The organism is Agrococcus casei LMG 22410, assembly GCF_900163565.1.
GTDB classification, from domain to species: Bacteria; Actinomycetota; Actinomycetes; order Actinomycetales; family Microbacteriaceae; genus Agrococcus; species Agrococcus casei.
Genome location: NZ_FUHU01000003.1, coordinates 56,740 through 110,961 on the forward strand (window position 1 = coordinate 56,740; position 54,222 = coordinate 110,961).

The window sequence follows — 54,222 nt, forward strand, 5'->3', positions numbered from 1 at the left end:
CCTGCTCGCAGCCGAGCCCGCTGTCGGCGACGGCAACTCGTGCATGATCGTGCTGGCCACCGATGCACCGCTCGATGCCCGCCAGCTCTCTCGCGTGGCGAACCGCGCGATCTTCGCGATGCACGGCACCGGCTCAGACTTCGCCCAGGGGAGCGGCGACTACGCGATTGCGTTCTCGGTCGCCGAGGGCTCGCCTCCCGACGACTCGCTGCTCTCGCCCGCGTTCGAAGCCACCATGGATGCCGTTGAAGAGGCCCTCGTCAACTCGCTGCTGCAGGCGACGACGCGCACGGGGTTCCGCGGCAACACCGCCCGGCAGGTGCCGATCGACGCGGTTCGCGAGCGGCTGCGCCGAGCCGAGTGGATGCGCGAGTCAGAGCGGATGCGCGACTGACGCCGAGCGCGCATCCCGCGATGACGCAGACGCCAGCAGCATGGCTGAGCCCGCGGCCAGGAGCGCGGCCAGCAGCATGATCGCGGGAAATGCCCACGACGAGCCGCTGCTGATGACGAAGGTGTCTCCGAGGTTCATGCCCAAGCCGAGCTGCGCGACAGGCAGCCCCGCGAGAGCGACGGCTGCCGCAGCGAGCAGGGTGCCGGACGCGACCCGGCGCGAGGTGTGCGCCCTGATGAGCCCGATCGCGAGCACGACGGCTCCGACAGCCCAGAGCGCGGCCCAGACGACGGGAATCCAGCGGCCGCCTGCCTCGCCGGCTGCCTCCAGCTGCGCGTAGATCGACTCGAGCGGCTGATCCGGCACGAGCTGCATGGGCAGGAGCATGAAGGTGTCGATCAGGGCGATCGCGAGCACAGCGACGACCGCGACAAGACCGGCGATGGCCGCAGTCCATGGGCGAGAACCGGCTGCACGGCCGGGTCGTCGTCTCACGGCGAGCAGCACCGCGCCGACTGCGACCGCTGCAACCGGACCGGCAAGGTGGCCGATGCCGAGGATGAACGCGATCAGCCCAGCGGCAGGCGAAGTGAGCACCAGGATGCCCGCGACCACTCCGGCGGCAATGGCCGCACCCAGCCATGACGGCTGTTCCCGAACGGTGATGATGAGCTGCCGTACTCCCAAACCGAGCATGACGAGCGCGACGACGGCGACAGGAGCGAACCACGACCAGCCTGCTGCCCCGGAGAGCCACGGGGCGACGAGGCCGCCGAGATGCGCAGCGAGCACCGCCGCCGCAAGCCAGACCAGTGCCGTCCTGAAGTGCCGGCGCCCTGTTCGGCCTCTCACCGCCGTCTGAACGGACCCGAGCGGGTTGGGCACGTCAGGGTCTGCAATCATGCTCTCGACAGTAGTGATGCAGCCGTGTGCCATCGTCAGTCGCCAGAATGATCCCGCCAGCAGAATCTCGGGGTGGCGTGGAGGCACGGCGACCCGCTACCATAGTCAGGTTGCGCGCTTTGTGCGCGCTCATGCACAACCCTCCTGCTGCAGAAGTCCTGCAGCCGTACTGAGTCCGAAGGAGGTGGGTGAAGCATGTCAACCAAGTACGAGCTGATGGTGATCATCGACCCAGAGGTCGACGAGCGCACCGTCGCACCCCAGCTCGACAAGTTCCTCGACGTCATCCGCAAGGATGGCGGCACCGTGGAAAGTGTCGACATCTGGGGCCGTCGTCGTCTCGCCTATGAAATCCAGAAGAAGAATGAGGGCATCTACGCCGTCATCAACTTCGAGGCAGAGGCCAAGACGACATCCGAAGTCGACCGTCAGCTGAAGCTGTCGGAGGCCGTCATGCGCACGAAGGTTCTGCGCAAGGACGAGGCCGTTGTCGACCTGACGGAGAATGACGAAGCTGCAAAGAGCGACGTCGCAGACACCAAGAACGACGTCGCAGAGACGGAGTAATCCACATGGCTGGCGAGACCATCATCACAGTGGTCGGCAACGTGACCGCCGACCCCGAGCTGCGGTACACGCAGGGCGGACTGGCAGTCGCGAACTTCACGATCGCCTCCACGCCGCGCACGTTCGACCGTGCGACGAGTGAGTGGAAGGACGGCGAAGCGCTGTTCCTCCGCGCATCCGTATGGCGTGACTTCGCAGAGCACGTTGCGAACAGCCTTCAGAAGGGCATGCGCGTCATCGCGCAGGGTCGTCTGAAGCAGCGTTCGTACGAGACCAAAGAGGGCGAGCGCCGCACGGCACTCGAACTCGAGATCGATGAGATCGGTCCTTCGCTTCGCTTTGCGACGGCTCAGGTCACCCGCGCTTCAGGCGGCGGCGGCCAGGGTCGACAGGGTGGCGCACAGCAGAACTCCGGCGGCTTCGGCGGCGGAGCTCCGCAGCAGCAGGCGCAGAACGACGCATGGGCACAGCCCGGCGGCGGCAGCGGTGCTGGTGCTTCAGGCGGCGGAGACGTCTGGAACTCGCCCGGCACCTTCCACGGTGACGAAACTCCGTTTTAGTTTTCAAGAAAGCAGGAAATCATGGCTGGACGGTCACAGAGCCGTAAAGCACGTGGGCCCAAGGGCGGCAAGCCCGTCGCGCCCGCGAAGGCAATCAAGGTCGGCGTCATTGACTACAAAGACGTCAACATGCTCAAGAAGTTCATTTCGGAGCGCGGCAAGATCCGTGCCCGTCGCATCACCGGTGTTTCGGTGCAGGAGCAGCGCCTGATCGCCAAGGCAATCAAGAACGCTCGCGAGATGGCATTGCTGCCCTACTCGGGCGCAGGACGCTGAGGAGCAGAGCAATGGCAAAGGTAATTCTCACGAACGAGGTGTCAGGCCTCGGCTCCGCTGGCGACGTCATCGACGTCCGCGCCGGCTATGCACGCAACTACCTGGTTCCCCAGGGCTACGCGACCATGTGGACGCGCGGCGGCGAGAAGCAGGTCGAGCAGATCAAGACGGCACGCGCAGCTCGCGAGCACGCAACCGTCGAAGAGGCCAAGGACCTCAAGGCAAAGCTCGAGGCTGGTCCGCTGCGCGTTGCAGTCAAGACCGGTGCTGAGGGCCGCCTGTTCGGCTCGGTGCAGACCAAGGACATCGCTGACGCAGTCGAGGCCGCTGGCCTCGGCAGCATCGACAAGCGTGTCATCGAGCTCGGCACGACCATCAAGACGGTCGGATCGTACGAGGCCACCGCGAAGCTTCGCGACGGCATCATTGCGAACATCAAGCTCGAGGTCGTAGCAGCCAAGTAGCGCTGTCTCACCCTCGTGGAGCACTCCCTGTCTCAGGGAGTGCTCCTTCGCTTGTGCGGAGCTCTCCACAAGTCTCAACGTGGACTTCAGCCAACTTTGTGCACAACAATGTGCATAACAAAACACCCGGTCAGAGCCGCTTTGACTATCGTTTTTCACAATGACTCACAGTTCTATCCACAGACACGCGCGAACTTCTTCGCGATTTGACGCGAGTTGTCCACAGCCTCTCCACAGGGCTGGTTGGCCGTGTCAGTGGCTGGCGCTAGCGTGTTCAAAGGTTTCAGGAAGGAGCGCCAATGACCGATCTGGCATACGAGCCCGACACGGATGCATACCCCTCCTCACCGTCTTCTGCGTCGACGCAGCATGAGCGCACGCCCCCGCACGACGTGCTGGCAGAGCAGTCGGCCATCGGCGGCATGCTGCTCTCGAAAGACGCCACTGCCGACGTGCTCGAGGCGGTCAAGTCGACAGACTTCTACGTGCCCAAGCACTCGGTCATCTTCGAAGCGATCCTGAGCCTGTACTCGCACGGCGAGCCCATCGACGTCATTGCGGTCGCCGACGAGCTGACCAAGACCGGCCAGCTCACGCGTGCAGGCGGCATCGACTACCTGCACTCACTCACCTCGACGGTGCCGACGGCCGCCAACGCGGGCTACTACGCCGAGATCGTGGCCGAGCGCAGCGTGCTGCGCCGACTCGTCGAGGCTGGCACCCGCATCGTGCAGATGGGCTACGCGTCCGAGGGCGAAGTCACCGAGCTGGTCAACCACGCGCAGTCCGAGATCTACGGGGTCATGGGCGACGAGGGCCAGAACGACTACGTTCCGCTGTCTGAGGCGGTCACCTCTGCCCTCGACGAGATCGAGAAGGCGCAGGGCCTCGACGGGCAGATGATCGGCGTGCCGACCGGCTTCGCCGAGCTCGACGAGCTGACGAACGGCCTCAAGGCCGGGCAGATGATCATCATCGCCGCAAGGCCCGGTATGGGAAAGTCGACGCTCGCCCTCGACTTCGCACGAAGCGCCGCGATCAAGCACGACATGCCTGCCGCGTTCTTCTCGCTTGAGATGGGGCGCAGCGAGATCGCGCTCAAGCTGCTCAGCGCCGAGTCGAACATCCACATGACCAAGCTGCGAAAGGGCAACGTCGAGAGCCGCGATTGGAAGACGCTCGCCCAGGTTCGCGGGCGCATCCACGATGCACCCCTCTACATCGACGACTCTCCCAACATGACGCTGGTCGAGATCCGGGCGAAGTGCCGTCGCCTCAAGCAGCAGAAGGGGCTGAAGATGGTCATCATCGACTACCTCCAGCTGATGTCGAGCGGCAAGAAGGTCGAGTCGAGGCAGCAGGAGGTCTCGGAGTTCTCGCGTTCGCTCAAGCTGCTCTCGAAAGAGCTGCAGGTTCCGGTCATCGCGCTGTCACAGCTCAACCGAAACGCAGAAGCCCGCAGCGACCGCAAGCCGCAGATCTCAGACCTTCGCGAGTCGGGCTCGATCGAGCAGGACGCCGACATGGTGATGCTGCTGCACCGCGAAGACGCGTACGACCGCGACGTTCGACCGGGCGAAGCCGACCTCATCATCGCCAAGCACCGTGGCGGACCTACCAAGACGATTCCGCTCGCGTTCCACGGTCACCTGCAGCGCTTCGCCGATCTGGCTCAGGTCGATGCCGGCGCCTCGTTCGGTGCGCCACCGCCGCCTCCAGAGGGATGACGCCCACCGCATCCGTTTCTCCTCCTGCGTCAAATCGCAGTACGATGGCTGGAGTGACGACCGACCAGATTTCGACCCGTGCTTCGCGCGCGTGGCTGCTGTCTGCCGTCCGCGCCGGCTCGGCCCTCGCGGTCGGCATCGCTGTCGTCTTCGTGCAAGACCACTCGGCAGTCGTCGGGCTCGTCACAGCACTTGCGCTGTTCGGCCTGTCTGCCGCATCCATCTTCATCTTGTCTGCCAAGGCCGGCCCCGCCCGCGGCCACATGCTCGCGCTTGCCGCAGTGCATGCTGTCGCAGCCGTGGCCGCTGCCGTTCTGCTGTTCACCGCCCCTGAGGCCGCGCCGCTGCTGACGCTGCTGATCGTGTGGGCCGCTGCGTCTGGAGTCATCGAGCTGTTCGCGTCGAAGAAGGCCGCGCAGCACGAAGTCGAGGGCGCACGAGACTGGCGATTCGTCGCCATCGTGACCCTCGCGTATGCCGGCCTCATGGCGCTCAGCCCTGTCGTCGGCCTGAATGACCCCGTGTCGCTGACCGGGCTGCTCGGCGCGTATGCCGCCGTGATCGGTGTCTTCCTGCTGATCGGTGCAGCCTCGAGTGCCCTTGGAGCCAAGGCGACGCGCACAATGAGCGAGGTGCAGTGATGAACGAGAACAGGCCCACATTCCGAGATCGGATGAAGCCCACCGAGTATCTGGGGTTCGCCGCCGTCGCGGCGATCTTCACCGGGCTGGTCGTGCTGCTGGTCAGCCGCAACTGGCTGCTGGTCACCGTGTTCGCGCTCGTCGCATTCGTCGTCTGCCTCATCACGCTGGCGACGCTGCTGCTGGTCATCAACAAAGACATCGACAAGAACAAGCTCGAAGCCGCGAAGCGTGAAGAAGAAGCGGGCGAGTAGCCTCACGGTTCTGGCAATCGGCGCCCTGCTGCTCAGCGGGTGCCAGGCGACTGCATCTGAGTCGCCCACCGAGGCTGCAGACCAGACCTCGATCGAGGGTCCGCACCTCGTCGCGGCAGGCCAGGTGTTCGACCCCGTGGCTCAAGACGTCGACAACCCCGAAGAGGCGTGCGGCAGCGACGCCGGACGCACCGAGCTTGCCGAGTTCGACAGGGTCGAGTGGCCAGACCTCGGCATCGACGGCGGCGTCGGCGTCATGACGTGCGGCAATGCTGCCGGAGCAGGCTTCAGGCACATCGCCGACGGCCACACCGGCGACTTCGGCGAGATCGCCGACCTCGTCGACTCGAGCTGGGAAGACGTCGCGTGGTTCGCGATCGACATGGCGCTCGAAGCGCCGTCAGAGGTCGAGATGTACCGCGACGACATCGCCAACTATCTGATCGTGCTGGAATACGTCGATGAGGGTGGTGAAGTGGTGCAGAGCTGGCCTGTCGTCGTTGGCGTGGGGCTCGACACTGACCACATCATCACGTCGTTCCCGCGAGACTGAACCGATGAATAGGGGATCCGAGTGAAGCACCTGGTTGACGTCGAATGGCTGGCAAAGCGCCTTGATCGAAATGATCTGGTGGTTGTCGACGCGAGTGTGATGGGCTCGGCGAATCAAGAGGCCGGCATTCCGGGCGCGGTCCGCTTCGACATCGACGGCGTGCTGTCGCGCGGCGTGCACGACATGCTGCCGCCCAGGCAGTTCGAGCGTGAGCTGCGAGCACTCGGCCTCAAGGCGGGCGACCGCGTCGTGGCCTATGACGCTGACGGCATCTTCTCGTCTGCCCGCGCCTGGTGGATGCTGCGAGCAGCCGGCATCCGCGCGGCCGTGCTCGACGGTGGTCTTCCTGCTTGGCAGGCAGCTGGTCACGAGGTCGCGCCGGTCGCCGAGAACCTCGGCCGCGAAGGCGACGTCGACATCAGCTGGGAGTCGACGAGATTCCGCAACGCCCGTTTCGTCGAGCGTCGACTCAGTGCCGGTGATCCGGTGCTGGATGCGCGCTCAGCAGAGCGGTTCACGGGCGAGGTCGAAGACCCCCGCGAGGGCGTGCGCGCAGGCCACATCCCTGGCGCCAAGAGCCTCCCCTTCACCGAGCTCGAGGTCGACGGCCACATGCTGCCGGCGAGTGAGCTGCGCAAGCGCATCGCAGAGCACGTCGATTCCGCCGAGCAGCCGCTCACGGCAAGTTGCGGATCAGGCGTGACCGCATGCGTCATCGCTCTGGCCGCGACCCTCGCCGGCCACAAGCACGTGTCTGTCTACGACGGCTCGTGGGCTGACTGGGGTGCCGAGAACTCGGGTCGCCCGGTCGCAGTCGGCGAGTAGCGCCCTCACTCGCGATCGAGCTCATACGAAGCGGTGCTCACCGCAGTGGCCCCGATGAGCTCGTTCGCGCGCTGTCGCATCTGCGCCAGGGCCGCGGTGTCGCCTGACGCTTCGAGCCACGCGAGTGCCGGTTCGTAGGCATCCGACAGGTGGTAGCCGATCGGACTGTCTGCCTCGACCAGGCTGTCGATCTCAATGAGCGTGCCGCCGTTCGAGAGCTGCTGGCCGCCGGCGATGTTCGGCACGATGTCCTGCGCGAGCTGGATCTGCGTCCAGTTGAGGTCATCGGGTGTGTCGACCCAGCCCGTCGGCGCCCCATAGGTGGTCAGCGAGTTCACGTTGAAGGTGCCGTTCGCGGCGACCAGGGTGGTTGCCATGCCTCCCTGCGAGTACCCGAAGAGGTCGACGTCGTCGCCTGGCTGGATGCCCGCATCCAGCATCGCCTGCTCGAGTCCGAATGCTGTGCCGTAGAGCTGATCGGCGCTCGCGGCATTCTCGAGGTTCGACTGCAGATCGAACGCGGATTCGCCGTCGCCCATCGACCAGTTCTGGGTTCCCTGCACGAACACCTGGTAGCGGATGCTGCCGTCGGGCATCTCGTAGGCGTTGATCACGATGTCGTCGGCCTGCGAGACGATCTGGTCGAAGCCGTCTGCGTAGCCGGCGACGGGCTCCGGTGCGTCGGCCGAAGCATGGTGACTCGTGGCCTCGGTCTGACGGGGCGTAATGCGGTTCATGCCCAGCCGTGTGCCTCCCGTGGCGATGGGCAGCAGCAGCGCGAGGATCGTCTTGATGCCATCCATGTCTTCGCCCCCGTACGGCACGCCGCCCAAGGTCGACAGCACGAAGTTGTCGACGCCACTGGCGATCCAGCCGCCGATGTCGACCAGGGTCGGGTCTTCGACTGCGGCCATGAGCATCTGGCCGAGGTAGGGCCCGAAGGCTGACTGCAGCGTCTGCCACGCAGAGTCGAGCAGCGCCTGCACCGGGTTGATGACCTGCTGCAGGATGGGCCCGGCGATGGGATTCGCGAGCACCTGGTCGAACGCCCAGCCGAGCGCAGCCGCCCACCCGGTGAGGCCGGCGCCTCCGAGCAGCGCGCCGAGCACGAGCGGCCGAAGCATGGTGCCCATGAACGAGCCGACCACGTCTGACAGCGAGTCGATCTGCGCATGCACGAACGCCTCGGCGTCACTGTAGGCGGCCCCCGCCCAACGGGTCGCGAAGGCGTGCGTCGCCAGCCGCCTCGCGAGCTGATCTGCGAGCGTCACGACCAGCTCGACCTGCCGATCGGCGAGCGTTGCTGGCCCCACGCCCGGGGCGGCCGCTGCGCACGATGGGGCGGCGAGCGCCATCGAGCGCGCACGAAGCACACCGTCGACCGTATTGAACAGGGCGCTCGCGAGGACTTCGTGGGTTGCGTCGCCTGAGCCGTAGGCGCTCACGGCACGACCTGGATCTGCTCGGCTGCGATCCGGGCGGCATCGACAGCCTCGTCGATCTCGGTGCGCAGCTGATCGGACCGAGTCCGCCAGAGATCGCTCGCGGGGCCGAACCAGTCGACTGCCATCACCGGCATGTGGCGACTCGCGCCTTCGAGCGCGGCCTTGCACTGGTGCAGCAGGGCTGCTGCCTGATCGAGTTCGACCGGCCGAGAGGAGACTGGTGTGTGCGTCATGAAGACGATGGTGCGGCGCACGGCGGCACCCGCGCATCCGTTCAGACGCAGTTGTGGAGACCTGCTCCTGTGGGGAGCGACCTGCGACTAGTCGGTGCCGTAGGCGGGCGACGAGGGAGGAGCGGTGTCTTCGCCGTCGGAGCCCTCGTCCTCTTCGTCGTCGTCTTCGATGTCTTTGACGATCGCGTCGGTGCGCGAGCGAAGTGCGCTCAGGCGAGACTCGAGATCGGCCTGGGCATCCTGCCACTTCTGCTCGTACGCGACCTGCAGCTCTTCGAGGTCGGCCTGCGAGGGCAGGTTGAGTGCTCGAAGGCGCTCCTGCTGCTCTGCAGGGCTCAGGTCGTCGGGTGTCGCGAGGATGGCCCCGATCTTGCCGCTCAGCTCGATGAGCTGGTCCATGTCGAGATTCGGCTCGTTCACGTGATCCTCCAAAGGATGTCTGCGTCACCCATTGTGCCAAAGACCCGGTGACGAGTCACTGGGAACCTGACAGAATGGGGGAGTGACACTTGAGCGTCAGTTGGCCGAGTCCGATGCCTTTCGCATCGCGTTCGTCTGCACCGGCAACATCTGCCGCTCTCCGATGGCAGAAGCGGTGCTCCGCGCCCGCGCCGAGAAGAAGGGTGTCAGCGACCGCCTGATCGTGGCCAGCGGCGGCATCGGCGACTACCACGTGGGCGAGCCTGCCGACCCGCGAACCCTGCGTGCGCTCGCGGGCATCGGCCTGAACGCCGAGGGTCACAGAGCCAAGCGATTCCAGCGCGACTGGTTCGACCTGTTCGACCTGGTCATCGCGCTCGACCGCGGGCAGGAGCGCGTGCTGCTCACGATGGCCACGCCCGAGCAGAAGTCGAAGATCAAGCTGCTGATGTCGTTCGAGCATGACGCCGAGACGCTCGACGTGCCCGATCCCTACTACTCTGACGAAGAGTTCTTCGTCGACGTGCTGCACCAGATCGAATCAGCCAGCCGCAGACTCTTCAAGCAGATCAAGCCCGCGCTTCGCGCGCCCACGCCGGCCAACGGCAGCAACACACAGGAGCAAGCATGACGTTTCCCGCCCAGCCGATCTCGCCCCTCGACGGTCGATACGCATCGCAGGTCGGCGCGATCGGCAATCACCTCTCAGAGGCGGGTCTGAACCGTGCCCGCGTGCACGTCGAGGTCGAATGGCTGCTGTTCTGCGCATCCAACTCGCTCTTCGGCACCCCGGCGATCGAAGACGCCGATGCTCAGACGCTGCGCGACTGGGCCGCGGCATTCGGGCAGGACGAGATCGACTGGCTCGCCGAGAAAGAGCGCGTCACCCGCCACGACGTGAAGGCCGTCGAGTACCTCGTGCGCGAGCAGCTGCAGCGGATGGGCCTGTCGTCGCACGCAGAGGCAGTGCACATCGCCTGCACGAGCGAGGATGTCAACAACCTCTCCTATGCCCTGACGATCGACGCGGCAGTCCGCGACGAGTGGCTGCCGCGCTTCGACGGCGTCATCGAGCAGCTGCGCGCGCTCGCGACCGAGCACCGCGACCAGCCGATGCTCTCGCACACGCACGGCCAGCCCGCAACGCCGACCACGCTCGGCAAGGAGTTCGCCGTCTTCGCGTGGCGCCTCTCGCGTCAGCGCGACCGCATCGCATCGGTGCAGCCGCTCGGCAAGTTCGCCGGCGCCACCGCAACGTTCTCTGCGCACGAGATCGCGCATCCGGGAGTCGACTGGCCCGCGCTCGCGACCGAGTTCGTCGCTGGGCTCGGCCTCACCTGGAACCCGCTCACGACGCAGATCGAGTCGCACGACTGGCAGGCAGAGCTCTACCAGGGCATGTCGCACGCCGGCCGCATTCTGCACAACCTGGCAACCGACATCTGGACGTACATCTCGATGGGGTACTTCACGCAGATTCCCGTCGAGGGCGCGACGGGCTCGTCGACGATGCCGCACAAGATCAACCCGATCCGCTTCGAGAACGCCGAGGCGAACCTCGAGCTCGCAAGCGCAGTGCTCGACTCGCTGGCCGAGACGCTCGTCACGAGCCGCCTGCAGCGCGACCTCACCGACTCGTCGGCGCAGCGCAACATCGGCGTGGGCTTCGGTCACTCGATGCTGGCGCTCGACAATCTTGCGAAGGGCCTTCGCGAGTTCAGCATCAATGCGGATGCGCTGGCGGCGGATCTCGACGGCAACTGGGAGGTGCTGGCCGAGGCGATTCAGACCGTCATCCGCGCCGAGGTGCTGGCAGGCCGCTCATCGATCAGCGACCCCTACGCCCTGCTGAAGGAACTCACGCGCGGACACCGCATCGGCGCATCCGATCTCGTCTCGTTCGTCGACGGTCTCGAGATCTCAGACGACGCGAAGGCTCGCCTGCGCGACCTGACGCCCCACACGTACACGGGCATCGCCGGCGGCCTCGTCGACCGCATGCCCTGAGGCGCTCAACGCTGTATGCGCAAGGCTGACTAGAGGCCAGTCGCCTCGATCATCTCGCGCAGGAAGATCACTGTTCTGACCCGCTCAGCCGCGTCGCAGGCTATTGCCTAGCTCAGACACAACGCACACGGGGACTTCTACTCGGTGCGCTCTCAAGGTTGCTCGCCTACTGTCTTACATTGGAGGAAAGACTATGGCGATCAATTTGCCCGGCGAGCTGTCGTGGGTGCTCAACATGCTTGGCTTCGACTGGCCCGAGATCGATGAGGACGAACTTCGCCTTGCTGCCGACTACGTGCGGCAGTTCGACGAAGACCTGACTTCGATGCTCAACAAGGTCGAAGGCTCAGTCACAAGCGACATCGCAACTGCGTTCGAGTCGAAGGCTTCCTCTGCAGTGCAAGAGGCCTGGACCGAGAATCGCACGAGCAACCTCAACAAGCTGGTCGAGCTGCTGGATCCTGCCGCGGTCGGCATGGAGCTGATCGCTTCGACGGTCGAGGCGCTCAAGCTGAAGGTGATCGCCGAGCTCGTCATCACGGCAGCTCAGATCGCTGCGGCCGTCGCCAGCTCGTTCGTGACCTTCGGTCTCGGCGCTGCAGCAAACGTCGCGCTGATCGCAGCCCGCAAGAAGGCGATGACTTTCGCGGTCAACGTGATCATCGAGCAGATCCTGCTGCAGGTCATGGACATCTTCGAGGACCAGATCGCAAATGGCATGTCGACCCTCATCGGTCGAATCCTCGACTCACCCGTCACGCAGAACGTGGCCGGTGACCCGACTTCGTACCAGGCTGACGTCGAGGCTCTCGAGCAGATCGCGAGCGACATGGATTCGGCCGGTACCGACTTTGAACGCGTCTCGGACGACTTCACGACCAAGATGAGCTCACTCGAGATTTTCACAGGGGTGTAACCATGAGCATCGGCAGAGAAATGAAGGAGATCGCGCAGCGTGCAGCGCGTCCGCTGCTCAAGAACATCGGCGATGCCGGTCCCGCGATCAAGGGCAAGACAGACGATCTGGCCAGTCACGCTCGGCGATCCGCATCGGGCACGAAGAAGCTCGACAACACCGACCCGAACCTCAAGAAGCGCGGTCGTGCTCCCGGTCAGAAGAACAACCCCAACGGCCCGAACGAGTACGACGTGCACTTTGAGTTCACGCTCAAGAAGACTGACTGGCCCCGCAGCCGAAGCGTTCACTTCAACAGATCCAACGAGGCTCTCGAGAACGCGATGAAGAACAACAAGGAGCTGCGTGAACGGCTGAGCTCCATCGACCCTGATATCGAAACACGGGTCGACCGAACTGGTGGCCGCAAAAACCCCGATCCCAACGAGTTCATCTGGAACCACGCGCACCCGGGCGTTGTAGGCGGTCGCAATGGCGTGATGGAACTCGTGCTCAAGAACCAGCACACGCCGGGCTCGCGGTGGTGGAACATCTTCCATCCGGGCAACAAGGGCGGCTTCTTCTTCTGGGGCAAGAAGTGAGCCGAGGGCGTTAGGCTTTCACCGAGCAAACAGCCGCACGAGCCGATGAACACCTGGGGGGCAATGCATGAGTCACGAAGACCGCTATGACGGAAACCCGATGCTGCGACTGATGGACTCGTATGTCCTCGACGCGATCGGTGTTCTCGACGGCAAGACGGCTGAGTCGCTCAGTGAACAGGCTCCCATGCTGGCAGACGCACTTGACATCGAGCAGGGCACCTGGCAGGAAGTCGTTGAGCGCTCCATGGGCATGCCTGCTGACTCCAAAGAGACGCTGGCAGCAGCCTGGCAGCAGTATCAGGTGGAGTATGCCCAGCACGACGAGCCCGCTGACCCGATAGCGTTCGCGCACATGATGGTCGATCGCGCCACGGCGGCGTAACCACGAACCGGAACTGGTTGGCGGGGCGTTCGACAGCGAGGGGAAAGCGATGAGTCGCAACTACTGGTTCACCGATCGATACGGCGTGCAGAGCGCAGACAGCCCAGAACTCTCGGCATTCGGCCCGCTCCTTGATGCGGTCGCCGATGTGGGTCCCGACGAAGACTTCGCCACGGTCAGCATCGAGGACGAACACGGATGGGCGGTGACATTCGGCGCCGGATGGGCCGATTTCGAGAACGTCACCGAAGACGCTGAGCAGTTCGCAACGGTGGCCGTTGAGCGAGACGACGCCCTCGGAGTTGCCGAAGACTTCGTGCGAGGCGACATCGACGACCTGCGCAGCCGCTGGCCGCTTGCGGATGCTGACGACACCGAACCCGCAGCAGCAGAAGCGTCGGACGACATTGGCGTGTTCCTGGCCGCTCTCGGCGAGGGCATTTACTCTGAGGCCGGCTTCGCCGTGCAGCGCCTCGCGGGGCCGACATTCACGCAGGACACGATGCCCGAAGGCGACCTCTTCATCACCTTTCCCGAAGGCGGCGTCTCGGTGAATTACGAGGGCGACGAGCCGCAGGCGGTTGCCGTCTTCGTGTTCATCCAGCCGACAGAGCGTGTCGACGCCTATCCGGCGCCAGACCAGCTGATCAGCGGCCTGCGGCTTTCGACTGCTGGGCGCGCAGATGTCGCCGAGCACTTCGGTGAGCCGGCGCGCTCAGGCGGTGCGTTCGACGTGTTCGCCGTCGACGACCGCTTCCTGCACTTCGAGTACAGCTCCGAGGGTCAGCTGAAGATGGTCACAGCAATGCTGAGTGGGCCAGGCTTCTGATCAGCGCTTGCGCTGGCGGCGCTTGCCGAAGATGGGGCGCGTGATCAGCGTGATCAGACCCGTCAGAATCGCGATGAGGAACGCCCCGAGGATGCCCCAGAGGTAGCTGTCGATGCGCAGGCCCCAGCCGAGGCCCTCTGAGATCCAGTGCACGATCATGAGCAGCAGGCCGTTCACGAAGAACGACACGATGCCGAGCGTGAGCAGATAGATCGGGAACGCCACGATGCGAATCAGGTTGCCGAGGGTGGCGTTGATGATGCCGAATGCGAATGCCACAGCAAGGTAGGTCAGGGCGAGCTGCCACTGCTCTCCGCCGAAGTTCACGATGCTGAGACCGGGCAGGAGCATGCTGACTAGCCACGTGGCAATGGCAGTGAAGACGACTCTGAGCGTGAAGCGCATACAGCCATTGTGACACTGCATATGCTTCTTTCGCGGCGTGAAAGGGCATAGCCTTGACCCGTGGCAGTACGAATTCGCGAGTCAATCGACCGGCTTCCGGCTTATCGTCCAGGCAAGCCGGCACCCGCAGACGCCTTCAAGCTCTCGAGCAACGAGAACCCCTTCCCGCCCCTGCAGGCAGTGATCGACGAGATCACGGCGGCCGCGGCATCCATGAACCTGTATCCCATTCCGGATGCGCGTCCTCTTCGCGAGGCGCTCAGCAGGCTCTACCAAGTCGACCATGAGCGCATCGTGATCACGCACGGCTCGGTCATGGGCCTGCAGCAGCTGATCAGTGCGGTGGCCGGCCCCGGCGACGAAGTCGTCTACGCGTGGCGCTCGTTCGAGGCCTACCCGCTGCTGACCCAGCTCGCCGGTGCGACCTCGGTGCAGGTGCCGCTGCTGCCCGACAGCGCTCACGACCTCGACGCGATGATCGACGCGATCACCGAGAACACCAAGGTCGTCATCGTCTGCTCGCCCAACAACCCCACGAGCAACATCATCACGCAGCAGCAGTTCGACGACTTCGTCGCGCGCGTGCCCGACCACGTGCTCGTGCTGCTCGACGAGGCGTACATCGAGTTCGTGCAGGAGCCCACGGTCGACGGCATCGCAGCCCAGGCCGAGCACCAGAATGTGGTCGTGCTGCGCACCTTCTCGAAGGCATACGGCCTCGCAGGCCTCCGTGTCGGCTACTCGATGGGCGACCCGCGCATCCTGAACGCGGCCTTCAACACGGTCGCACCGTTCGCCGTCGACAACATCGCCCAGCGCGCGGCGCTCGCGGCACTCGAGTCGGCTGGCGAGGTGTTCGCACGCGTCGAGTCGATCGCCGACCAGGCAGCTGACATCTTCGAAGAGCTCACTTCACGCGGTGTGCAGCTGCCCAAGCCGCACGGCAACTTCATCTGGATCGCCGCATCCGGTGTCGACCCCGAACGCGTGCAGGAAGTGCTTGCGCGCCACGGCATCGTCGCCCGCGCGTTCCCGGAGGGCGTGCGCATCTCGATCGGCGACCCCAAGTCGAAGCAGCGCGTCATCGACGCAGCAGAGGAGATCAGCCGACTCTCATGACGCGAACGCAACTGCTGGCTGCCGACGGCACTGAGGTGCGCAGCGACGAGAACGAACGCCACTGGGCTGTCGCCGACGCCCTCGACGACGAGACCAGGCTCGGCATGCTGCGCGAGATGGTCGTGACTCGAGCGCTCGACACCGAGGCCGGCAACCTGCAGCGGCAGGGCAAGCTCGGCCTCTGGGCTCCCTCGCTCGGCCAGGAGGGCGGCCAGGCCGGCGTCGGCTTCGCCATGCGCCCGCAGGACACCCTGTTTCCGAGCTATCGCGAGCACCTCATGGCGCGGATGCGCGGCGTTCGGTTCGAGCAGATCATCGACATCTTCCGCGGTTCGACGCACGGCGGCTGGAATCCCGCAGAGACCCAGAACTGCCGCCTCTACTCGCTGGTGATCGGCACGCACGCCCTGCACGGCACCGGCTACGCGATGGGCATCCGGTTCGATGAGGAAAGCGGCAGCGGCGACGTCGACCGTGACGAGGCAGTCGTCATCTGCTACGGCGACGGCGCATCGAGCCAGGGCGACGCGAGCGAGGGCCTCGTCTTCGCGAACACCTACGAGACGCCGACGCTGTTCATGGTGCAGAACAACAAGTGGGCCATCTCTGTGCCGTCTTCGACACAGTCGCGCACCTCGCTGGCGACCCGCGCATCCGGCTTCGGACTCGATGCGGCAGAGGTCGACGGCAACGATGTGCTCGCCTCGTATGCCGTCGCTCGCCAGATGCTCGACGAGGCTCGCACCAAGAACCGCCCGCAGTACCTCGAGCTCGACACCTATCGCATGGGCGCGCACACCACGAGCGACGACCCCACTCGCTACCGCACCCGCGACGAAGAAGAGGCGTGGAGGCAGCGTGACCCGATCGAGCGGATGCGCGCACACCTGCGTTCGCGCGGTGCCACGGATGCGCAGATCGCCAGTGTCGACGAAGAGGCTCGGGATGCCGCGGCCGCAGTGCGCGGTTACACGATGACCGCGGGCTCGCCGTCGAGCGACGAGATCTTCGACTTCGTGTTCAGCGAGGGCAACGAGTCGCTCGAAGAGCAGAAGCTCGCGCTTGCGCGCTTCGAGGCAAGCTTCGGGGGTGACGCATGACTGAGCAGCTTCCGATCGCTCGCGCCCTGAACCTGGCGATGCGCGACGCCATGACGGCCGACGACAAGGTCGTGCTGATGGGCGAGGACATCGGCGACCTCGGCGGCGTCTTCCGTGTCACCGACGGCCTCAAGGCAGACTTCGGCGACCGCCGCGTGCTCGACACGCCCCTTGCCGAGTCGGGCATCATCGGCACCGCGATCGGCCTCGCGATGCGCGGATACCGGCCGGTGTGCGAGATCCAGTTCGACGGCTTCGTCTACCCGGGCTTCGACCAGATCGTGTCGCAGCTTGCCAAGCTCACCAACCGGCACCGCGGCACGCAGCCGTTCCCGGTCGTCATCCGAATCCCGCACGGCGGGCACATCGGCGCGATCGAGCACCATCAGGAGTCGCCTGAGGGCTACTTCGCCCACACGGCAGGGCTGCGCGTCGTCGCACCCTCGACCGCCAACGACGCCTACTGGATGATGCGGCAGGCGATCGAGTCAGACGACCCGATCATCTTCATGGAGCCCAAGGCCAAGTACTGGACGAAGGGTGCGGTCGACACGACTGCGCCCGCGCATCCGCTGCACGCTTCGGTCGTTGCGAAGCCGGGCGAACAGGTCACGCTCGTCGGCCATTCAGCGATGGTGCACGTGCTGCTGCAGGCCGCCGCGATCGCCGAGGGTGAGGGCATTTCGTGCGAAGTCATCGACCTGCGATCGGTGGCGCCCGTCGACTATCAGCCCGTTGTCGACAGCCTCCGCAAGACCGGCCGCTGCGTCGTGGCGCAGGAGGCGCCGGGCCACGCGTCGATCGGGTCAGAGGTAGCCGCAACACTGATGGAGCGCTGCTTCTACTCGCTTGAGGCTCCCGTGCTGCGGGTGAGCGCGTTTGACGCACCGTTCCCGCCGTCACAGCTCGAGTCGATCTATCTGCCCGATGCCGATCGCGTGCTTGACGCGGTCGATCGGGTCTTGGCTTACTAGGAGGATCACCATGCCAGAGTTCTTGCTGCCGGATCCCGGCGAAGGCCTCACAGAGGCCGAGATCGTCACGTGGCGTGTTGCCAAGGGCGACACGGTTGCGGTCAACGACGTGATCCTCGAGATCGAGACCGAGAAGTCTCTTGTCGAGTTGCCGAGTCCGTTTGCCGGCGTCGTCGACGAGCTGCTGGCTGAGGTCGGCGACACCGTGGCTGTCGGGTCACCGGTCATTCGAATCGGCGGCGACGACGAGATGACGGATGCGCAGAGCGATACCCTGCAGACCATTTCAGACGAGGGCGAGGGCGGCGGTGCGGTGCTCGTCGGCTACGGCGTGCGCGACGCGCCCTCGACCAGGCGACGCAAGCCGCGCACGGTGCAGAATCCGCCCGAGGCGAAGCGACCCGAGGTTCCGAAGTCGATGCCTGCGGTCGGTGCGTCGCCAGTCATCGCGAAGCCGCCCATCCGCAAGCTCGCGAAAGACCTGGATGTCGACCTCGCGCAGGTGGAGGGCACCGGTGTCGCCGGTGAGGTGACCCGCGAAGACGTCGTCGGTGCTGCCAAGCAGGCCAGCGTGTTCAAGAACCTCGAGGCGCCCGAGTGGTCGGGGGAGCGCGATGAGCGGATTCCCGTCAAAGGTGTGCGCAAGGCGATCGCCAAGGGCATGGTCGACTCGGCGTTCACCGCGCCGCACGTGTCGGTGTTCGTCGATGTCGATGCGACGCGAACGATGGAGTTCGTGGCGCGCCTCAAGAAATCGGTCGACTTCGCAGACGTCAAGGTGTCGCCGCTGCTGATCATGGCCAAAGCGATTCTGTGGGCTGTTCGACGCAACCCGCATGTCAACTCGACGTTCACGGGCGACGAGCTCGTCGTGCACCACTACGTCAACCTCGGCATCGCGGCAGCCACGCCTCGTGGACTGCTCGTGCCGAACGTGAAAGACGCGCAGGACATGTCGCTGCTCGAGCTCGCGAAGGCGCTGCAGAACCTCACGACGACTGCCCGCGACGGCAAGACGCAGCCGGCAGACATGCAGGGCGGCACGATCACGATCACGAACATCGGCGTATTCGGCATGGACACCGGCACGCCGATTCTGAACCCTGGCGAGACGGCGATCATGGCGCTCGGCACGATCAAGCAGAAGCCCTGGGTCGTCGACGGCGAGGTGCGTCCGCGCTTCGTCACGACTGTGGGCGGCTCGTTCGACCACCGAGCGATCGACGGCGACATCGTGAGCCGCTTCGTGGCCGATGTCGCGTCGATTCTCGAAGAGCCTGCGCTGCTGCTCGACTGACTGCGGGGGCACTGTGCGATTCCGACCCCTGGCCGAAGCCGACATCGCGATGGCGGCGGGCTGGTCTGACGATCTCGGCCTGCGCGTGGACAGGTGGCGGGATGCCCACACGCGGTCAGCCGTAGCCGTCGACGCAGGAGATCGTGTTGTCGCAGTCGGCATGATGTGGACTTCTCGCATGCACGGCAACGCATACTGGCTGGATGTTGCGGTGGTGCCTGACCGCAGGCGCGAGGGCTTGGGCACGACGATGGTGCATCATCTCGCGAGCCTCAGACACGAGAATCTGCCACTCAAGAATCGTGGGTTCGAGGGCGATGTCGGGCTTGCCTTCGCGGATGCTCTGGGCGCCCGGACCGTGCAGGTCGTGCCGCCGTTCACGGTGAGCGTGTCGCGGCGTCACAGCCTTTCGGCGCTGGGTCAGCACTGGCGAGGATCGCTGGTCTCGGCATCCGCCTTGTCAGTTCAAGACGTCGAGACCGCGAATGCCGAGACCTACGAATGGACTCACGAGCACTGGAGCCCGGTCGGGCCAGGTTTCGCCAGCGCCGTGAACGACGGGCTGTGGGAAGACCTGAATATCGAAGCGACTGTGTTCGCTCTTGATGAGGCGGGGCAGATTGCGGCCAGTGCCATGGTCTATGCCGAAGACGAGCGCCCGCTGATCGTGACCGAGACGACGAGCCGAGAGCAGCAGCTGGGCGAAGCGGCAGTGGCCGCGTGCGTGCACGAGGCGCTCAGTCGGCTTGCAGCCAGGGGCGTCGACGAGATCGACTTCGACGGACACGTTTCAGATCCGCATTTCATGCCGGTGCTCGCGAGGCTCTCGCCGACGGGACGCTGGTTTCGGCTGTTCGAGCTCGTGCCCGATGAGGCGATCCGGCGCACCGTCTGACACAGAGTGGACTGTGGCTCGTTTACCGTGAAGGTCGACGCAATTGTGACGTGCGGGGGCCACTCTCGCCGGCTGAAGGAAGTTCCCTCGGGCAATGGATCAGGGGCGACAAGCAGACGTTTCGCCTGAGCGAAGAGACACGGGCGACAGTGACAGTCCGTCACTATTGCTTGGATTCCAAAACTATTGGATGTCCACCGATAGTGTGGTGACGCATGACCAGTTTCTCGCCGATTCGACCCGATGCAGGCTCCGATGCCGCTCGTGGCTGGAGCGAGATTCTGCAGCAGCTGCAGGGCGAGATCCCGATGCTGGCTGACGAGTTCGTCGACGAGATCAGCGACAAGGACTGGTACGTGCAGTACCGAATCGCTTCGAGCGATCTGCGGACAACGGCCACCGAGACCCTCGAGCTGCACATCGCCAGGCTGCTCGGTGCCCCTGAACCACCCCAATCCCTTGGTCATCTGGAGCGCCTCGCAACGCGACGGGCTCAGCAGGGCGTGCCGCTCCCGTCGCTCCTGCGGGCCATGCGACTCGACTTCCGCATCCTGCTGCACAGGCTGCAGGCTATTGCCGACGAGGCGGGAGTCACGTTGGCTGCCGACCACGCGACGCTCGTGCTCGACACTGTCGAGGCCCACATCGACGCCCTGCGAGACGCGTATCAGGATGCCGCGATCAGTCTTGATGTTCACTCCGACGAGTACCGGTCGAGGATCGTCGCCCGCCTGTTCAGCGACGACCCCCTGACAGAGAACGACATCGACTTCATCTCGAGCAGGCTCGGCCTGCGCACCCACGCGAACTACGAGGTGATCGCGGCCGTCGGCGACGCGATCCCATCGCTCATGAAGCGGTACGGCACTGACGAGCGCGTGTTCATCTTTCAGAGCATGCACGCGGTCGTGCTGTTCCGCGAGCAGGCAGTGCCCGGAAAGTGGCGCCGAGAGGCCGGCGGACGCGGCGGCTATGTGGGCGATGTCTCGGGAGTCGCCGGCATTCCGCATGCCGTGCAGGTCGCACTCGAGATCGCACAGCATGTTCCGAGCAAGCCGATCATCTTCGCGACCGAGCGCGACGTGTGGGCAACGGCTGCGCGAAAGCACATGGCGAGGGTGTTCCCGCGGCATTCGGCGCACATCCGAAACACGCTGCAAGAGCTGCCCGAGTCCGACCGATCGCTCATCCTGGAATGCACGCGCGAGTACATGCGCACGGGGTCTGTGAAGGTCACGTCAGAGCGGCTGTACTGCCACCGCAACACGGTCATCAAGCGCCTCAAGACGTTCTTCGACGTCACCGGATACGACCCCACGGTGCCGCGCGACGCCGCGTGGATCTACATCTCACTGTCGTCGTAACCGGTCATATCGCAGCGTGTGCACTTGCACTCGCTGCAGTCATTCGCGAGTGACATCGCCACCAAATGGGGCGATCGGCTTGGTGACCCAACTGCCGCCCTGTTGTAGTTGGGCAACGAAGCGAACATGTTCGTTTCCCCTCGGATCTCCATCCGCAGGGCAAAGAAGCCCAGCACGGTCCCCGTGCAACGAACCGATGAGGTTGCAGCATGACTGAATCTGACAGCGAGACTCGCGGTGGTGCCCTCTGGGGCGCACGTTTCGCGGGTGAGCCCGCCCCCGCACTCCGAGCACTCTCGAAGTCCCCTGACTACTACTTCCGCCTGCTGGGCGACGACATCCAGGGGTGCATCGCGCACTGCCGTGAGCTCGAGCGCGTCGGCCTCCTGACCGCCGGCGAATCGAATGTGATCCTCGAGCATCTTGAGGGCATCCGCGCCGACTGGCAGAACGGCTCGCTGCTTCGCGACCCGGCGGCTGAAGACGTGCACGGATTCATCGAGCAGGAGCTCATCAGACGAGCTGGCGACGTCGGCGGCAAGCTGCGCGCCGGTCGCTCACGCAACGACCAGACCGCGAACGACCTCCGGCTGTTCATGCGCCGTGAGGCCGGAATCATCCGTGCCGAGGTCCGCGACCTGGCCAATGCCTTCATCGAGCAGGCAGAAGCGCACGCTGAGACTGTGTGCCCCGGGTTCACGCACCTGCAGGCCGCGCAGCCCATCACCTTCGGCCACCAGCTCATGGCGCACGTGTTTCCGCTGCTGCGCGACCTCGACCGACTTGCCACGTGGGATGCGCGGCACGCTGTCTCGCCGCTCGGCGCGGCTGCGCTGGCGGGCTCGGGTGTCACTCGCGACACTGACGCTATGGCAGTTGACCTCGGCTACGACCGCAGCTTCGACAACTCGATCGACGCAGTCTCAGCGCGCGACCACGTCTCGGAGTTCGTCTTCATCCTGACGCAGCTCATGACGCACATCTCGCGCTTCGCCGAAGAGCAGATCCTGTGGTCGTCGCAGCAGTTCGGCTGGATCAGGCTCGACGACTCGTGGTCGACGGGCAGCTCGATCATGCCGCAGAAGAAGAACCCCGACATCGCAGAGCTCTCGAGGGGCAAGGCCGGCACCATGCTCGGCATCCTCACCGGCGCGATCTCGATTCAGAAGGGTCTTCCGTTCGCATACAACCGCGATCTCTTCGAAGACAAGTACGCGGTGCTGCACGCGGTCGACCTCGTGCACCTCGTGCTTCCTGCCCTGACCGGCTCAGTGCAGTCGATGCACGTGCAGGCCGATGTGATGCGCCGCCAGGCGACCTGGGGCTACACGCTCGCGACCGATGTCGCCGACCGCCTCAGCCTTGCAGGCGTTCCCTTCAGGGAGGCCCACGAGATCGTCGGCGCACTGGTCAAGGCATGCGAGGAGCGCGGCATCGACATCCCAGAGATCGAAGCCGACCTGCTCGGCGAGATCGACGAGCGACTCGACCTCGAGTACATCAAGGGCCTGACCGTCGAGGGCTCGATCGGGCACCGGTCAGCACGCGGATCAACACACCCGGATCGCGTCCGCGAGCAGATCGTGACAGCACGCGAAGCCGTGGCAGCGGATGCCGCCGGACACGAAGGAGGGCGGTAGCGCATGACTGCCGAGGGACTCACAGCAGCGGTCGACACACGCAGTCAGGTCGCCGCATTCGAACGCAAGAAGCGTCCGGTCATCGTCCAGTGGGCGACTGCGGTCGTGGCCATCGCCTTCCTCGTCTTCGTCGTGGTCGGCTTCATCCAGGGAAACATCAACTGGTCGACGGTCGGCCAGTACCTGTTCAGCCCAGCCGTGTTCGAGGGTCTGCTCAACACGGTCTGGATGACATTCCTGGCGATGGGCATCGCGATTGTCGTCGGAACCGGCATGGCGATCATGCGCATCACACCCAACGCCGTTCTGCAGCGGGTCAGCAAGTTCTACATCTGGTTCTTCCGAGGCATCCCGCAGCTGCTCCAGCTCTACCTCTGGTACAACCTCGCACTGATCTTCCCGACACTCGGCATCCCAGGCGTGCTCTCGGTCAACACGATCGACATCATGACGCCTCTGCTGGCCACGGCACTCGGCCTCGGCCTGTGCCAGGCGGCGTACGTCGCAGAGGTCGTGCGTGCAGGCATCATCTCGGTCGACCAGGGGCAGGTCGAAGCTGCTGAATCGATCGGCATGAAGTACTCGCAGGTGCTCGCCCGAGTCGTGCTTCCTCAGGCGATGCGAGTGATCATCCCGCCCGTCGGCAACTACTTCATCAGCATGGTGAAGCTGACGTCGCTGGCTTCGGCGATCCAGTTCTCGGAGATGCTCTACAACGTGCAGACGATCTACTTCGTCAACGGTCAGGTCATGGAGCTGCTGATCGTCGCCGCCTTCTGGTACCTCATCGTGATCACTGTGCTGACGTCGGTGCAGGGCCGTATTGAGACCTACTTCTCGAAGGGAACGGTTCGCACCGTGACCAAGAAGAAGCCCAAGAACCGACACAAGACGGGAGCATGACCATGCGAGAGTCCAATGACTACATTGTGGATGCGCGCAACATCACCAAGGACTTCGGCGACTTCCGGGCACTCGACGACGTGAGCCTGCAGGTGAAGCAGGGTGAGGTCGTCTGCATCCTGGGCCCATCCGGATCCGGCAAGAGCACGCTGCTGCGCTGCCTCAACCACCTCGAGCGCCCCAACGAAGGGGCCGTCTGGATCGACAACGATCTCATCGGCTACAAGGAGGAGAACGGCGTTCTGCGCGAGCTCTCCAGTGCGGCGCTCGCGAAGCAGCGCACGAAGCTGGCCATGGTGTTCCAGCGATTCAACCTATTCGGCCACCGGACCGCGCTCGAGAACGTGACCGAAGGACCTGTCCAGGTGCTCGGTGTCTCGCAGGCAGAGGCGAAGCGCAAGGCGCTCGAGCTGCTGAAGCGAGTCGGCCTGTCAGACAAGGCGAAGAACTACCCCAACGCTCTGTCCGGCGGGCAGCAGCAGCGAGTCGCCATCGCCCGTGCACTCAGCATGGAGCCGACGGTGATGCTGTTCGACGAACCCACCTCTGCCCTCGACCCTGAGCTCGTCGGAGAAGTGCTGCACGTGATGAAGTCGCTCGCTCAGAGCGGCATGACGATGGTCGTCGTCACGCACGAGATCGGATTCGCGCGCGAAGTCGCCGACCGCATCGTGTTCATGGACGAAGGCAAGGTCGTGCTCGACGACACCGTGACCGAAGTGCTCAACTCAACCAACCCAAGGGCTCGAGACTTTCTCGATGCCGTCCTGTAAGACTCGAAGGAGAGTGCAATGAAGAAGAACAAGACGCTTTTGGCTTTCGGAGCCATCGGAGCCCTGCTGCTGACCAGCTGTGCCAGCGGCGGAGATGCCGAGCAGAGCGGTGACGCCACGGGCGACGACGCGACGCAGACGGTCATCTTCTCGACCGGAACGCAGTTTCCGCCCATGGGCTATGTCGAAGGCGGCGACCTCATCGGCTTCGACATCGACCTGGGCAACGCCCTCGCAGAGCGAGCAGGCGTCGAGGTCGAGTGGGCCGAGAGCGAGTTCAGCCAGTTCCTGGCGGACGTGAACTCCGGCCGCAGCAACGCTGTGCTCGGCGCGATGCTCGACACCCCCGAGCGACAGGAGACCCTGACCTGGGTCGACTACCTCGAGAGCGGATTCCAGTTCTTCACCATGAAGGACACCGCTGACGAGCACGGCATCAGCGGGATCGAAGACCTCTGCGGCCTCACAGTCGCCGCGAGCCGCAACTCAACATACGCCGGTTCGATCAACGACTGGAGCGCAGAGAACTGCGACGGCGACGACATCACGGTGCTCGACACCGACGGTTCGCCGGATGCACTGCTGCAGCTGCGCCAAGGACGCGCGCAGGCAGTGATGCAGACCAGCGAGGCGATCGCATACATCGCGTCGCAGGACGAGAAGATCATGCCGGTCGGCGACCCCATCACCAGTGCGTTCTACGGCATCGGATTCCCCAAGGGCGACCCGATGGTCGAGCAGTTCCAGACCGCGCTCGAAGAGCTGATCGCCGATGGCACGTACGCCGAGATCGCCGCTGAGTGGGGCCTCGACGCACAGACCGTCGACCAGGTGACGATCAACCTCGAAGGCCTATAGGGGCGATGGCCGTGACGAATGCAGACCAGTCGAGCGGAGCCTTCCGCGAATTCGCTCCGGACCCTGACCGGGCGTTCGCCATCGCGCGCGAGCTGCTCTCGATTCCCAGCTTCAAGGGCGAAGAGGCAGAGCTTGCCGCATGGGCGAACGCACGGCTCACGGAGATGGGCTTCGAGACTGAACTGCAGACGCTGCGGCCTGGCCAGGCTCAGGTGATCGCGACCTCGCATGTGAGCGACTCGCGACCCACCCTGATGCTGAACGGCCACCTCGACATCGATCCGCTGCGCTCGAACTGGACGACAGACCCGTTCGAAGCGCGGCTCGAGGGCAACCTGCTGATCGGTGCAGGCGCCCGAAACATGCAGGGCGGCCTCGTGTCTATCCTGCTCGCAGCAGAGGCGCTCGTGAACCAGCGCGATCGTGCGAATCTCACGATCGCGCTGGTCGCGGGCGAGCTGCAGGGCGGTCTCGGCACGACGCACGCCCTCGAGCGCGGGCTGAGCGCAGACCTCGCGATCGTGCCCGAGCCGTTCGGCGTCGACAACCTGGTCACCGACACGTGGGGCGTCATCGAATTCGCCATCGTCGTGCAGGGGCTCTCCGACCACATCTCGAAGCTGCACCTTGCGAAGAACCCGCTTCCGGTCGCCATCGACCTGAGGGCTGCGCTGCTCGAGCGGGTCGCTGACAGGTTCGGATCCGGCGAGACGGCAAAGCTGCTGTTCAACATCGGCGGCTTCATCGCTGGAAGAGGCGATGAGTACTCCTTCAATGCCGCCAACTACTCGCCCGACAGGGCTGCGCTGCTCATCGACGTGCGCCACACGGTCGACATCTCGTCAGAAGACGTGATGCGCTTCTTCGACGAGATCGTCGCTGAGGCCGCTGCAGACGCGGCCGACGCTGGCATCTCTGTCGCGCTCCAGAGCGGCAGCACCGACATGTACCGACTCAATGAGATCAACTTTCCGGCATACAACGCGAATCTGCCGGCTGAGCTTGAGCAGTACCTCAACGATCGCCGCCGGGAATCGCTCGGCGAGCCCTTCGCGCAATCCGGAACCGTGTATCCGCATTCCTACTGCGGCGCAGACACGTCGCACATGGGAAACGCCGGAATCCCCAGCGTGCTGGTCGGTCCGATCGGGCCTGCGCCGACTCCCGGCATCGGCGACGATGCCGTGTTCTTCGATGAGGTGCTCGAGACTGCGACGTATATGCACGAAGTGGCATGCACGCTGGACTGGGCGGCTCTCGGGCGTTCGCAGTGAACCGCGTCGAGAGGCTGGCTGCCTTCGTCCATGCGACCCACGCAGGTGACATTCCCGACGATCTGCGTCAGAAGATCAGGGTGCACCTGGTCGACACGATCGCTGCGGGCGTCGCCGGATCGACATCCCCTGAAGCATTGCGGATGCGCGAGGCAGGGCAGGGCAGTCTGCGCGGCAGGGTCATGGCTCACGGGGTCGCTGCGCATGTGCTCGAGCTTGACGACACCGGCGGCTGCGACCACTCGGGGGTTGCCGTGGTGCCTGCTGTCGTCGGCCTGCTCGATGCGCAGTCAGAGACAACGCTCGACGAGGCGGTGACAGCAGTCGCGCTCGGGTACGAGGTCGCTCGTCGTGTGCAGTTCTACCTCGGCGGCTACCCGAAGCTCAATGCGCGCGGGTGGCACTCGACTCCCGTGTGCGGGCCGATCGGATCGGCGGCCGCGGGCGCGAAGCTGCTCGGACTCGACGCGGCCGGAATCGCTGACGCAATGGGAATCGCATCGTCGATGATGGCCGGCACCTGGTCGTTCAAGACCGGCGGAGGTGACAACAAGTCGCTGCACGGAGGCCTCGCTGCGGCCAGCGGTGCCGAAAGCGCCTGGCTTGCGAAGCACGGGGTGCAGGGCACGCGTGACATCTTCGAAGACGTCTGGGGCGGGCTCGGGCAGGTCTATGCAGCCGGCGAACCAGACGCGGAGGCGCTGACAGCAGACCTCGGCAACAGGTGGGTCGCCTATGACGCCTCGATCAAGGCGTTTCCGAGCTGCGCGAGCTCACACCGCCTGATTCAGCTGGCAGAGCGGCGGCTGGTGGCCGAGCAGCTCGACCTCGACTCGATCTCGCGAATCGTCATCACACTCAGCCCACTCGTGGCTGACATGTGCGGTGAGACACGAATGTCGCGCCTCGAAACGTTCAGGCAGCGGCAGCTGAGCATTCCCTACGGCATCGCTCTGACACTGACACAAGGCTCTATGACCTTCGACGGACTCTTTGCGCAGCCCAGCGCAGAGACCACACTGGCAGCGCTGCTCGAGAAGACAGAGGTGGTCGTCGACGAGTCGATTCTGAGCGCCCACGGCGAGGGCACAGTGTCGGTGCACAGCGGGTCGAGGGTTGAAGCGTTCACGACCGACTCTGTTGCCGACCCGCGTTGTAACATCACCAGCATCGAGCAGGTGCTCGACAAAGCCGAGGGCATGCTGCGAAGCGTCGCCATGGAAGAGCGCTTCGAGCCGCTGCTGCAGCTCGCCAATGCACCCGGCACCGCGCTCGCGGCACCGTTCTTCGCTCGAATCTGAAGCTAGGCTGGCACGCATGAGAGTCGTCATCGCAGGAGCAACCAGCGCACTTGGCATCGCAACGGCAGCAGCCCTCACCGAGGCGGGCCACGAAGTCGTCGCCGTCGGCCGCAGCGCTGAGCGCCTCGAGCAGGTGCAGGCCGCCGAGCGCGTGGCCGCAGACCTAGCAGACTTCGCCGCAGTGCAGCAGCTTGCCGAGCAGCTCGGCGCAGTCGACGGGCTCGTGCACCTGGTCGGCGGATGGCGCGGCGGGGGAGGCCTCGCGGGCCAGAGCGACGAAGACTTCGACTGGCTCGAGACAAACGTGCTGACGGCCCTGCGCAACACCACGCGTGCGTTCGCAGCGGCGATCGGCGCATCCGCCGCCGGCCGCATCGCGATCGTGTCGACGACGGGCCTCGAGAAGCCGACAGCGGGCAACGCGAGCTATGTCGCCCTGAAGGCGGCTGCCGAGACGTGGCTGCAGGCCGTCGGCCACGAACTGCGCGAGACGCCGGCCGAAGTGCACATCACCCGCGTGAAGGCGCTCGTCACCGAGCAGGAGCGCATCGACAGCCCCGAGCGGAAGTTCCCCGGCTACTCCGACGTCACCGATGTCGCGGCCGAGCTCGCGGGCCTGTTCGCCTGACTTTGAAAACGGTTATCGTTTAGAGTAACGTGTGCTTGTGAAGTTCAAGCGCACCGCAACTCTGGCTCCGATCGCCGCAATCGCCATCGGCGGGCTGGCACTGGCCGGATGCTCGGCTGAAGCAGTCGAGTCCGACGGGCTTTCGGTCGTCACGACGACCACGCAGGTGGGAGACATCACGAGCAGCGTCATCGGCGACACTGCCGAGATCCACCAGCTGCTCGACCCAGGCGAGTCGGCGCACTCCTATGACCCGACGCCCGAGTCGCTGCAGGCGCTCGCGACCGCCGACGTGCTCGTCATGAACGGCGCGGGGCTTGAGAGCTGGCTGCAGCCGGTGCTCGAATCGAGCGGCTTCGACGGCCAGGTGATCGACGCATCCGAGAACGTGCAGCCGCTCGAAGGCGACCACAGCGATCACGATCACGGCGACGAAGACCACGGTGACCACGAGCACAGCGACGACGAAGCCGACCCGCAGGCACACACCGACCCGCACATCTGGACCGACCCCCACAACGTCGAGGCGATGACCGCCACGATCGCGGCAGGGCTGGCTGAGGCCGCGCCCGAGTCGGCTGACGTCATCGAACAGAACGCAGCCGCCTACGCCGACAAGCTCGCGGCACTCGACGCCTGGATGCACGAGGCATTCGAGACGGTGCCGGTCGAAGATCGCCTGCTCATCACCAACCACAACACCTTCGGCTACCTCGCGGCCGCCAATGACATCACGATCGTCGGCAGCGTGCTTCCGGCCTTCGACGACAACGCCGAGGTCAGCGCCGCCGCCATCGACGCACTGGTCGCAAGCATCAAGGAGACCGGCGCCAAGGCCGTCTTCTCAGAGACGCAGCTCGACGCCCAGCTCGCCGAGACCATCGCCAACGAGGCCGGCATCGAGGTGTACTCGGGCGAGCAGGCGCTGTACACGGATGCGCTGGGCGCGGCAGGCACAGACGGCGAGACGTACATCGGCAGCCAGGTGCACAACACCTCGCTCATGGTCGAGGCCTGGGGCGGCTCTGCTCCCGACGTGCCCGAAGAACTGAAGTAGGAGCCTCATTCTGCACACTCTCGTCAGCATCGAAGACGCCAGCATCGCGTACGGGCACGACAGCCCGACCGTGACCGGCGTCACCTTCGAGGTGCAAGCGGGCGAGGCAGTCGCGCTGATCGGGCCCAACGGCGCAGGCAAGTCGACGCTGCTCCAAGCCCTGCTCGGGCAGCTCAAGCACACCGCCAAGCGGTTCGAGGTGCCCACGGGCGCCGGGCAGATCGGCCTGCTTCCGCAGCGCCAGAGCGTGACCGAAGACTTTCCGGTGACCCTGCAGCAGGTCGTCACGATGGGACGCATTCCGCACCGCGGCATCCTGTGGCCCTCGCGCGACGACCGCTCTGGCGTGCAGCGGGCGCTCGAAGAGGTGGGCCTCTGGAACCTGCGCAAGCGCCGATTCGGCGAGCTCTCGGGCGGCCAGCGCCAGCGCGGGCTCCTGGCTCGCGCGCTCGCGAGCGACCCGAAGCTGATGCTGCTCGACGAGCCCTTCAACGGCCTCGACGCCCCCAGCCGCGAGCAGCTCATCGCCATCGTGCGCAGGCTCAAAGCGCGCGGCGTCGGCTTTCTGATCACGACCCACGACATCGACCTCGCGCGCCAGGTGACCGAGCGCACCCTGCTGCTCAACCAGAAGCAGATCGACTTCGACGAGACCGAGTGCGCGCTCACCCTCGAGCAGGTGCAGCGGGTGTTCGACCACCACGCGGTCGAGATCGACGGGCACACGCTCGCGACTGCCGAGCATCACAATGAGATGCACCACGGCGATGTCCACGGTCGCCCAGAGGATCCCGAGGCGCCGTGATCGACCTCGTGAACCCGTTCGCGCTGCCGTTCATGGCGCGAGCGCTCGTGACACTGCTCGTGCTGGCGGTGGCGGCCGGAACCGTCGGCGTCATCGTCAACCTGCGCAGGCTCGAGTTCATGTCTGACGGCCTGACGCACGCGGTCTTTCCGGGGCTCGTCATCGGCTTCATCGCTGCAGGCAGCCCCGGGCTGCTGCCAGGTGCTCTCGTCGCAGCGCTCATCAGCGCAGTGCTGCTGTCGCTGCTGAGCCGCAGATCCGGCGATCAGAACGTCATCGCGATCGTGCTCACCTCCTTCTTCTCGCTCGGCATCGTGGTCGTCTCGACGATGGACGGATACTCGGGTCAGCTCACCGAGATGCTCTTCGGCCGCCTGCTCTCCGTCACGGATGCCCAGGCCGTCATCACGGCAGTGCTCGTCGCGGCGGCCGTGCTGCTGGTGGCACTCACATGGCGCAAGCAGGTGTTCCGCGCGTTCGACCGCAGCGGTTCGGCAGCAGCCGGCATCCGCACGACGTGGCTCGACATCGCGGCCAACGGCGCTGTGGCCATGTTTGTCGTCGCAGCCGCCGCCGCGGTCGGCACGCTGCTGGTGCTCGCCGTGCTGATCGTGCCCGCCGCATCCGCTCGACTCCTGACGCGCACGATCGCGCCCGCGGTCGTCGTGGCAACTGTGATCGCGGCGCTCGGCAGCTGGCTCGGCCTCAGCCTCTCGTGGCACCTCTCGATTGAGCTCGACGTGCAGGCGGCACCCGGTGCCACCGTGGCCCTCACGCTCGTGGCGCTCTACGCGCTCGCGGTCGTGGCGAGCCTGCTGCTCTCGAAGATCAGGAGGGTGCGCTGATGGACTACTTCACCCGCGCCCTCATCGAAGCCGTGCTCGCAGGCGGCCTCGCCGGCCTGGTCGGCGTCATCGTCGTCGTGCGCGACCGCGCCTTCTTCACGATGTCGCTGACTCACGCGACCTTCCCGGGTGCGGTCGCCGCCGTGCTGCTGGGGATCCCGCCGGTGCTGGGCGCTGCCGCGGCATCCCTGGGTCTGGTCGGCATCGCGAGCGGAATCGGGCGGATGCGCGCACAAGGCGCGTCTGTCGCCTCCGGCATCATGCTCACGACAGGGTTCGCCCTCGGCATGCTTCTGCAGTCGGTCTCGACGACGTCGGTCAATGTCGAGTCGTTCCTGACCGGATCGATCCTCGCCACGAGCAACGGGCAGCTGGTGCTCACGGCGACCGTGCTCGCGGCAAGCGCTCTTGCGCTGCTGCTGTTCGGGCGGCGCGTGGTGTTCGAGAGCTTCGACGCGGCCGGCTACAGGGCTGCCGGGCAGAAGCCCATCGTCATCGAAATGGTCGTGCTGCTCATGATCTCGTCGACCGTCGTCACGCTGATGCCCGTGGTCGGCTCGATTCTCGCGGTGGCGCTGATCGTGGCGCCGGCGGCTGCCGCGAAGCAGCTCACGCGAAGCACGACGGGCATGTTCTTCGTTGCGCCGATCATCGGCATCGCAGCCGGTGTCATCGGGCTTCTGGCGTCGCGTGCGCTCGAAGTGTCAGCCGGAGGCGCGATCACCCTGACGGCCGCACTGATCTACCTGCTGGCGCTTCTGCCGTGGCGCCGCTTTCGAAGTATGGTGAAGACATCGTGACCGAACCACAGAGACGCAAGACCTGGCAGCGCGCTGCCGTGCAGGAGGCGCTCGAGGCGACAGAGGAATTCGTCTCGGCGCAGACCCTGCACGCCCGCATGCGCGACGACGGCTCGCCCATCGGCCTGACCACCGTCTACCGCGCGCTCGCGGCCCTCGCCGAGCACGGTGACGCCGACTCGCTGCAGTCTGAAGGCGAGCAGCTGTATCGCGCGTGCTCGCCGATGCACCACCATCACCTCATCTGCCGTCGCTGCGGACTCACCGTCGAGATCGAGGCAAGCGTCGTCGAGTCGTGGGCGAAGGACGTCGCGACTGAGCACGGGTTCACCGAACCCTCCCACGTGGTCGACGTGTTCGGACTCTGCACAGACTGCTCTCTCCACAGGCACTGATCTCGACAGGCGCTTCACCAGGCAATGCGACTATCTTTGCTGGCATGGACTTACAGAAGCCGAAACGTCAGATCATGGGGCTGCACCCAGCCCTCTTCACCGGTGTCGTCATGCTCACGGTGGTGGCGATCCTCGCCATCGTGCTCGTGTTCACGGGCGACATCGCCGAGCAGGGCGCCCGCGTGTTCTGGACGGTGCTCGCCTTCGCCGTATTCACGGGGCTGCTGGCGCTTGACCTGTCGCTCAGCAGGACGAGCTCGAAGCCGCTGATCATCGGCATCATCGCGGGCAGCTACATGATCATCGTGCTGATGCTCACGATCTGGATGGAGGATCGGCGCAACGAGGATTTCGGCGTCTCATTGGCGACCTTCGAGCTGATCTACATGGTGCCCGTGATCGTGGTGATCACGCGAGCCGCCTGGGCACTCGCGTGGGCCGTGATGGCGATGGGCGAGAAGATCCGCACGTCGGTCGGGCCCGTGTTCGGCGTCGTCACGGCGTCGCTCGTCGGTCTTGCGGGCGTGCTGCTCACCCTGCACTTTCCGCTCGGTCGACTGAGCGTCACCCTCAGCGACTGGTACTGGCGCTCGCTCGTGGCCGTCACGATCCTGGCGGCCCTCGCCTCGTGTGTGCTGATGCTGCTCTACTGGAACCAGCGCAGCACCGATGCCAAGTCGCAGCCGCAGCCCGCGGTGCAGAACCCGCAGGTGCCGCCGATGCAGCAGTACCCGAACCCGCAGCACCCCCAGCAGCAGTACCCCAAGCAGGTGCCGAACCCCCAGATGCAGCAGCACCCGCCTCAGATGCCTCCGCAGCAGCAGTACCCACCGCAGCAGTATCCGCCGCAGCAGTTCCCGCCGCAGCAGTAGGCGCTACTTCTCGGCTGGGTCGGGCGCTTCGGTGTCTCCCTTGTCGAGCGGCCCCTCGACCCGTTCGCCGACGGTCATCGACGCTTCGCCGGAGGCCGCGCGGTCGAAGAGGTTCTTGCCGGGAGGCTGGATGCGCCCGGGCTCGAGCGTGCGGCGCACGTCCTCCGAGGTGACCCTGTCGCCGGGTCCGGTTCTCGCGTCGGTGTACCAGTCGGTGAGAGCGGGGTCGTCGCTGTCGAACCCAGCGCCGGCGCCCTCGTCCTCGGGCACCAGACTGGCACCGAACACGAAGTCGTCGCCGTGCTCGTCGATGCCCTTGCGAACGCCCTGCGCGATTGCGGCTTTCGCGTAGCGGGCTCGGATGATGAAGGGATCGGTGGCGAGATCCTTCGCCCACGAGATCATGACGCCGATCACCACGAAGGCGAATGGCAGGGCAGAGACCACCATGAGCTGTTGCAGCCCGCTCAGCGTCGCCTGACCGCCGGCGACGAGCAGTGCGATGGCGATTATCGCGAGCAGCAGACCCCACAAGATCGTCACCCACTTCGACGGCTCTGGCCTGCCGCTCTGCGACATGGATGCCATGACGATAGAAGCCGAGTCGGCGGCGGTCACGAAGAACACGAGAATGGCGATGAGTGCGATCGCCGAGGTGATCAGCCCCAGGGGCAGTCGCTGCAGCAGCTGGAACAGCACCTCTTCGCTCGTGCCGCCAGACTGCAGGTCTTCGCCCTGCAGGGTCATCCAGATTGCAGTCGACCCGTAGACCACGAACCAGCCGACCACGATCGCCGAGGGCACGAGCACGATCGTCGTGACGAACTCTCGCAGCGTGCGCCCGCGTGAGATCTTTGCGATGAACATGCCGACGAACGGTGTCCACGACACCCACCAGGCCCAGTAGTAGGTCGTCCACGCGCCGAGGAAGTCTGTTGCAATCTGGCCGTCATTGGCGTTGAGCGACAGCATCGGGCCGAGCTGCTGCACGAACTGCACCAGCGAGGCGGGCATGAAGTTGAGAATGAACACCGTGGGACCGACGATGAAGATGAACACCGCGAGGGCACCGGTCAGCGTCATGTTGATGTTCGAGAGCACGCGGATGCCGCGCTTCACGCCGGAGACGGCGGAGGCGATGAAGCAGGCGGCGAGCACCGAGATCGCCCCGATCAGGAACATGTTGCCGAGGTCGCCGATGCCGGTGACGAACGTGAACCCGCTCTGGATCTGCATGGCGCCGATGCCGAGTGAGACGGCGGTGCCGAAGAGCGTGACGATGATCGCGAAGAAGTCGATCAGCTTGCCCATGATGCGGTTCGAGGATCCCGGGAACACCGGCTCGAACAGCGCAGAGATCAGCGGTGCGCGACCGCGCCGGTACGCGCTGTATGCGATCGCACCGCCCACGAGAGCATAGAACGACCAAGCGATGGGCCCCCAGTGCAGAATCGTCTGCGCCAGTGCCGGAAGGGCGGCCTCCTGTGTGCCGCCCGCGATGCCTGTTGTCGACGGGGCCGGCTCAAGGAAGTATGTGAGCGGCTCGAGCGGCCCGTAGAAGAGGAGGCCGATGCCGAGTCCGGCCGCGAACAGCATCGAAATCCATGAGCGAGTCGAGAACTCAGGCTCTTCTTTGTCGGCGCCGAGGCGGATGCCGCCGGTGCGGGAGTACCCGACCACCAGCATGAACAGGAAGATGGCAATGGCGAGGCCACCGAAGAGCCAGCCGAAGTTCGTCGTGACCCACGCCAGGGAGGCGCCTCCCACCTCGGACAGGTTCTCAGGCGCGACGAATGCCCAGACGATGACGGCAACGGTCACCACGACCGCCGCGATGAGCACCGCGAAGTTGGTCGGGAACTTCACACTGGTCTGCTCGACGCCAATGCCGGGGATCAAGCCGGGGTGTGGGGGATTCACCACCTCGCCTGCCTGCTTCAACGCGCGCTTCACTGGCTGATTGGGCTTGCTGCTCTGCTCGTCCATAGTGAATGAGAGTAGCAAGCGGCTGCTAGCAGATCAGTGGTTCCGCTCAGGATGGTTTTCCGGTAAAGTTGCTCGTTGTGACATCCGTCACGGCGTGTTCACTCTGCCGGAAAGCAGAGCGAATTCGCAGGCAAGTGATCTTGGGTGAGCCTTCGGGCTCACGGTAACCCTGGAGGAGAATCATGGCAGCAGTGTGCCAGGTGACCGGAGCGATTCCGTCGTTCGGTCACAGCATCTCGCACTCGCACCGCCGGACGAAGCGCCGCTTCAACCCGAACGTGCAGAAGAAGACGTACTTTGTGCCTTCGCTCGGACGCAGCATCAAGCTGAACGTCTCGGCAAAGGGCATCAAGGTGATCGATGCCCGTGGCATCGAGTCGGTCGTCTCCGAGCTCAAGTCGAAGGGAGTGAAGCTCTAATGGCAAAGAAGGGCCAGGACGTACGTCCTATCATCAAGCTTCGTTCGACCGCGGGCACCGGTTACACCTACGTCACCCGCAAGAACCGTCGCAACAACCCCGATCGCCTTGTGCTGAAGAAGTACGACCCGGTCGTCCGCAAGCACGTTGAATTCCGAGAGGAGCGATAATGGCCAAGAAGAGCATGATCGCCAAGAACGAGCAGCGCAAGGTCATCGTCGCCCGCTACGCTGAGAAGCGCGCAACGCTGAAGAAGCAGCTCGTTGACCCGAACTCCACCGACGAGCAGCGTGAAGAGGCCCGTCTGGGTCTGCAGAAGCTGCCCCGCAACGCATCGCCCGTTCGTGTTCGCAAGCGCGACTCGATCGACGGACGCCCCCGCGGCCACGTCGGTGCATACGGCGTCTCGCGTGTTCGCTTCCGCATGATGGCGCACCGTGGCGAGCTGCCCGGCGTGACCAAGTCAAGCTGGTAAGCACTCGCATCACACAGAAAAGCCCCCGCACAGTGCGGGGGCTTTTCTGTTGGGGCTGTTACGGGGTGACCGTCTCGCCGCCGAATGCGCCGATGACATCGGCGTCGGGAACACCCTTGAGGATGACGACCCAGTTGCCGCCGACCACGAGGCTGTCGCCCTGTGAGCCCTGGAGCAGGCCCTCGAGGAAGCCGGGGGCCTTGGCCTCTACGTCGTTGATCGAAGCGCTCGTGTCAGGCAGCACGACAGCGCTTGCGTAGCTGCCGGTCTCGTCGACGAGGCACGATCCCATCGTGGCGCCGTCGAGGCCGAGTGCCTCTGACTGCTCGCCCACGAGCGATGCGACATCCTGCGTCTGTGTGTCGACGCAGGGCTCGACGGCCGACTCGTACTGCGACAGGAAGTCGTCAGCGTCGGTGAACGTGGTGGCGTCAGTCGCGGTGTCGTCGGTCGTCTCAGTCTCTTCGACCGGCTCGTCTGTTGTGGCCTCAGTCTCTTCGACCGTGGTGGTCTCGGGAGGCGTGGTCTCCTCGTCGGTGCCCGGCTGCATGACGCAGCCTGCGAGGACTGGAATAAGAAGTGCTGAGAGGGCAACCGCAGTTGCGCGCTGTGTGCGACGGCTCATGGTGAATCCTTCGTTCGGTTGTCTCGTACGAATGCGATCGTGCCCCACGAAGCTGTGTGAGATCCGAACGCAACCTGAACGCCAACCTGGGTCAGGCGACCCGAAAAGCCCGAAAAACGGCCGAATTTCGCTGTTTTTGCGGCGTGTCACGGCCTGGTTCACGGTCACAAGGGTCGAAACGGCTAGCTTGGGCGTGGTCAAACCAAGACCACAGTTGTCACGTTCAGGAGGAACACCATGGCTGAGACCATTAACAAGACCACCCTCGTTGCAAACATTGCAGCAGCCACCGGCCAGAACCAGTCGACCGTTGCTTCGGTCATCGACGGTCTGTTCACCGAGATCTCGGGCGCTGTCGCAAAGGGCGACAAGGTCACGATCCCGGGCTTCCTCAGCGCAGAGCGCACCGAGACCGCAGCTCGCACGGGCCGCAACCCGCAGACCGGCGCAGAGATCAAGATCCCTGCTGGCCACCGCGTCAAGCTCACCGCTGGCTCGAAGCTGAAGGCTGCTGTCAAGTAGTCACGCTTTCACAGCATTGAAGGGGTCCGCTTCGGCGGGCCCCTTCTCCTGTGCGGCGGTAGGATTGTCGGGTGTCTAGAGTTCGTCTTCTCATCCCAGCAGCGGCACTGGCTGCCGGACTCGCGGCACTCCTCATCGGTCTCGAGCTGGGCGGAGGCGCGGCACCGATTCCAGCCGGAGACCCCGGTCCACTCGTGCGGTGGGGCTATCCGATCTCTCGATTCTTCCAAGACGCGGGCCTCGCAGTCGCGATCGGCGGCCTGGTGCTCGCGTGCTTCTCGCTGAAGCCCGGCTCTGACAGCTGGAACCGCGTCGCCGACATGGCCGCCGCGGGCTCCGGAGTGGCCACGGTCGCAAGCGCATTCTGCGCATGGCTGTCGTTCCGCACCCTCGTCACCCAGGACCTCTCGGTCGAGACGCAGTTCACCGACGCATTCCTGATGTTCTTCACGCAGATCGAGGCCGGGCAGGTCATGCTGCTGCTCGTCATCTCGCTCGCGCTGCTCACGACACTGCTGATCTCGGTTCGCGGCCACGTCGGCCTCGCCTTCGCGATCGTGCTCTTCGTCGTGCCTCTCGGCGCCATGTCGGCTGCCGGTCACGCGGGCGGCACCGAGTGGCACACGCTCGCGGTCACCGGCATGTTCATCCACATCCTCTTCGCATGCGTGTGGGTCGGCGGCCTCGCGGTGCTGACGATGCTGCGCTTCACCGACAAGCCGGGGTTCACCGCGGTCATCGAGCGCTATTCGACGCTCGCGCTGTTCTCGTTCTTCGCGGTCGCGTTCAGCGGCATCGTGTCGGCGCTCGTGCGCGCCGGCATCGACGGCCTGTTCACGACTTCCTACGGCTGGCTCGCAATCACGAAGGCCGCGCTGCTCGTGGTGCTCGGCCTGTTCGGCGTCTGGCAGCGCCGCCGCATGCTGCCGAGGGCCAAGGAGGGTCGTACGCGCGGCTTCCTCGGCATCGAACTGATGGTCATGCTCGCGACATTCGGCGTATCAGGCGCCCTCGCGCGCACAGAGACCCCTGTGCCCGAGATTCCTGCAACCGGCTTCGACGACCCTGCGCGCATCCTCACCGGCCGCGGCCTACCGCCCGACTTCGAACCCGTGCGGCTCGCGACCGAATGGCTCTTCGACCCGCTGTGGGCGATGGTGTCGGCTGCGATGCTTGTCTTCTACCTCTGGGGCGTGTGGCGCCTGCACCGACGCGGCGACAAGTGGCCCGTGCACCGCACGGTGCTGTGGGTGCTCGGCACGCTGGTCTTCTTCTGGCTGACTTCGGGCGCGCTGAACGTCTACCAGTTCTATTTCTTCTCGTGGCACATGCTGCAGCACATGATGCTCGGCATGCTCGTGCCGGTGCTGCTGGCGCCCGGTGCTCCGATCACCCTGGCGATGCGCACCATCCGCGTTCGAAAGGACGGCTCGCGAGGTTCTCGCGAATGGCTGCTCGACACCGTGCACTCGAAGTACATGGCCGTCGTGTCGTCGCCCATCGTGGCGAGTGCGATCTTCGTGCTGTCGATGTGGATCTTCTACTACACGCCGATGGTCGAGTGGGCGATGGTCAATCACCTCGGCCACATCTGGATGGTGCTGCACTTCACGGCCGCCGGCTACCTGTGGGTGTCGATGCTGCTCGGCGTCGACCCGCAGCCGAAGCCGACGCCGTTTGCGCTGCGCATTCTGCTGATGCTGATCACGATGGCGTTCCACGCGTTCTTCGGGCTGTCGATCATGGTCAACCAGACGCTGATCGCCCCCGAGTACTTCGGCGCGCTCGGCAACGGTGTCGATGCCATCGCAGACCAGACCACGGGCGGCGGCATCGCTTGGTCGGTCGGCGAGATTCCCACACTCATCCTTGCTGTCGTGCTCGTCGTGCTGTGGGCGAAGTCCGACGATCGCGAAGCGAAGCGCTACGACCGCAAGGCGGCACGAGACGGCGATGCCGACCTCAATGCCTACAATCAGATGCTTGAGAGGATGTCGAATCGATGAAGAACCCGGTGAAGCCCGACGAGCAGCAGACACCTGAACAGCTGGCTGAGGTCATGAATGGCCGCGAAGTGCGCTTTCGGTTCGTGCGCCACGGCCAGACCGTCTACAACACCGAGCACCGCATGCAGGGCTGGTCAGACTCGCCCATGACGCCGCTCGGCGATGAGCAGATCGCCATGGTGGGGCAGGCGCTGAAGCGCGTGCCGATCGAGCTGGTGTTCTCGAGTGACCTGCAGCGGTGCCGCACGACCACGCAGGGAATCCTGGATGCGCGTGCCGAGCATCCGCAGCCCGTCTTTCTTGAAGAGCTGCGCGAGTGGAACTTCGGCGGTCATGAGGCGCAGCTGTCGAAGCACGTGTGGGGCAAGCTGATCGAGAAGCACAACATCGAGTTCGACCGCGAGGCCGATGCGATTCGTCAGCTGGGCGAAAAGCTCGGCTGGACGGGCATGTTTGACGGCGTCGCCGAACTCGACGAGACCGGCCAGAGCGAATATGCGGCACAGATCGTGCTGCGTGCTGACCGTGCGCTCACTGCAATGCTGTCCGCGGCAGCGGCCGAGCCGGGCGACGAACTCGTCAATGTGCTGGTCGTGACGCACGGAGGCTTCATCTCGACGCTGCTGCGCCAGCTGATCCCCGAGGTATCGGCCGACTCGATTCTGCCCAACTGCTCTGTTTCGACGGTCGAGCTGCGCGATGGCGCGTGGCAGCTCATCGCGCAGGGCGTGGAGCCACAGGATTTTGCCGCGTAGGAGAGCAGCGAGAAGCTTCGGCGCTTTTCTCACCCAGGCGTCAGGTTTCGCCGTCATGGGCTGGACGACCCTGCTCATCGGCGCGGCGATCATTCCTGACGCGGCTGCTGTGCTCGTCGTGTTCAGCGTCGTGGGGTTGGGGGCGCAGGTCATGGTCACCATGGCCATCGGCTGGCTCGCCGCCGGCAGGCACCGGGTTCGCTCGTGGCCTCGCAGCGTGGTGCAGGCCATCTGCGCCTGGATGCTGATGGGTGTCGTCTTCGGCGGCGCTCTGCTCGGCATCACGGGCGCTGTCGAATTCGACTGGCCGGTCGGTGTGCTGGTCGTGATCGGCGTCGTGGCGCTCGTAGCTTTGGCAACGAGCATCATGGTGTTCGCGGCGGTCGGGCCCTTCTCTGCACCGACGACCCCTCCTGCAACGCTCGAATCGGGGCAGCGTCTTGTGCGCGCATCCGTCACCGCCGTCGCGGGTAGCCACCGCACGTTCTGCGTCGCCGACTTCGAGTACGAGGGGCCTCACGGAGGCATGAGACCGGCTTCGACGATCTCAGGATCGTGGCTGTTTCCCGGTGTATCGTCTGGCGTCATGCTGTGCGACTCGGCCAATCGGCCCATCCGCTTCTACGACCAGGCGCGTGCTCATGCGTAAGCCGCCAATCGCCGCTGCGACCATGGCGTCGTTCTCGGTCGGGCTCGGCACCGCGCTGCTGCTGTCGCTGCTTGACGTGTATGTGCTCATCGGCGCGTTAGTGATGGCGGTCAGTTATCCGCTCGCCGTCGTGCTGACGAGCATGGCGCTCGGCCCGAACAGAGTTCACGGCTGGGTGCTGACACTGCACATCCATGTGCTCGGATCGGTGATGTTCGGTGTCGCCGGTGCCGCGGGGCTTGTCATGGCTGTGCGCTGGAACGAGCTGCACCCGATGCTGATCATTGTGTTGATGGCGGCGGCGGTCGGTTTTGGTGGCTTCGGTTACACCGCAGTGACGTTCTCGGGAGTATTCAACGAGGGGCACAGAACACTGAACGTGCGTGAGCTTGCAGAAGGTCTCGAGGCAGTGAAGGCCGACGTGACCACGGCTGATCCGGGCTTGCGGCTCGGGCTCGAGATCTGTGAAGTCGAGTTTCAGGATCTGCACGACAAGCGTCGCTACGCTCGGCATCTGTCGAGAGGAGAACGCGTGCTGCCGGGTGCTTGGGTGCTGAACGCACCAGACGACCCTGCCCTGCCCATCCGTCTCTATGACTCGCTGCGGGAGAGGCCATGAGTCTCGAACCGCTCAAGCTGAATCACCTCCGGGTCACAGGATCGTTGGCGGTGCCCACTCTGATCGCGATCGCGGGCCTCGGCGTGACGCTCATCGTGATGTCGGCGTTCATGCCGACAGAGCTCTGGCCGCTTGGCATCGGCGGACTGGTGCTGCTGATCGGCGGATGCCCGCTGTCAGTGCAGATGGCGAAGGCCACTCTCGGCGAGTACAGGACGCAGTCGTCGCTTCGCTTTGTGCGTCAGATCATGCCGGTATGGCTGCTCGGATTCGCGACCCTGGGTGCGGGGCTCGTGGCATTGGCGGCATTCTCTGAATCACTCATAGGCCTCGGCGTCACTGCAGCGGCTGTCTGCATCGGCTTCCTCGTCGCGGCGATCGTGGCAGGCATTCGACTTCGACCCTCGCGCTTCGTCACGATGTACTCCCGTGAGGTTCAGCCGGGGCAACTCGTCAGCCCGGCGACCATGCACATCGTCTACGGGCCTCCTGCAGCCCTCGGGGTGGGCCTGGTCGAGTACCGCGACGCCCAGGGGCGGTTGCGATATGTGCGTGACTTTCCGATCGGCGGAAAGAGCCCCGTGAGCGGCTACGTGCTCTATGACGCGCGGCAGCCCGACCGCCCCATCCGATTCGCGCTCGAGTACCGGCACTGAGGATGTCGCTCACTGCTCCTCCCATGGGCTACTGGCGTCGCTGGCGCGTCTCGATGCTCATGCCCGCTCTCGGAGTAATCGGCCTTCTTGCCGTTGCTGTGGTCGTGCCCGCAATCGTGGTGATGCCAGAGTTCTGGCCTGTCTGGCTCGCGATCGCATTCGTCGGCTGCGGAGCCTCAGCCGCAGGGGCTCTCGGCGTCGCCAGAACATCCCTCGGCGCTCACTCCGTGCGCACCGCGTACGGCAGCGTCTGGTGTCTGATGCTGCTCTGGTGGCTGATCGGGGCCGCCTTGGGCGTCGTCGTGGTGACGGTGCTGCAGTGGAAAGAGGCGGCGGGCCTTGGTAGGTTCGGACTCGTTGCGCTCGCGGTCGCGCTTCTTGTGCTCGCGGTTGCTGCGTCTGCGATAGACCCGGTGCTGAAGACGAAGCTCAAGGCCTCAGAGATTCGACCGGGACAGGTCGTGACGCCGGCACGGCTGCACTTCTGGCAGATGTCCTGGAAGTCGGCTGCAATCGGTGTCGTCGAGTTCGCTGACCAGCACGGGCAGAAGCGCTACGCGGTGACGTTGCCTGACAGCGACGGCTCAGCCGATGAGCGTGTCGAGGAGGGGTTCGTGCTCTTCGACGTGACCAGCCCCGAACGCCCTCACCGGTTCGTGAAGGAGTTCGATCCGAACGCGTGACTAGGCGGCGACAGTCTCGCCGACGCGCAGATCGTGGAATTCGAGGCGCAATGTCTCGAGGTCGACTGTCGCGACGGAATTCTGTCGCATGGGCGTCCAGCCTTCGTGGGCGAGGCCCGACGAGGTGAATGCGACCGTGCCATCGACCGCGCGCCGGTACGAGAGCTGGTAGTAGTGGTCGATGTGGTCCAGGGGCAGGTCGTCGCCCAGGTTGGCCTCATCGAATTCATCGGTCGGCAGTGAAGCGCCGTCATTCGCGTGCACCGCGATGAGCTCGCTCTCGCTGAGAACGAGCAGGTTGATCGACGCGCCAGGAAAGCGCTCGCTGACCGACTCGACCGTGGTGATCACCGCATCCGACAGCGTGAGACCTGCGTTCAGCGCACGCGTGATGAGTGCGACCAGCACGGAGGTGTCACTGTCGCCGCCGTGCGGCTCGAGCTCGTCGGTGTTCACGAGCTTCTTGAACTCGGCAACAGGCTTGATTGACCCGTTGTGCGCGAGTGCGAAGCGGTCGGTCACGAACGGATGTGCGTTCTCGAGCGTGCGTGCGATGCCTTCGGTCGCGAGACGCAGATGGGTGAGGCGTGCGGTCGACGGCACGTTGGTGAGCGCAGCGTCGAGCTCGGGGTCGCGGAGACCCGAGTGTGCCGACCTGACCCGCTCGATGCCGTGTTCGCCGAGGAACGCGGTGCCCCATCCGTCAGCGTGCAGGCGCCCCATTCGCTGCCACTCGCTGCAGTTCGCCTCGCCGATGACCTCCTGGGTCGTCGTGGTGACAGGTGCTGCGTAGCCGAGCAGTCGACACATGTGGGGGTTCCTCCTTCGCTCAGACCATCTTCCTCGCTCGCCGCAGGTTTGCCAAGGAGGTGCGTAACTCACTGTCACAATAGGCAGGTGGTTGAACTCTCGGACGAACAGCGCGCGCTGTTCGAGCGCATCGAGAACACGACCGACCACCTCTTCATCACAGGGCGTGCGGGCACCGGAAAATCGACGCTGCTGAACTACCTGGCGTCGCACACGCACAAGCGCATCGTGATCTCGGCCCCCACCGGGGTTGCCGCTCTGAATGTCGGCGGACAGACCATTCACTCACTGCTGAAGCTGCACCTGGGTGTCATCGCCAACTCGTCGCTGCGCCAGAATGACAAGCTGAAGACGCTGCTGCGCGAGCTCGACACTCTCGTGATCGACGAGATATCGATGGTCAACGCCGACCTCATGGATGCCGTCGACCGCTCGCTGCGCCAGGCTCGCGGCACCTACTCAGAGGCGTTCGGTGGCGTGCAGGTCGTGATGTTCGGCGACCCATACCAACTGGCGCCCGTGCCGCCGCGCGACGACGAGAAACTCTACTTCGATGAGCACTACGAGTCGGTGTGGTTCTTCGACGCGAAGGTGTGGCGTGAGACTGAGCTCGATGTGGTCGAGCTCGTGCACATCCACCGGCAGTCAGACATGGAGTTCAAGATGGCACTCAATGCTGTACGCCACGGAACGGTCACGGCTGAGATCGCAGAACTGCTCAACACTCAGGGGCTGCGCCAGCCTCCTGACGACGAGATCCTGACGCTGGCGAGCCGTAACGACACGGTGCGGCGCATCAACGCCCGCGAGCTGGCCCGACTGGGCGGCAAGACGAAGAGCGCGGTCGCCGAGGTCAACGGAGAGTTCGGGCGCTCGCAGTTTCCGGCAGACGAGGTGCTCGAGCTGAAGGTCGGCGCGCAGGTCATGTTTCTTCGCAACGACCCCGAGGGTCGCTGGGTCAACGGCACGTTGGGTCGCGTCGTCGACATCGGACGCACGGTGTGGGTCGACGTCGACGGTGAAGACCACGAGGTCGAGCCGACCGTGTGGGAGAAGTACCGCTACACCTACGCGGCTGAGAAGAAAGAGCTCAAGCGCGAGATCGCTGCCGAGTTCACGCAACTGCCGCTGCGCTTGGCGTGGGCGGTGACCATTCACAAGTCGCAGGGCAAGACCTTCGACCAGGCGATCATCGACCTCGGTTCGCGGGCGTTCAGCCCGGGGCAGACCTACGTCGCGCTCTCACGCCTGACGAGCCTCGACGGGCTCTACCTCACGCGGCCTTTGAAGCCCGCGGACATCATCGTCGACATGCGCGTGCGCAAGTTCATCGTGGATGTGCGAGCCCGGCAGGCGGACGGCCGTCGCGGATGGGGCGAGACGGCAGGGCTGTCGACGCCGTTCTAGCCACTCTGCTTATCGCGGTACTCATACCGCCAGGGCAGCTCGCTCGTGTGCAGGTGGTGCGGGCCGGATGAGACGAGGCCGTGCTCAGGCAGCCCCTTGGTGCGGAACTCCTCTGCGCCCGCTTCGCGTGCTGCAGCGACCGCATCCGCGTACGCCCCGTGTGACCTGAGCAGGGTCAGGGTTACGAAGGTGGGAGGCGCGAGTGTTGCGATGCCGCGCGCGTGGGCGTCGAGGACGCGGGCGGGTGTGCTCCACTTCCAGTCGACGACTTCGTCGGGGCTGGGCACGACGTCGCCCTCTGGCGCCATTGCGAGGAAGAAGTGCGTATCGAATCGGCGCTTGAGCTCCACCGGTGGAATCCAGCGTGACAGCGGAACGAGCGCCTCGGGGTCGACGATGAGCCCGACCTCTTCGTGCACTTCGCGCACGGCTCCGACGCGGGCTCTGGTCTGCTCATCCTCGCCCGGAGCGTCATCGTCGTCGATGCGGCCGCCCGGAAACACCCAGGCGTTCGCGAACGAGCCGCGCGCGGGGCGCTGCATCACGAGCACTTCGAAGCCGGCTTCTGCTTCTCGGCCCAAGATGACGGTGGCTGCAAGCACTGGATCAGTCATACCGCCAGCGTACGATGGTGGGCACCCACACGGAAGGCGACGGATGCGAGGTTCGAGAGTCCCAGCGCGGCTGCGCTCGCTCGCTGACACCGTCAGAGCACAGCGTCGCGTGTCACCGCTGCAGATGCTCAAGACGTCGATCGCGGCAGTGCTGTCGTGGATGGTCGCGGGCCTGCTGCCCTCTGATCAGCCGCCCATCTTCGCTGTCATCGCAGCCATCATCATCGTCGCGCCGAGCGTCAACCAGTCGCTTGCGAAGGTCTTCGAGCGCACCCTCGGCGTTCTGCTCGGTGTCGTCTTGGCCATGGGCGTCGGACTGCTGTTCGGCCAAGGAACATGGGTGATCCTGCTGGCGGTCGTGCTGTCGGTGGTGGTCGCCTGGGCGCTTCGCCTGTCGGTCGCGGCGGGCAACCAGCTGCCGATCAGCGCGATGCTGGTGCTTGCGCTCGGGGCTGCGTCGCCGACCTACTCGGTCGAGCGCATCGTCGAGACGGTCATCGGTGCGATCATCGCGTTCGTCATCAACGCACTCATCGTGCCGCCGGTGCCGCTCGAAGACACGAAGCGCGAGATCCTGACGCTTGCAGAAGAGACCGCCCGGTCGTTCGAGCGGCTGGCTGACGCGAGCATCGGTCGCAAGGGCAGCGAGAAGCCGGGCCTGCTGCTGGTCGAGGTGCGCCTCCTGCGGCCCATGCAGGAGCGCGCCGACGAGGCGGTGTTGGCCGCTGAAGAGTCGCTAGCGCTCAACCCGTTCGCCCGCCGCTATCGCCCGCGCATCAGTGCCATGCGCGACTCCCTTGACGAGCTCGCGCACATCACGGTGCCGCTGATCGGCATGACTCGAGCATTTCGCGACCACTACGACGACGAGCTGACGAGCGAGCCGATGATGCGCGAGATCGCGATCGAAATGCGGCGCATCGCGCACGACATCCGTATGCGCTTCGTCACCCCGCACGAGATCGGGCCAGAAGAGTCGGTCGACACGAAGCCGCTGCTCACCACTCCGCTGATCATGGCGGCGCCCAGCGGAGTGCACTGGATGCTGATCGGATCGCTGCTCGAAGACCTCCGCCGGGTGCACGGGGTCGTGGTGGGTGAAGACGAGCGCTAAAGCTCGGCCGCGATGCGGTCGACGGCCTCTTCGATGATGTCGAAGCGCGTGCCGAAGTTGAAGCGCGCACGGTTCTGGCCGCCTTCGCCGAACGCCTCGCCACTTGAGAGCACGACGCCGCAACGCTTCGCGAGGTCTCCGGCGACTCCGAGGTCGCTGCCCATGGACCCCGGATGCGCGACTGCCGCCGGGTCTGCGAGTGCGGTGTCAGAGAAGTCGAGCCATGCCAGATAGGTGGCCTCTGGCATGCGCATGCCGACCCCGGGCAGCCTCTGGTCGACGAGCTCTGCGACTCGCCTCCTGCGCACATCCAGTGCCGTCATCGTGCTCGCCAGCCACTCGCCGCCATGCTGCAGCGCGGCCAGGTGCGCGGTGGCCGCGACGAGTCCGAGGGTCTTGTCGAGCGCGGTGTCGACGGATGCGAGGGCGGCGGAGGCGTCGGGTCCGGCAATCGAAAGCGATGCGGGCAGGCCTGCCAGGTTGAAGGCCTTCGAAGCGCTGAACACCGCGAAGCCTCGCGGGTCGACGGTCGTGTAGGGCACGTGGGGACGGTCGTAGACAAGCGGAGAGTGGATCTCGTCGCTGATGACCGTGACTCCGTGCAGCGCTGCGAGCTGGGCGAGCTGCTCGAGCTCTACGCGCGTGTGCGCGATGCCGGTGGGATTGTGCGGGTTGGCGATGACCATCGCCGACCCGGGGCCGGCTGCTGTGAACGCACCCTCGATCACCTCGAAATCGAAGCGTCCTTCGGTGCCGAGCGGCGCATCCGCGGTGACTCTTCCCGAGTACTTGATGAAGCTGTAGAACGGCGCGTACACGGGCGGCGTGACGATGACGGTTGCGCCAGGCTCGGTCAGGACCCGCAGCAGTTCGACGATCGCAGGCAGCACGCCGCCGTTGGCACGTGCGCCTGAGACGTCGACGTCGGCGCCCCACTGCGTCTTGGCGAACGCTGCGTAGGCATCGGCGAGCTGGTGGTGGCTGCAGGCGTAGCCCGAGTCTCCGCTGCCGATCGCCTCGTGGACCGCACGCTGCACGGGTTCGGCGAGCTGCACATCCATCTCGGCGATGAAGAGGGGGAGCGCGTCTTCGTCGACGCTCCATTTCACGCTCGTGCGTCTGCGCAGCTGATCGCGAGTGAACACCTCGAACGGATCAGTTATGGCAACGGCGCTAGTCATAAGGCTTGATTCTATCCTGGGACACGCAGGCGGTTCAAGGTGCATAGTCTTGTGTCATGACTCGAGTGACTTTTGCATCCGGCAGCGCTGCCGAGACCGCCCGCGTGCTGCACGTGCTGCCCGAAGCCGTCATCACAGATGTGACGCCCTTTCACCCCGTTGACCACACCTGGCCCGACCAGCCGGGCGACACCGGAACATTGTCAGGCTCCGCCGTGCATAACACCGTCATGGCCGCCCGCGGAGAAGAAGGCACATGGCATCTCGGATCGTCGATTCCGGTGAAGCGCGGCACCGAGGGCTGGGAGTGGGCGGTTGCTCATGTGCTCGACGCTGCGCCCGTGGTCACCGAGGGCGATGCAGTGCAGCTCGAGGTCGACACCGAGCGACGTGATGCGCTCTCGGCCGGACACACCGCCTGCCATCTCGCCTCGCTTGCACTGGACGCCGCGCTCGCGGAGTTCTGGAGCAAAGAGACCCGCAGTGACCCTCTCGGCAACCCCGACTTCGAGTCGGCTGCCAATCAGACCTCGTTCATCGAGCTCGACGGCGCTGCCGACGAATACCGAATGGGCAAGAGCCTGCGCAAGAAGGGCGTCGACGTCGCTGGCATCGTCGAAGCGCTGCCCACGATCGCAGATGCGGTCAACGCGCAGCTGGCCGACTGGGTCGCAGCGGATGCGCCAGTGCGGATCGAGGCCGAAGGCGACACCATCACAGACATGCGGCGGTGGGTGTGCGATCTGCCCGAGGGCAGCGCATCCTTGCCGTGCGGAGGCACGCACGTGACGTCGACGGGGCAGCTCGGTGCTGTGACCGTGACGCTGGACGCGCCCGACCCTCAGACGCTGGTCATGCGGACGAGCGTCAGTCGCGATCGCTGAAGTCGAGCAGATTCATGACGTGGTAGACGACCAGTGTCGCCAAGGTGCCGAGCACGATGCCGCTGAACTCCATGTCGCCGAGCTGCATCGCGAAGGGCGCAATCGCCACGATGAGACCGATGCCGGCGGTGAACTGGTTCTTCGGCTTTGAGAAGTCGACGCCGTTCTCGACGTACATGCGGATGCCGATGATGCCGATCAGGCCGTAGAGCGCAGTTGTGACGCCGCCGAGCACACCAGCCGGGACCGCCGCGATGATCGCGCCGACCATGGGCGAGAGGCCCAGCAGGATCGCCACGATCGCGGCGACCCAGTACGCGGCGGTTGAGGTGACCTTGGTGGCGCTCATGACGCCGATGTTCTCGCCGTACGTGGTGGTGGCCGAGCCGCCGCCCGAGCCAGCGATGACGGTCGCGAGGCCGTCCGCCATGAGAGCGCGGCCCGTGAGGTGGTCGAGGTCGCGGCCGACAAGCTGGCCAACGCCCTTGACGTGGCCGATGTTCTCGGCAAGCAGCGGCAGCACGACGGGCAGGAACATCAGGTACAGCGGCAGAGCGTCGAGGCTGAATGTCGGGGTGTGGAACTCGGGCAGGCCGATGAGGGGCTTGTCTGCGACGGCGCTCCAGTCGACCTCGCCGGTGAAGGCGGCGATGACGTAGCCCGCGATGACGCCGATGAGGATCGAGAGCCTGCGCACCATGCCTCGGCCGAGCACCGTCACGAGGATGATGATCGACAGGGTTGCGAGCGCGATCCAGGGTGAAGCAGCGAAGTTGTCTCGGGCGGCGGGGGCCAGGTTGAAGCCGATGAGGGCGACGACCGTGCCGGCCACGACGGGCGGCATGAGCATCTGAATCCAGGTCGCCCCGGCGAAGTGCACGATCGCACCGACGAGGATGACGGTGGCGCCGACCACGATGATGCCGCCGAGAGCGACGCCCATGCCGCCCTTGTCGGCTGTCATCGCCACTGAGATCGGCACGAGGAACGCGAACGACGAGCCGAGGTAGCTCGGCATGCGGTTATTCGTGATCAGCAGGAAGAGGATCGTGCCGATGCCTGAGAAGAACAGTGTCGTCGCAGGCGGAAAGCCCGTGATGACCGGCACGATGAACGTGGCGCCGAACATGGCGACGACGTGCTGGCCGCCGAGACCGATGGTCTTGGCCCAGTTGAGTCGCTCTTCGGGAAGGACGATGCCGTCGCCGTCGTCGTGACGGTAACGCCAGGGGAGGCTCATGCTTTGCGCTCGAGCAGGCCGGTGTCGACGTCGTACACGAAACCGGCGACCTTGATGCGGCCACCGATCACGGGGTGGGTCTCGACGCGGTGCACGTCTTCGGCGAGCGTCGCCTCAGGGTCGCTGATGGCGCCGAGGTCCATCCAGGTGATGTCCTGGCCTGACGCTTCGGTGATGCTGTCTTTGAGCTCCTGCTCGCTCGACGATGCCATCGCGCACCGGGTGTGCTGCACGACGAGCACGCGGTCGACCTTGAGCAGGTTGACGCCGAGCACCAGCGCGACGAGCACTCGTCCGGTCACGCGGCCGCCGGGGTTGCGCAGGATCTTCGCCTCGCCGGGCTTGAGGCCGATCATGCCGATCGGGTCGAGACGTGAATCCATGCAGGTGACGACGGCGACGCCCTTCTGCGCGATGCCGTCGAAGCCCTGCATGTCAAACGTCTCGGCGTATTCGCGGTTCGCAGCGAGCAGGTCGTCGAAAGCATCATCCATGAAAATCACAATACTCCGGCACACTTGTTGCCATGCACATCAACGAGACTGCAGCCCAGATCGACGAGATCAACCGCCGCTATGCCGAGATCTACGGTTTCGAGCGCACGAGCGACTGGCTGATGCTCAAGGTGCAGGAGGAACTCGGCGAGGTCGCCGACGCCTACCTCGGCATGACCGGCCGGCAGCGCGACAAGGGGCAGGGCGCTGGGGGTGGAGCGGATGCGCGCGAGCGTTTCGCACTCGAGCTCGCCGATGCGGCGGGGCTGCTGATGGCGCTTGCGCACAACGAGGGCGTCGACCTCGAGCGTGCGATCGATGCGAAGTGGCTTGTGTGGAACCGTCGCGAGCACCAGCGCGACGAAGACCTCACTGACGAGGAGCGCGCGATGCCAGGCGAGACGTACCGTCAGTCAGACTGACTGCCGGGCAGGACTATTGCCGCCGGTGACGGTTCGGGTTCGGTTCTTCGAATCTGCCCCATGGGGTCGGTCCATTCCAGCACTCCGGGTGCTGCCTGTCTGACTTTCCAGCCTTCGTCGGGGCCCAGTCTGTGCTTTAACGTGTGGTGATGTCGACAGAGACAGGCGAGATTGTCGGGCGTTGTCTTGCCGCCGTGTTGCCAGTCCTTGGTGTGATCGACATCTGCATGTTTCGCGACTCGTGAGCACCCGGGGAATCGGCAGGTTCTGTCTCGGTGCTGAATGAACCTGCGTAGCGATGCCGACGGCGCGTAGACATCGGCGGTGACGGCGACCCCGGTGACCGGATGCGTGAACAACCTGGTCCAGGAGGTGACTGACCCAGCGAGCATGAGGGCGGTGTCGTCGTCGACGAGTTGCCCTGCCGGAAGCTCCGCGCGACCCGTCTCCTGATCCGTGAGCATCGTCGCAGGCATCGTGACAACGATCTCGGCTTTGATGTTGTCCAACCACCCGCTGTCGCAGGTGCCCGTAAGGATCACCGCTGCCGCGGTGTCTGCCATGTACTGGTGCATGCCGCGAGGGTCATCGTCGGGTTAGTTGCGGTAGGCGCGGCGTAGCCGGTCGAGCATCGCATCAACCAACACGGCAGAGGTCGTGATGTTCAGGGTCGCCATGCCGTGGTCTGCTGGCGTGACCCAGACCGCACGTTCTTTGAATGCTTCGGCGTGGTTCTTCTGGAGGCTCGCGCACTCGAACTTACGAGCGAGCCGGCGGGCGATCGGTGCGAGCTGCTGCGGGGTTCGGCCAGCAGCTTTCGGGAGGGCTTCGGCTTCGAATTCTCCACGGCTTTCGACCGTGATTGTTTCCGCGGCTCGCTCGATCGCCATCAGGTGCCCGAGGTGGATCTGCCGGTCTTGCCAGGCTTGCATCGTCAGAGGGAGTTCGTTGCAGCGCTGTTGCGCGGTGCCGAGCTGCTGCGACACCGACATCTCTGACTTGCGGCCATTCACAGCCAGCACAGAAGTGAGGTGCTGCCATTCGTTCTCGTGCGCAGTGTCGAGGCCGCTGACCTGTTGTGCCGCGCACTCATCAGCCAAGTCAGCGCATTGCGCGCGCACGATCTCGCGGTTGGCCTGCAACTGCTCAATCGCGGCATCAAGATCGGTGAGGGTTCGCATCGAGGCGTAGAGCATCGACTTCGCTGACCAGTACTGCAACGCCTGATCAACCGACGACGCTGCAATGTCACCCGCGATGAACCCGCCGTGCTCGTCAGCGAATACACCCGTGCTGAGCAGCTCAGAAGGCAACTTGTCGATACGAGTCTCGTCGAGCATCCGCTGCCTCCCTTTCTGGTCGTGAACTGATGTCTTCGACACTACGGGGGACCTGTGACACGCGGCAGGCCGAGGCCGTAGTCTGAGGGCAGACAACCAGGAGGTCTCGACGATGAGCGACATTTCGGTTCAGGACAACACTGAGAAGCACCGGTACGACATCTTCGACGGTGACGCGCATGCTGGACTCTCGGTCTACAAAGACCTCGATGGTGGGCAACGCATCTTCTTTCACACGAAGGTCTTCGATGAGTTCGGCGGCAAGGGTCTCGCAGGCATCCTCACACGGGCTGCGCTCGGCGCCACCGTCGCTGATGGTCGACGCATCGTGCCGGTCTGCCCCTACGTCGTCAAGTGGGTCGAGGGACACGACGACTTCGCCGACTCTGTCGACGCAGCAACACAGGAGCACATCGACGCCGTCAAGCATGGCTGAGTTTGCATTGCGGTGACTCTCGCCGTTGCGAATCGCCGCAGTTCTGGCATTGAGCCACCAGCTGCCGCATTATCTGCGGTTTCTCGTGACCGTGCGGCATCTCGTGGCACCCGCTTGCCGCATCCACGCTTTTTCCCACCCTGACAGCCGAACCCACTAGCGTGGAAGGCATGTCGAAGAGCGCCACAGTCGTCGGAGCCGGAATCGCAGGCCTTGCAGCCGCCATCGCCCTTGCAGAGTGCGATTACAGGGTCACAGTCATCGAGCGGGGCAAGAAGCCCGACCCCGATTCCCCCGGCGGAGCGGGCATCGGCATCTCGAGCAACGGCCTCGACGCCCTCGCCGAGCTCGGCATGAAGGGCGAAGTGCAGCGGGCGGGGGTTCGCACGCGCATCGGGTCGATATACACGGATGCGGGGCTGCAGCTTTCGAGGCCGACCACGACAGGCGCGGGCCGGTTCGTCGGAATCCACCGCCAGACCCTCCTGCAGCTGCTGACCGACCGGGCCGAAGACCTGGGCGCCACGATCGAGTACGAGAAGGTCATCCGCTCAGACGCCGACCTGCCCGAAGCCGATCTGCTGATCGGTGCCGACGGCATCCGCTCGACTGTTCGCAAGTGGAGCTTTCCGAAGGTGCGCCCCGACTACTCGGGTGCCACCTGCTGGCGCGGCGTCGTCGAGGCCGACGAGCTCACCCCCGACCAGCTCGAGGTGTGGGTGGGTCGCGGCACCGAGGCCGGCATCGTGCCGATCGACGGCGGCCGAGCCTACTGGTACATCTCGGTCAAGGCCCCGATGGGCGACAAGAGCGATGACGAGGCGACGCTGGCGGCCGAGACAATCGGACCCTTCGACTCGCCGATCTACGAGCATGTGCTGGCGACTGAGCCCGCATCCGTCATGCGCGACGACATTCACTATCTGCCGACGGGCCTCAAGCGCTTCACCTCGACGCGCACCGGCACCCCGACGATCCTGGTCGGCGACGCCGCCCACGCTGCGATGCCGAATGCGGGCCAGGGAGTCAGCCAGGCATTCGAAGACGCTGCGACGCTGAAAATTCTGCTGGCGCGCCACCGCAACATCGACAACATGCTCGCCGCGTACGACGAGCACCGAGTCGAGCGATCGCAGAAGATCCAGCAGCAGTCGTTCGACATGTTCAACCTCATGCAGGCGAACAACTCGATCTCGTCGGCAGTGCGCAACGGCGTGCTGAAGGCTGTGCCGACGCTCGTGCAAGAACTCGTCGTCGACTGGAACATGCGCTGGCCCAATCCGCGCATCCGCAACTGACGATGAGCGAGCGCATCGTGGTCATCGGAGCCGGGGTCATCGGCCTCTCGATCGCGCACGAATTAGCCGCCGAGCGCGCGTCGGGACGCATCATCACTGTGCTGACCGACGCCGACCCGATCGACACGACGTCGGCTGTCGCGGGCGCCGTGTGGTTTCCGTACGCGGCCGAGCGTTCGCCCGCGATCGACCTGCAGCTGCAGACGACGCTTCGCAGATTCATCGACATCGCGCGCGAGCACCCCGACGCCGGCATCGACATGCGCACCGGCATCATCATCGAGCGCTCGCCGAATCCCGAT

At 65.1% G+C, this 54,222-nt stretch carries 66 protein-coding genes and 1 pseudogene (2 of these 67 cut by a window edge); 52 read left to right on the forward strand and 15 right to left on the reverse strand.

All coding sequences use genetic code 11. The features are described 5' to 3' along the window. Window positions 1-394: the end of a P1 family peptidase gene (locus CZ674_RS00300; RefSeq protein ID WP_086990240.1), read on the forward strand. It extends 653 nt beyond the left edge of the window; the window shows 394 of its 1,047 coding nt (coding positions 654-1,047); its start codon lies beyond the left edge, outside the window; its stop codon occupies window positions 392-394. Here CZ674_RS00300 and CZ674_RS00305 read toward each other — a convergent pair. Next, the gene (locus CZ674_RS00305) at window positions 374-1,297 is read right to left on the reverse strand and encodes a hypothetical protein (protein WP_143244571.1); all 924 of its coding nucleotides are present in this window, start codon (window positions 1,295-1,297) and stop codon (window positions 374-376) included. The two genes, CZ674_RS00300 and CZ674_RS00305, sit on opposite strands and share 21 nt — an antisense overlap. 195 nt (window positions 1,298-1,492) lie before the next feature. Between CZ674_RS00305 and rpsF the strand changes: the two genes are divergently transcribed. The 9 genes from rpsF (at window position 1,493) to CZ674_RS00350 (ending at window position 7,164) form a co-directional block, all read left to right on the forward strand. Continuing rightward, on the forward strand, window positions 1,493-1,864 hold the full coding sequence (gene rpsF / locus CZ674_RS00310) for a 30S ribosomal protein S6 (protein ID WP_086989931.1): 372 nt from the start codon (window positions 1,493-1,495) through the stop codon (window positions 1,862-1,864). Window positions 1,865-1,869: 5 nt separating this feature from the next. Continuing rightward, window positions 1,870-2,424: a single-stranded DNA-binding protein gene (locus CZ674_RS00315; RefSeq protein WP_086989934.1), complete on the forward strand. Its 555-nt coding sequence runs from the start codon at window positions 1,870-1,872 to the stop codon at window positions 2,422-2,424. Between the two features lie 21 nt (window positions 2,425-2,445). Next, on the forward strand, window positions 2,446-2,700 hold the full coding sequence (gene rpsR / locus CZ674_RS00320; protein WP_086989938.1) for a 30S ribosomal protein S18: 255 nt from the start codon (window positions 2,446-2,448) through the stop codon (window positions 2,698-2,700). An 11-nt stretch (window positions 2,701-2,711) separates the two neighbouring features. Next, window positions 2,712-3,164: a 50S ribosomal protein L9 gene (gene rplI, locus CZ674_RS00325; protein ID WP_086989942.1), complete on the forward strand. Its 453-nt coding sequence runs from the start codon at window positions 2,712-2,714 to the stop codon at window positions 3,162-3,164. Between the two features lie 299 nt (window positions 3,165-3,463). Next, the gene (dnaB, locus tag CZ674_RS00330) at window positions 3,464-4,891 is read left to right on the forward strand and encodes a replicative DNA helicase (protein ID WP_086989945.1); all 1,428 of its coding nucleotides are present in this window, start codon (window positions 3,464-3,466) and stop codon (window positions 4,889-4,891) included. Between the two features lie 53 nt (window positions 4,892-4,944). Further along, the gene (locus tag CZ674_RS00335; RefSeq protein WP_086989948.1) at window positions 4,945-5,532 is read left to right on the forward strand and encodes a hypothetical protein; all 588 of its coding nucleotides are present in this window, start codon (window positions 4,945-4,947) and stop codon (window positions 5,530-5,532) included. Then, a complete protein-coding gene (locus tag CZ674_RS00340) occupies window positions 5,532-5,786 on the forward strand; it encodes a hypothetical protein (protein WP_086989951.1) in 255 nt (84 codons plus the stop codon). The genes CZ674_RS00335 and CZ674_RS00340 overlap by 1 nt, the downstream gene beginning before the upstream one ends. Beyond that, a complete protein-coding gene (locus CZ674_RS00345) occupies window positions 5,764-6,339 on the forward strand; it encodes a hypothetical protein (protein WP_086989954.1) in 576 nt (191 codons plus the stop codon). The genes CZ674_RS00340 and CZ674_RS00345 overlap by 23 nt, the downstream gene beginning before the upstream one ends. 21 nt (window positions 6,340-6,360) lie before the next feature. Then, on the forward strand, window positions 6,361-7,164 hold the full coding sequence (locus CZ674_RS00350) for a sulfurtransferase (RefSeq protein WP_200810016.1): 804 nt from the start codon (window positions 6,361-6,363) through the stop codon (window positions 7,162-7,164). Between the two features lie 5 nt (window positions 7,165-7,169). On the opposite strand, the gene CZ674_RS00355 is transcribed toward CZ674_RS00350, so the two are convergent. The 3 genes from CZ674_RS00355 to CZ674_RS00365 all read right to left on the reverse strand — a co-directional run bounded on the left by CZ674_RS00355 (window position 7,170) and on the right by CZ674_RS00365 (window position 9,262). Continuing rightward, complete coding sequence (locus tag CZ674_RS00355) at window positions 7,170-8,609, reverse strand: hypothetical protein (RefSeq protein ID WP_086989957.1); 1,440 nt, start codon at window positions 8,607-8,609, stop codon at window positions 7,170-7,172. Continuing rightward, entirely contained in the window at window positions 8,606-8,842 is a 237-nt protein-coding gene (locus CZ674_RS00360; protein ID WP_143244572.1) for a hypothetical protein, read from the reverse strand. Before CZ674_RS00360 ends, CZ674_RS00355 begins: the two co-directional genes overlap by 4 nt. A gap of 87 nt (window positions 8,843-8,929) precedes the next feature. Further along, window positions 8,930-9,262 (reverse strand): hypothetical protein, encoded by a 333-nt coding sequence (locus tag CZ674_RS00365; RefSeq protein WP_086989961.1) that lies wholly within the window; start codon window positions 9,260-9,262, stop codon window positions 8,930-8,932. 82 nt (window positions 9,263-9,344) lie between these two features. Between CZ674_RS00365 and CZ674_RS00370 the strand changes: the two genes are divergently transcribed. The 6 genes from CZ674_RS00370 to CZ674_RS00395 all read left to right on the forward strand — a co-directional run bounded on the left by CZ674_RS00370 (window position 9,345) and on the right by CZ674_RS00395 (window position 13,980). Continuing rightward, entirely contained in the window at window positions 9,345-9,893 is a 549-nt protein-coding gene (locus tag CZ674_RS00370) for a low molecular weight protein-tyrosine-phosphatase (RefSeq protein ID WP_200810017.1), read from the forward strand. Further along, entirely contained in the window at window positions 9,890-11,269 is a 1,380-nt protein-coding gene (gene purB / locus CZ674_RS00375; protein ID WP_086989964.1) for an adenylosuccinate lyase, read from the forward strand. Before CZ674_RS00370 ends, purB begins: the two co-directional genes overlap by 4 nt. Before the next feature lie 193 nt (window positions 11,270-11,462). Continuing rightward, the gene (locus CZ674_RS00380) at window positions 11,463-12,185 is read left to right on the forward strand and encodes a WXG100-like domain-containing protein (protein WP_086989967.1); all 723 of its coding nucleotides are present in this window, start codon (window positions 11,463-11,465) and stop codon (window positions 12,183-12,185) included. Between the two features lie 2 nt (window positions 12,186-12,187). Continuing rightward, window positions 12,188-12,766 carry a hypothetical protein gene (locus CZ674_RS00385; RefSeq protein WP_086989969.1) on the forward strand — a complete coding sequence of 193 codons (579 nt, stop codon included), beginning with the start codon at window positions 12,188-12,190 and terminating at the stop codon, window positions 12,764-12,766. Window positions 12,767-12,833: 67 nt separating this feature from the next. Beyond that, window positions 12,834-13,151 carry a hypothetical protein gene (locus tag CZ674_RS00390; RefSeq protein WP_086989972.1) on the forward strand — a complete coding sequence of 106 codons (318 nt, stop codon included), beginning with the start codon at window positions 12,834-12,836 and terminating at the stop codon, window positions 13,149-13,151. A 49-nt stretch (window positions 13,152-13,200) separates the two neighbouring features. Continuing rightward, the gene (locus tag CZ674_RS00395) at window positions 13,201-13,980 is read left to right on the forward strand and encodes a hypothetical protein (protein WP_086989976.1); all 780 of its coding nucleotides are present in this window, start codon (window positions 13,201-13,203) and stop codon (window positions 13,978-13,980) included. Here CZ674_RS00395 and CZ674_RS00400 read toward each other — a convergent pair whose 3' ends face one another. Beyond that, window positions 13,981-14,385: a phage holin family protein gene (locus CZ674_RS00400; RefSeq protein ID WP_086989979.1), complete on the reverse strand. Its 405-nt coding sequence runs from the start codon at window positions 14,383-14,385 to the stop codon at window positions 13,981-13,983. Between the two features lie 60 nt (window positions 14,386-14,445). Here CZ674_RS00400 and CZ674_RS00405 point away from each other — a divergent pair, with 60 nt between their 5' ends. The 19 genes from CZ674_RS00405 to CZ674_RS14070 all read left to right on the forward strand — a co-directional run bounded on the left by CZ674_RS00405 (window position 14,446) and on the right by CZ674_RS14070 (window position 33,285). Further along, window positions 14,446-15,504, forward strand: a complete 1,059-nt coding sequence (locus CZ674_RS00405) for a histidinol-phosphate transaminase (protein WP_086989982.1) — start codon at window positions 14,446-14,448, stop codon at window positions 15,502-15,504. Further along, entirely contained in the window at window positions 15,501-16,604 is a 1,104-nt protein-coding gene (locus CZ674_RS00410; protein WP_086989985.1) for a thiamine pyrophosphate-dependent enzyme, read from the forward strand. The genes CZ674_RS00405 and CZ674_RS00410 overlap by 4 nt, the downstream gene beginning before the upstream one ends. Beyond that, window positions 16,601-17,578 (forward strand): alpha-ketoacid dehydrogenase subunit beta, encoded by a 978-nt coding sequence (locus CZ674_RS00415; protein WP_086989988.1) that lies wholly within the window; start codon window positions 16,601-16,603, stop codon window positions 17,576-17,578. The genes CZ674_RS00410 and CZ674_RS00415 overlap by 4 nt, the downstream gene beginning before the upstream one ends. Window positions 17,579-17,582: 4 nt before the next feature. Further along, the gene (locus CZ674_RS00420; protein ID WP_086990246.1) at window positions 17,583-18,875 is read left to right on the forward strand and encodes a dihydrolipoamide acetyltransferase family protein; all 1,293 of its coding nucleotides are present in this window, start codon (window positions 17,583-17,585) and stop codon (window positions 18,873-18,875) included. A gap of 13 nt (window positions 18,876-18,888) precedes the next feature. After that, window positions 18,889-19,770, forward strand: coding sequence for a GNAT family N-acetyltransferase (locus CZ674_RS00425; RefSeq protein ID WP_086990249.1), 882 nt, complete (start codon window positions 18,889-18,891; stop codon window positions 19,768-19,770). 215 nt (window positions 19,771-19,985) lie between these two features. Next, window positions 19,986-21,134 (forward strand): helix-turn-helix domain-containing protein, encoded by a 1,149-nt coding sequence (locus CZ674_RS00430; protein ID WP_086989992.1) that lies wholly within the window; start codon window positions 19,986-19,988, stop codon window positions 21,132-21,134. Window positions 21,135-21,343: 209 nt separating this feature from the next. Next, complete coding sequence (gene argH, locus CZ674_RS00435; RefSeq protein WP_086989995.1) at window positions 21,344-22,774, forward strand: argininosuccinate lyase; 1,431 nt, start codon at window positions 21,344-21,346, stop codon at window positions 22,772-22,774. A 3-nt stretch (window positions 22,775-22,777) separates the two neighbouring features. Further along, window positions 22,778-23,677: an amino acid ABC transporter permease gene (locus tag CZ674_RS00440; protein ID WP_086989998.1), complete on the forward strand. Its 900-nt coding sequence runs from the start codon at window positions 22,778-22,780 to the stop codon at window positions 23,675-23,677. After that, window positions 23,674-24,450: an amino acid ABC transporter ATP-binding protein gene (locus CZ674_RS00445; protein WP_441356718.1), complete on the forward strand. Its 777-nt coding sequence runs from the start codon at window positions 23,674-23,676 to the stop codon at window positions 24,448-24,450. Before CZ674_RS00440 ends, CZ674_RS00445 begins: the two co-directional genes overlap by 4 nt. A gap of 18 nt (window positions 24,451-24,468) precedes the next feature. Then, window positions 24,469-25,308, forward strand: a complete 840-nt coding sequence (locus CZ674_RS00450) for a transporter substrate-binding domain-containing protein (RefSeq protein WP_086990001.1) — start codon at window positions 24,469-24,471, stop codon at window positions 25,306-25,308. 11 nt (window positions 25,309-25,319) lie between these two features. Then, the gene (locus CZ674_RS00455; protein WP_159456842.1) at window positions 25,320-26,582 is read left to right on the forward strand and encodes a M20 family metallopeptidase; all 1,263 of its coding nucleotides are present in this window, start codon (window positions 25,320-25,322) and stop codon (window positions 26,580-26,582) included. Next, window positions 26,543-27,883 carry an MmgE/PrpD family protein gene (locus CZ674_RS00460; protein ID WP_086990007.1) on the forward strand — a complete coding sequence of 447 codons (1,341 nt, stop codon included), beginning with the start codon at window positions 26,543-26,545 and terminating at the stop codon, window positions 27,881-27,883. The genes CZ674_RS00455 and CZ674_RS00460 overlap by 40 nt, the downstream gene beginning before the upstream one ends. A gap of 16 nt (window positions 27,884-27,899) precedes the next feature. Further along, window positions 27,900-28,511, forward strand: coding sequence for an SDR family NAD(P)-dependent oxidoreductase (locus CZ674_RS00465; RefSeq protein ID WP_086990011.1), 612 nt, complete (start codon window positions 27,900-27,902; stop codon window positions 28,509-28,511). 37 nt (window positions 28,512-28,548) lie between these two features. Continuing rightward, a complete protein-coding gene (locus tag CZ674_RS00470) occupies window positions 28,549-29,568 on the forward strand; it encodes a metal ABC transporter substrate-binding protein (RefSeq protein ID WP_159456843.1) in 1,020 nt (339 codons plus the stop codon). Between the two features lie 70 nt (window positions 29,569-29,638). Next, window positions 29,639-30,373, forward strand: coding sequence for a metal ABC transporter ATP-binding protein (locus CZ674_RS00475; RefSeq protein ID WP_159456844.1), 735 nt, complete (start codon window positions 29,639-29,641; stop codon window positions 30,371-30,373). Continuing rightward, a complete protein-coding gene (locus CZ674_RS00480; RefSeq protein ID WP_234988348.1) occupies window positions 30,370-31,218 on the forward strand; it encodes a metal ABC transporter permease in 849 nt (282 codons plus the stop codon). Before CZ674_RS00475 ends, CZ674_RS00480 begins: the two co-directional genes overlap by 4 nt. Continuing rightward, window positions 31,218-32,018, forward strand: coding sequence for a metal ABC transporter permease (locus CZ674_RS00485; RefSeq protein ID WP_086990020.1), 801 nt, complete (start codon window positions 31,218-31,220; stop codon window positions 32,016-32,018). The genes CZ674_RS00480 and CZ674_RS00485 overlap by 1 nt, the downstream gene beginning before the upstream one ends. After that, window positions 32,015-32,413 (forward strand): Fur family transcriptional regulator, encoded by a 399-nt coding sequence (locus CZ674_RS00490; RefSeq protein WP_086990022.1) that lies wholly within the window; start codon window positions 32,015-32,017, stop codon window positions 32,411-32,413. Before CZ674_RS00485 ends, CZ674_RS00490 begins: the two co-directional genes overlap by 4 nt. Window positions 32,414-32,457: 44 nt before the next feature. Next, the gene (locus tag CZ674_RS14070; RefSeq protein ID WP_159456845.1) at window positions 32,458-33,285 is read left to right on the forward strand and encodes a hypothetical protein; all 828 of its coding nucleotides are present in this window, start codon (window positions 32,458-32,460) and stop codon (window positions 33,283-33,285) included. A gap of 3 nt (window positions 33,286-33,288) precedes the next feature. On the opposite strand, the gene CZ674_RS00500 is transcribed toward CZ674_RS14070, so the two are convergent. Continuing rightward, complete coding sequence (locus CZ674_RS00500) at window positions 33,289-35,271, reverse strand: BCCT family transporter (RefSeq protein ID WP_086990027.1); 1,983 nt, start codon at window positions 35,269-35,271, stop codon at window positions 33,289-33,291. Window positions 35,272-35,453: 182 nt separating this feature from the next. Between CZ674_RS00500 and rpmB the strand changes: the two genes are divergently transcribed. Genes rpmB through rpsN form a run of 3 tightly spaced genes read left to right on the forward strand, consistent with a single transcriptional unit; the run spans window position 35,454 to window position 36,165 of the window. After that, complete coding sequence (rpmB, locus tag CZ674_RS00505) at window positions 35,454-35,690, forward strand: 50S ribosomal protein L28 (protein WP_086990030.1); 237 nt, start codon at window positions 35,454-35,456, stop codon at window positions 35,688-35,690. Beyond that, window positions 35,690-35,860, forward strand: coding sequence for a 50S ribosomal protein L33 (gene rpmG, locus CZ674_RS00510; protein WP_086990033.1), 171 nt, complete (start codon window positions 35,690-35,692; stop codon window positions 35,858-35,860). Before rpmB ends, rpmG begins: the two co-directional genes overlap by 1 nt. Continuing rightward, window positions 35,860-36,165, forward strand: a complete 306-nt coding sequence (rpsN, locus tag CZ674_RS00515; RefSeq protein ID WP_086990036.1) for a 30S ribosomal protein S14 — start codon at window positions 35,860-35,862, stop codon at window positions 36,163-36,165. The genes rpmG and rpsN overlap by 1 nt, the downstream gene beginning before the upstream one ends. A gap of 58 nt (window positions 36,166-36,223) precedes the next feature. Here the strand turns inward: rpsN and CZ674_RS00520 are convergent, their stop codons facing one another. Further along, complete coding sequence (locus tag CZ674_RS00520) at window positions 36,224-36,790, reverse strand: hypothetical protein (protein WP_086990039.1); 567 nt, start codon at window positions 36,788-36,790, stop codon at window positions 36,224-36,226. Between the two features lie 237 nt (window positions 36,791-37,027). Between CZ674_RS00520 and CZ674_RS00525 the strand changes: the two genes are divergently transcribed. The 7 genes from CZ674_RS00525 to CZ674_RS00555 all read left to right on the forward strand — a co-directional run bounded on the left by CZ674_RS00525 (window position 37,028) and on the right by CZ674_RS00555 (window position 42,680). Beyond that, window positions 37,028-37,312: an HU family DNA-binding protein gene (locus CZ674_RS00525; protein ID WP_086990041.1), complete on the forward strand. Its 285-nt coding sequence runs from the start codon at window positions 37,028-37,030 to the stop codon at window positions 37,310-37,312. Window positions 37,313-37,383: 71 nt separating this feature from the next. Continuing rightward, complete coding sequence (locus CZ674_RS00530; RefSeq protein ID WP_086990044.1) at window positions 37,384-39,318, forward strand: cytochrome c oxidase assembly protein; 1,935 nt, start codon at window positions 37,384-37,386, stop codon at window positions 39,316-39,318. Then, window positions 39,315-40,073, forward strand: a complete 759-nt coding sequence (locus CZ674_RS00535) for a histidine phosphatase family protein (RefSeq protein WP_086990047.1) — start codon at window positions 39,315-39,317, stop codon at window positions 40,071-40,073. Before CZ674_RS00530 ends, CZ674_RS00535 begins: the two co-directional genes overlap by 4 nt. A gap of 55 nt (window positions 40,074-40,128) precedes the next feature. Further along, window positions 40,129-40,722, forward strand: coding sequence for a hypothetical protein (locus CZ674_RS00540; RefSeq protein ID WP_086990050.1), 594 nt, complete (start codon window positions 40,129-40,131; stop codon window positions 40,720-40,722). After that, window positions 40,715-41,341 (forward strand): hypothetical protein, encoded by a 627-nt coding sequence (locus tag CZ674_RS00545; protein ID WP_086990054.1) that lies wholly within the window; start codon window positions 40,715-40,717, stop codon window positions 41,339-41,341. The genes CZ674_RS00540 and CZ674_RS00545 overlap by 8 nt, the downstream gene beginning before the upstream one ends. Next, complete coding sequence (locus CZ674_RS00550; RefSeq protein WP_086990057.1) at window positions 41,338-41,997, forward strand: hypothetical protein; 660 nt, start codon at window positions 41,338-41,340, stop codon at window positions 41,995-41,997. The genes CZ674_RS00545 and CZ674_RS00550 overlap by 4 nt, the downstream gene beginning before the upstream one ends. Before the next feature lie 2 nt (window positions 41,998-41,999). After that, window positions 42,000-42,680, forward strand: a complete 681-nt coding sequence (locus CZ674_RS00555) for a hypothetical protein (protein ID WP_086990059.1) — start codon at window positions 42,000-42,002, stop codon at window positions 42,678-42,680. Here the strand turns inward: CZ674_RS00555 and CZ674_RS00560 are convergent, their stop codons facing one another. Then, window positions 42,681-43,490: a class II glutamine amidotransferase gene (locus CZ674_RS00560; RefSeq protein WP_086990062.1), complete on the reverse strand. Its 810-nt coding sequence runs from the start codon at window positions 43,488-43,490 to the stop codon at window positions 42,681-42,683. A gap of 87 nt (window positions 43,491-43,577) precedes the next feature. On the opposite strand from CZ674_RS00560, the gene CZ674_RS00565 reads away from it, so the two are divergent. Then, on the forward strand, window positions 43,578-44,897 hold the full coding sequence (locus CZ674_RS00565) for an ATP-dependent DNA helicase (protein WP_086990066.1): 1,320 nt from the start codon (window positions 43,578-43,580) through the stop codon (window positions 44,895-44,897). Here the strand turns inward: CZ674_RS00565 and CZ674_RS00570 are convergent. After that, window positions 44,894-45,511 carry an NUDIX hydrolase gene (locus tag CZ674_RS00570; RefSeq protein WP_086990258.1) on the reverse strand — a complete coding sequence of 206 codons (618 nt, stop codon included), beginning with the start codon at window positions 45,509-45,511 and terminating at the stop codon, window positions 44,894-44,896. The genes CZ674_RS00565 and CZ674_RS00570 overlap by 4 nt on opposite strands. Window positions 45,512-45,554: 43 nt before the next feature. Here CZ674_RS00570 and CZ674_RS00575 point away from each other — a divergent pair, with 43 nt between their 5' ends. After that, window positions 45,555-46,625 carry an FUSC family protein gene (locus CZ674_RS00575; protein ID WP_159456846.1) on the forward strand — a complete coding sequence of 357 codons (1,071 nt, stop codon included), beginning with the start codon at window positions 45,555-45,557 and terminating at the stop codon, window positions 46,623-46,625. Here the strand turns inward: CZ674_RS00575 and CZ674_RS00580 are convergent. Continuing rightward, entirely contained in the window at window positions 46,622-47,806 is a 1,185-nt protein-coding gene (locus CZ674_RS00580) for a MalY/PatB family protein (RefSeq protein WP_159456847.1), read from the reverse strand. The genes CZ674_RS00575 and CZ674_RS00580 overlap by 4 nt on opposite strands. Window positions 47,807-47,862: 56 nt before the next feature. Between CZ674_RS00580 and CZ674_RS00585 the strand changes: the two genes are divergently transcribed. Beyond that, window positions 47,863-48,690: an alanyl-tRNA editing protein gene (locus tag CZ674_RS00585; RefSeq protein WP_086990073.1), complete on the forward strand. Its 828-nt coding sequence runs from the start codon at window positions 47,863-47,865 to the stop codon at window positions 48,688-48,690. On the opposite strand, the gene CZ674_RS00590 is transcribed toward CZ674_RS00585, so the two are convergent. Continuing rightward, on the reverse strand, window positions 48,674-49,930 hold the full coding sequence (locus CZ674_RS00590; RefSeq protein WP_086990076.1) for a uracil-xanthine permease family protein: 1,257 nt from the start codon (window positions 49,928-49,930) through the stop codon (window positions 48,674-48,676). The genes CZ674_RS00585 and CZ674_RS00590 overlap by 17 nt on opposite strands. Then, on the reverse strand, window positions 49,927-50,424 hold the full coding sequence (locus CZ674_RS00595; protein ID WP_086990078.1) for a beta-class carbonic anhydrase: 498 nt from the start codon (window positions 50,422-50,424) through the stop codon (window positions 49,927-49,929). The genes CZ674_RS00590 and CZ674_RS00595 overlap by 4 nt, the downstream gene beginning before the upstream one ends. A gap of 32 nt (window positions 50,425-50,456) precedes the next feature. Here CZ674_RS00595 and CZ674_RS00600 point away from each other — a divergent pair, with 32 nt between their 5' ends. Then, window positions 50,457-50,846: a nucleoside triphosphate pyrophosphohydrolase family protein gene (locus CZ674_RS00600; protein ID WP_086990081.1), complete on the forward strand. Its 390-nt coding sequence runs from the start codon at window positions 50,457-50,459 to the stop codon at window positions 50,844-50,846. Here CZ674_RS00600 and CZ674_RS14475 read toward each other — a convergent pair. From CZ674_RS14475 to CZ674_RS00610, 3 genes and pseudogenes are all read right to left on the reverse strand, one after another. Then, the gene (locus tag CZ674_RS14475; protein WP_268802374.1) at window positions 50,834-51,130 is read right to left on the reverse strand and encodes an HNH endonuclease signature motif containing protein; all 297 of its coding nucleotides are present in this window, start codon (window positions 51,128-51,130) and stop codon (window positions 50,834-50,836) included. The genes CZ674_RS00600 and CZ674_RS14475 overlap by 13 nt on opposite strands. After that, window positions 51,128-51,424 (reverse strand): annotated as a pseudogene (locus tag CZ674_RS14480) (hypothetical protein); the annotation flags it as partial. The pseudogene CZ674_RS14480 and the gene CZ674_RS14475, both read right to left, overlap by 3 nt. Window positions 51,425-51,442: 18 nt before the next feature. Next, on the reverse strand, window positions 51,443-52,186 hold the full coding sequence (locus CZ674_RS00610; protein ID WP_086990087.1) for a DUF222 domain-containing protein: 744 nt from the start codon (window positions 52,184-52,186) through the stop codon (window positions 51,443-51,445). A 112-nt stretch (window positions 52,187-52,298) separates the two neighbouring features. On the opposite strand from CZ674_RS00610, the gene CZ674_RS00615 reads away from it, so the two are divergent. The 3 genes from CZ674_RS00615 to CZ674_RS00625 form a co-directional block, all read left to right on the forward strand. Beyond that, the gene (locus CZ674_RS00615) at window positions 52,299-52,622 is read left to right on the forward strand and encodes a GNAT family N-acetyltransferase (protein ID WP_086990089.1); all 324 of its coding nucleotides are present in this window, start codon (window positions 52,299-52,301) and stop codon (window positions 52,620-52,622) included. Between the two features lie 170 nt (window positions 52,623-52,792). After that, window positions 52,793-53,920, forward strand: a complete 1,128-nt coding sequence (locus tag CZ674_RS00620; RefSeq protein ID WP_086990092.1) for an FAD-dependent oxidoreductase — start codon at window positions 52,793-52,795, stop codon at window positions 53,918-53,920. Window positions 53,921-53,922: 2 nt separating this feature from the next. After that, a protein-coding gene (locus CZ674_RS00625; RefSeq protein WP_086990095.1) for an FAD-dependent oxidoreductase crosses the window boundary here: on the forward strand, window positions 53,923-54,222 show its 5' portion. The gene runs 651 nt beyond the window's last position; only the first 300 of its 951 coding nucleotides appear in the window; the start codon lies at window positions 53,923-53,925; the stop codon falls past the right edge of the window.

Coding starts and splice junctions, on each gene's coding strand:
- CZ674_RS00595 (WP_086990078.1), bottom strand. CDS start 50,424: ATGGATGATGCTTTCGACGACCTGCTCGCTGCGAACCGCGAATACGCC.
- CZ674_RS00615 (WP_086990089.1), top strand. CDS start 52,299: ATGAGCGACATTTCGGTTCAGGACAACACTGAGAAGCACCGGTACGAC.
- CZ674_RS00600 (WP_086990081.1), top strand. CDS start 50,457: ATGCACATCAACGAGACTGCAGCCCAGATCGACGAGATCAACCGCCGC.
- CZ674_RS00360 (WP_143244572.1), bottom strand. CDS start 8,842: ATGACGCACACACCAGTCTCCTCTCGGCCGGTCGAACTCGATCAGGCA.
- dnaB (WP_086989945.1), top strand. CDS start 3,464: ATGACCGATCTGGCATACGAGCCCGACACGGATGCATACCCCTCCTCA.
- CZ674_RS00560 (WP_086990062.1), bottom strand. CDS start 43,490: ATGTGTCGACTGCTCGGCTACGCAGCACCTGTCACCACGACGACCCAG.
- rpmG (WP_086990033.1), top strand. CDS start 35,690: ATGGCAAAGAAGGGCCAGGACGTACGTCCTATCATCAAGCTTCGTTCG.
- CZ674_RS00390 (WP_086989972.1), top strand. CDS start 12,834: ATGAGTCACGAAGACCGCTATGACGGAAACCCGATGCTGCGACTGATG.
- CZ674_RS00400 (WP_086989979.1), bottom strand. CDS start 14,385: ATGCGCTTCACGCTCAGAGTCGTCTTCACTGCCATTGCCACGTGGCTA.
- CZ674_RS00500 (WP_086990027.1), bottom strand. CDS start 35,271: ATGGACGAGCAGAGCAGCAAGCCCAATCAGCCAGTGAAGCGCGCGTTG.
- CZ674_RS00440 (WP_086989998.1), top strand. CDS start 22,778: ATGACTGCCGAGGGACTCACAGCAGCGGTCGACACACGCAGTCAGGTC.
- CZ674_RS00305 (WP_143244571.1), bottom strand. CDS start 1,297: ATGATTGCAGACCCTGACGTGCCCAACCCGCTCGGGTCCGTTCAGACG.
- CZ674_RS00460 (WP_086990007.1), top strand. CDS start 26,543: ATGCACGCTGGACTGGGCGGCTCTCGGGCGTTCGCAGTGAACCGCGTC.
- CZ674_RS00545 (WP_086990054.1), top strand. CDS start 40,715: ATGCGTAAGCCGCCAATCGCCGCTGCGACCATGGCGTCGTTCTCGGTC.
- CZ674_RS00550 (WP_086990057.1), top strand. CDS start 41,338: ATGAGTCTCGAACCGCTCAAGCTGAATCACCTCCGGGTCACAGGATCG.
- CZ674_RS00555 (WP_086990059.1), top strand. CDS start 42,000: ATGTCGCTCACTGCTCCTCCCATGGGCTACTGGCGTCGCTGGCGCGTC.
- CZ674_RS00540 (WP_086990050.1), top strand. CDS start 40,129: ATGGGCTGGACGACCCTGCTCATCGGCGCGGCGATCATTCCTGACGCG.
- CZ674_RS00450 (WP_086990001.1), top strand. CDS start 24,469: ATGAAGAAGAACAAGACGCTTTTGGCTTTCGGAGCCATCGGAGCCCTG.
- rplI (WP_086989942.1), top strand. CDS start 2,712: ATGGCAAAGGTAATTCTCACGAACGAGGTGTCAGGCCTCGGCTCCGCT.
- CZ674_RS00575 (WP_159456846.1), top strand. CDS start 45,555: ATGCGAGGTTCGAGAGTCCCAGCGCGGCTGCGCTCGCTCGCTGACACC.
- CZ674_RS00535 (WP_086990047.1), top strand. CDS start 39,315: ATGAAGAACCCGGTGAAGCCCGACGAGCAGCAGACACCTGAACAGCTG.
- rpmB (WP_086990030.1), top strand. CDS start 35,454: ATGGCAGCAGTGTGCCAGGTGACCGGAGCGATTCCGTCGTTCGGTCAC.
- CZ674_RS00380 (WP_086989967.1), top strand. CDS start 11,463: ATGGCGATCAATTTGCCCGGCGAGCTGTCGTGGGTGCTCAACATGCTT.
- CZ674_RS00410 (WP_086989985.1), top strand. CDS start 15,501: ATGACGCGAACGCAACTGCTGGCTGCCGACGGCACTGAGGTGCGCAGC.
- CZ674_RS00465 (WP_086990011.1), top strand. CDS start 27,900: ATGAGAGTCGTCATCGCAGGAGCAACCAGCGCACTTGGCATCGCAACG.
- CZ674_RS00395 (WP_086989976.1), top strand. CDS start 13,201: ATGAGTCGCAACTACTGGTTCACCGATCGATACGGCGTGCAGAGCGCA.
- CZ674_RS00315 (WP_086989934.1), top strand. CDS start 1,870: ATGGCTGGCGAGACCATCATCACAGTGGTCGGCAACGTGACCGCCGAC.
- rpsF (WP_086989931.1), top strand. CDS start 1,493: ATGTCAACCAAGTACGAGCTGATGGTGATCATCGACCCAGAGGTCGAC.
- purB (WP_086989964.1), top strand. CDS start 9,890: ATGACGTTTCCCGCCCAGCCGATCTCGCCCCTCGACGGTCGATACGCA.
- CZ674_RS00485 (WP_086990020.1), top strand. CDS start 31,218: ATGGACTACTTCACCCGCGCCCTCATCGAAGCCGTGCTCGCAGGCGGC.
- CZ674_RS00590 (WP_086990076.1), bottom strand. CDS start 49,930: ATGAGCCTCCCCTGGCGTTACCGTCACGACGACGGCGACGGCATCGTC.
- CZ674_RS14070 (WP_159456845.1), top strand. CDS start 32,458: ATGGACTTACAGAAGCCGAAACGTCAGATCATGGGGCTGCACCCAGCC.
- CZ674_RS00580 (WP_159456847.1), bottom strand. CDS start 47,806: ATGACTAGCGCCGTTGCCATAACTGATCCGTTCGAGGTGTTCACTCGC.
- rpsR (WP_086989938.1), top strand. CDS start 2,446: ATGGCTGGACGGTCACAGAGCCGTAAAGCACGTGGGCCCAAGGGCGGC.
- CZ674_RS00430 (WP_086989992.1), top strand. CDS start 19,986: ATGACCAGTTTCTCGCCGATTCGACCCGATGCAGGCTCCGATGCCGCT.
- rpsN (WP_086990036.1), top strand. CDS start 35,860: ATGGCCAAGAAGAGCATGATCGCCAAGAACGAGCAGCGCAAGGTCATC.
- argH (WP_086989995.1), top strand. CDS start 21,344: ATGACTGAATCTGACAGCGAGACTCGCGGTGGTGCCCTCTGGGGCGCA.
- CZ674_RS00520 (WP_086990039.1), bottom strand. CDS start 36,790: ATGAGCCGTCGCACACAGCGCGCAACTGCGGTTGCCCTCTCAGCACTT.
- CZ674_RS00585 (WP_086990073.1), top strand. CDS start 47,863: ATGACTCGAGTGACTTTTGCATCCGGCAGCGCTGCCGAGACCGCCCGC.
- CZ674_RS00340 (WP_086989951.1), top strand. CDS start 5,532: ATGAACGAGAACAGGCCCACATTCCGAGATCGGATGAAGCCCACCGAG.
- CZ674_RS00385 (WP_086989969.1), top strand. CDS start 12,188: ATGAGCATCGGCAGAGAAATGAAGGAGATCGCGCAGCGTGCAGCGCGT.
- CZ674_RS00620 (WP_086990092.1), top strand. CDS start 52,793: ATGTCGAAGAGCGCCACAGTCGTCGGAGCCGGAATCGCAGGCCTTGCA.
- CZ674_RS00570 (WP_086990258.1), bottom strand. CDS start 45,511: ATGACTGATCCAGTGCTTGCAGCCACCGTCATCTTGGGCCGAGAAGCA.
- CZ674_RS00525 (WP_086990041.1), top strand. CDS start 37,028: ATGGCTGAGACCATTAACAAGACCACCCTCGTTGCAAACATTGCAGCA.
- CZ674_RS00610 (WP_086990087.1), bottom strand. CDS start 52,186: ATGCTCGACGAGACTCGTATCGACAAGTTGCCTTCTGAGCTGCTCAGC.
- CZ674_RS00415 (WP_086989988.1), top strand. CDS start 16,601: ATGACTGAGCAGCTTCCGATCGCTCGCGCCCTGAACCTGGCGATGCGC.
- CZ674_RS00445 (WP_441356718.1), top strand. CDS start 23,674: ATGACCATGCGAGAGTCCAATGACTACATTGTGGATGCGCGCAACATC.